The organism is Streptomyces sp. DH41 (genome assembly GCF_029813785.1).
Taxonomy (GTDB): domain Bacteria; phylum Actinomycetota; class Actinomycetes; order Streptomycetales; family Streptomycetaceae; genus Streptomyces.
In genome coordinates, this window is record NZ_JARVKY010000004.1 from 399,854 (window position 1) to 443,381 (window position 43,528).

Annotated in this window: 45 protein-coding genes and 1 riboswitch (1 of these 46 only partly in view); of the genes, 29 read left to right on the forward strand and 16 right to left on the reverse strand. The window is 73.1% G+C overall.

Translation table 11 applies throughout. The annotated features are described in order from the left end of the window. Positions 1 to 396 carry the 3' portion of a flavodoxin family protein gene (locus QC283_RS10375; RefSeq protein ID WP_279561107.1) on the forward strand. It extends 57 nt beyond the left edge of the window, so 396 of the gene's 453 nt are visible here — the last part of the coding sequence; the start codon falls outside the window, past its left edge; its stop codon occupies positions 394 to 396. A 113-nt stretch (positions 397 to 509) separates the two neighbouring features. On the opposite strand, the gene QC283_RS10380 is transcribed toward QC283_RS10375, so the two are convergent. The 6 genes from QC283_RS10380 to QC283_RS10405 all read right to left on the reverse strand — a co-directional run bounded on the left by QC283_RS10380 (position 510) and on the right by QC283_RS10405 (position 6,308). Continuing rightward, positions 510 to 1,298 carry an ABC transporter ATP-binding protein gene (locus tag QC283_RS10380; RefSeq protein WP_279561108.1) on the reverse strand — a complete coding sequence of 263 codons (789 nt, stop codon included), beginning with the start codon at positions 1,296 to 1,298 and terminating at the stop codon, positions 510 to 512. Further along, the gene (locus QC283_RS10385; RefSeq protein WP_279561109.1) at positions 1,295 to 2,404 is read right to left on the reverse strand and encodes a FecCD family ABC transporter permease; all 1,110 of its coding nucleotides are present in this window, start codon (positions 2,402 to 2,404) and stop codon (positions 1,295 to 1,297) included. The genes QC283_RS10380 and QC283_RS10385 overlap by 4 nt, the downstream gene beginning before the upstream one ends. A 53-nt stretch (positions 2,405 to 2,457) precedes the next feature. Then, positions 2,458 to 3,528 carry an ABC transporter substrate-binding protein gene (locus tag QC283_RS10390; RefSeq protein WP_443032579.1) on the reverse strand — a complete coding sequence of 357 codons (1,071 nt, stop codon included), beginning with the start codon at positions 3,526 to 3,528 and terminating at the stop codon, positions 2,458 to 2,460. A gap of 61 nt (positions 3,529 to 3,589) precedes the next feature. After that, positions 3,590 to 3,775, reverse strand: a riboswitch (cobalamin riboswitch). A 69-nt stretch (positions 3,776 to 3,844) separates the two neighbouring features. Further along, complete coding sequence (locus QC283_RS10395; RefSeq protein ID WP_279561110.1) at positions 3,845 to 4,519, reverse strand: fasciclin domain-containing protein; 675 nt, start codon at positions 4,517 to 4,519, stop codon at positions 3,845 to 3,847. Between the two features lie 466 nt (positions 4,520 to 4,985). Next, positions 4,986 to 5,918 (reverse strand): M56 family metallopeptidase, encoded by a 933-nt coding sequence (locus tag QC283_RS10400; protein ID WP_279561111.1) that lies wholly within the window; start codon positions 5,916 to 5,918, stop codon positions 4,986 to 4,988. A 6-nt stretch (positions 5,919 to 5,924) separates the two neighbouring features. Beyond that, positions 5,925 to 6,308, reverse strand: coding sequence for a BlaI/MecI/CopY family transcriptional regulator (locus tag QC283_RS10405; RefSeq protein WP_383530294.1), 384 nt, complete (start codon positions 6,306 to 6,308; stop codon positions 5,925 to 5,927). A gap of 122 nt (positions 6,309 to 6,430) precedes the next feature. On the opposite strand from QC283_RS10405, the gene QC283_RS10410 reads away from it, so the two are divergent. Continuing rightward, complete coding sequence (locus QC283_RS10410) at positions 6,431 to 7,006, forward strand: TerD family protein (RefSeq protein ID WP_279561113.1); 576 nt, start codon at positions 6,431 to 6,433, stop codon at positions 7,004 to 7,006. A gap of 46 nt (positions 7,007 to 7,052) precedes the next feature. Here QC283_RS10410 and QC283_RS10415 read toward each other — a convergent pair whose 3' ends face one another. The 4 genes from QC283_RS10415 to QC283_RS10430 all read right to left on the reverse strand — a co-directional run bounded on the left by QC283_RS10415 (position 7,053) and on the right by QC283_RS10430 (position 12,965). Next, entirely contained in the window at positions 7,053 to 8,762 is a 1,710-nt protein-coding gene (locus QC283_RS10415; RefSeq protein ID WP_279561114.1) for a hypothetical protein, read from the reverse strand. A 120-nt stretch (positions 8,763 to 8,882) separates the two neighbouring features. Beyond that, on the reverse strand, positions 8,883 to 9,554 hold the full coding sequence (locus tag QC283_RS10420) for a lytic polysaccharide monooxygenase auxiliary activity family 9 protein (protein WP_279561115.1): 672 nt from the start codon (positions 9,552 to 9,554) through the stop codon (positions 8,883 to 8,885). A 245-nt stretch (positions 9,555 to 9,799) separates the two neighbouring features. Further along, positions 9,800 to 11,875, reverse strand: coding sequence for a DUF1996 domain-containing protein (locus tag QC283_RS10425; protein WP_279561116.1), 2,076 nt, complete (start codon positions 11,873 to 11,875; stop codon positions 9,800 to 9,802). A gap of 76 nt (positions 11,876 to 11,951) precedes the next feature. Further along, positions 11,952 to 12,965 carry a zinc-binding dehydrogenase gene (locus QC283_RS10430; protein ID WP_279561117.1) on the reverse strand — a complete coding sequence of 338 codons (1,014 nt, stop codon included), beginning with the start codon at positions 12,963 to 12,965 and terminating at the stop codon, positions 11,952 to 11,954. A gap of 116 nt (positions 12,966 to 13,081) precedes the next feature. Between QC283_RS10430 and QC283_RS10435 the strand changes: the two genes are divergently transcribed. The 21 genes from QC283_RS10435 (at position 13,082) to QC283_RS10535 (ending at position 30,324) form a co-directional block, all read left to right on the forward strand. Continuing rightward, positions 13,082 to 13,672: a TetR/AcrR family transcriptional regulator gene (locus QC283_RS10435; protein ID WP_279561118.1), complete on the forward strand. Its 591-nt coding sequence runs from the start codon at positions 13,082 to 13,084 to the stop codon at positions 13,670 to 13,672. Positions 13,673 to 13,710: 38 nt separating this feature from the next. Continuing rightward, on the forward strand, positions 13,711 to 13,854 hold the full coding sequence (locus QC283_RS10440) for a hypothetical protein (RefSeq protein ID WP_443032580.1): 144 nt from the start codon (positions 13,711 to 13,713) through the stop codon (positions 13,852 to 13,854). A gap of 70 nt (positions 13,855 to 13,924) precedes the next feature. Further along, positions 13,925 to 14,623: a class I SAM-dependent methyltransferase gene (locus QC283_RS10445; protein WP_398018961.1), complete on the forward strand. Its 699-nt coding sequence runs from the start codon at positions 13,925 to 13,927 to the stop codon at positions 14,621 to 14,623. Between the two features lie 147 nt (positions 14,624 to 14,770). Next, positions 14,771 to 15,088, forward strand: coding sequence for a gas vesicle protein GvpO (locus tag QC283_RS10450; protein ID WP_279561120.1), 318 nt, complete (start codon positions 14,771 to 14,773; stop codon positions 15,086 to 15,088). A 37-nt stretch (positions 15,089 to 15,125) separates the two neighbouring features. Next, positions 15,126 to 15,641, forward strand: a complete 516-nt coding sequence (locus QC283_RS10455) for a gas vesicle structural protein GvpA (RefSeq protein ID WP_279561121.1) — start codon at positions 15,126 to 15,128, stop codon at positions 15,639 to 15,641. Further along, on the forward strand, positions 15,638 to 16,405 hold the full coding sequence (locus QC283_RS10460) for a GvpL/GvpF family gas vesicle protein (protein WP_279561122.1): 768 nt from the start codon (positions 15,638 to 15,640) through the stop codon (positions 16,403 to 16,405). The genes QC283_RS10455 and QC283_RS10460 overlap by 4 nt, the downstream gene beginning before the upstream one ends. A 4-nt stretch (positions 16,406 to 16,409) precedes the next feature. Continuing rightward, a complete protein-coding gene (locus QC283_RS10465) occupies positions 16,410 to 16,688 on the forward strand; it encodes a gas vesicle protein GvpG (RefSeq protein ID WP_279561123.1) in 279 nt (92 codons plus the stop codon). Next, complete coding sequence (locus QC283_RS10470; protein WP_279561124.1) at positions 16,685 to 17,218, forward strand: hypothetical protein; 534 nt, start codon at positions 16,685 to 16,687, stop codon at positions 17,216 to 17,218. Before QC283_RS10465 ends, QC283_RS10470 begins: the two co-directional genes overlap by 4 nt. Then, positions 17,215 to 18,150, forward strand: coding sequence for an SRPBCC family protein (locus tag QC283_RS10475; protein ID WP_279561125.1), 936 nt, complete (start codon positions 17,215 to 17,217; stop codon positions 18,148 to 18,150). The genes QC283_RS10470 and QC283_RS10475 overlap by 4 nt, the downstream gene beginning before the upstream one ends. A gap of 18 nt (positions 18,151 to 18,168) precedes the next feature. Next, positions 18,169 to 18,513, forward strand: coding sequence for a gas vesicle protein (locus QC283_RS10480; RefSeq protein ID WP_279561126.1), 345 nt, complete (start codon positions 18,169 to 18,171; stop codon positions 18,511 to 18,513). Next, entirely contained in the window at positions 18,510 to 19,472 is a 963-nt protein-coding gene (locus tag QC283_RS10485; protein ID WP_279561127.1) for a GvpL/GvpF family gas vesicle protein, read from the forward strand. The genes QC283_RS10480 and QC283_RS10485 overlap by 4 nt, the downstream gene beginning before the upstream one ends. Continuing rightward, positions 19,469 to 19,717, forward strand: coding sequence for a gas vesicle protein (locus tag QC283_RS10490; protein WP_279561128.1), 249 nt, complete (start codon positions 19,469 to 19,471; stop codon positions 19,715 to 19,717). The genes QC283_RS10485 and QC283_RS10490 overlap by 4 nt, the downstream gene beginning before the upstream one ends. Beyond that, positions 19,714 to 20,007: a gas vesicle protein K gene (locus QC283_RS10495; RefSeq protein WP_279561129.1), complete on the forward strand. Its 294-nt coding sequence runs from the start codon at positions 19,714 to 19,716 to the stop codon at positions 20,005 to 20,007. The genes QC283_RS10490 and QC283_RS10495 overlap by 4 nt, the downstream gene beginning before the upstream one ends. A 105-nt stretch (positions 20,008 to 20,112) precedes the next feature. Next, a complete protein-coding gene (locus tag QC283_RS10500; RefSeq protein WP_279561130.1) occupies positions 20,113 to 21,219 on the forward strand; it encodes a substrate-binding domain-containing protein in 1,107 nt (368 codons plus the stop codon). A 133-nt stretch (positions 21,220 to 21,352) separates the two neighbouring features. Continuing rightward, a complete protein-coding gene (locus QC283_RS10505; protein WP_279561131.1) occupies positions 21,353 to 22,684 on the forward strand; it encodes an ABC transporter substrate-binding protein in 1,332 nt (443 codons plus the stop codon). Between the two features lie 26 nt (positions 22,685 to 22,710). Beyond that, positions 22,711 to 23,697 carry a carbohydrate ABC transporter permease gene (locus QC283_RS10510; RefSeq protein WP_279561132.1) on the forward strand — a complete coding sequence of 329 codons (987 nt, stop codon included), beginning with the start codon at positions 22,711 to 22,713 and terminating at the stop codon, positions 23,695 to 23,697. Then, complete coding sequence (locus QC283_RS10515; RefSeq protein ID WP_279561133.1) at positions 23,694 to 24,557, forward strand: carbohydrate ABC transporter permease; 864 nt, start codon at positions 23,694 to 23,696, stop codon at positions 24,555 to 24,557. Before QC283_RS10510 ends, QC283_RS10515 begins: the two co-directional genes overlap by 4 nt. Positions 24,558 to 24,604: 47 nt before the next feature. Beyond that, complete coding sequence (locus tag QC283_RS10520; protein WP_279561165.1) at positions 24,605 to 25,585, forward strand: hydroxyacid dehydrogenase; 981 nt, start codon at positions 24,605 to 24,607, stop codon at positions 25,583 to 25,585. Then, positions 25,582 to 27,501, forward strand: coding sequence for a DUF2264 domain-containing protein (locus tag QC283_RS10525; protein ID WP_279561134.1), 1,920 nt, complete (start codon positions 25,582 to 25,584; stop codon positions 27,499 to 27,501). The genes QC283_RS10520 and QC283_RS10525 overlap by 4 nt, the downstream gene beginning before the upstream one ends. A 179-nt stretch (positions 27,502 to 27,680) precedes the next feature. Then, positions 27,681 to 27,908: a hypothetical protein gene (locus QC283_RS10530; RefSeq protein ID WP_279561135.1), complete on the forward strand. Its 228-nt coding sequence runs from the start codon at positions 27,681 to 27,683 to the stop codon at positions 27,906 to 27,908. A gap of 136 nt (positions 27,909 to 28,044) precedes the next feature. After that, the gene (locus QC283_RS10535) at positions 28,045 to 30,324 is read left to right on the forward strand and encodes a catalase (RefSeq protein WP_279561136.1); all 2,280 of its coding nucleotides are present in this window, start codon (positions 28,045 to 28,047) and stop codon (positions 30,322 to 30,324) included. A 54-nt stretch (positions 30,325 to 30,378) separates the two neighbouring features. Here the strand turns inward: QC283_RS10535 and QC283_RS10540 are convergent, their stop codons facing one another. Both QC283_RS10540 and QC283_RS10545 read right to left on the reverse strand, forming a co-directional pair. Beyond that, positions 30,379 to 31,260 carry a YegS/Rv2252/BmrU family lipid kinase gene (locus tag QC283_RS10540; protein ID WP_279561137.1) on the reverse strand — a complete coding sequence of 294 codons (882 nt, stop codon included), beginning with the start codon at positions 31,258 to 31,260 and terminating at the stop codon, positions 30,379 to 30,381. 72 nt (positions 31,261 to 31,332) lie between these two features. Further along, positions 31,333 to 32,931 (reverse strand): FAD-binding oxidoreductase, encoded by a 1,599-nt coding sequence (locus QC283_RS10545; protein ID WP_279561138.1) that lies wholly within the window; start codon positions 32,929 to 32,931, stop codon positions 31,333 to 31,335. 93 nt (positions 32,932 to 33,024) lie between these two features. Here QC283_RS10545 and QC283_RS10550 point away from each other — a divergent pair, with 93 nt between their 5' ends. After that, positions 33,025 to 33,642: a TetR/AcrR family transcriptional regulator gene (locus QC283_RS10550; protein ID WP_279561139.1), complete on the forward strand. Its 618-nt coding sequence runs from the start codon at positions 33,025 to 33,027 to the stop codon at positions 33,640 to 33,642. Further along, positions 33,639 to 35,225 (forward strand): glycerol-3-phosphate dehydrogenase/oxidase, encoded by a 1,587-nt coding sequence (locus QC283_RS10555; RefSeq protein ID WP_279561140.1) that lies wholly within the window; start codon positions 33,639 to 33,641, stop codon positions 35,223 to 35,225. The genes QC283_RS10550 and QC283_RS10555 overlap by 4 nt, the downstream gene beginning before the upstream one ends. A 41-nt stretch (positions 35,226 to 35,266) precedes the next feature. On the opposite strand, the gene QC283_RS10560 is transcribed toward QC283_RS10555, so the two are convergent. Beyond that, positions 35,267 to 35,545 carry a hypothetical protein gene (locus QC283_RS10560; protein ID WP_279561166.1) on the reverse strand — a complete coding sequence of 93 codons (279 nt, stop codon included), beginning with the start codon at positions 35,543 to 35,545 and terminating at the stop codon, positions 35,267 to 35,269. Positions 35,546 to 35,705: 160 nt separating this feature from the next. Between QC283_RS10560 and QC283_RS10565 the strand changes: the two genes are divergently transcribed. Further along, positions 35,706 to 36,071, forward strand: a complete 366-nt coding sequence (locus QC283_RS10565; RefSeq protein WP_279561141.1) for an STAS domain-containing protein — start codon at positions 35,706 to 35,708, stop codon at positions 36,069 to 36,071. 6 nt (positions 36,072 to 36,077) lie between these two features. On the opposite strand, the gene QC283_RS10570 is transcribed toward QC283_RS10565, so the two are convergent. Beyond that, the gene (locus QC283_RS10570) at positions 36,078 to 36,506 is read right to left on the reverse strand and encodes an ATP-binding protein (protein ID WP_279561142.1); all 429 of its coding nucleotides are present in this window, start codon (positions 36,504 to 36,506) and stop codon (positions 36,078 to 36,080) included. A 519-nt stretch (positions 36,507 to 37,025) separates the two neighbouring features. Between QC283_RS10570 and QC283_RS10575 the strand changes: the two genes are divergently transcribed. Next, complete coding sequence (locus QC283_RS10575) at positions 37,026 to 39,767, forward strand: SpoIIE family protein phosphatase (RefSeq protein ID WP_279561143.1); 2,742 nt, start codon at positions 37,026 to 37,028, stop codon at positions 39,765 to 39,767. Between the two features lie 120 nt (positions 39,768 to 39,887). Here the strand turns inward: QC283_RS10575 and QC283_RS10580 are convergent, their stop codons facing one another. Beyond that, on the reverse strand, positions 39,888 to 40,061 hold the full coding sequence (locus tag QC283_RS10580) for a CsbD family protein (RefSeq protein WP_279561144.1): 174 nt from the start codon (positions 40,059 to 40,061) through the stop codon (positions 39,888 to 39,890). A gap of 155 nt (positions 40,062 to 40,216) precedes the next feature. On the opposite strand from QC283_RS10580, the gene QC283_RS10585 reads away from it, so the two are divergent. Beyond that, positions 40,217 to 40,363: a hypothetical protein gene (locus QC283_RS10585; RefSeq protein ID WP_279561145.1), complete on the forward strand. Its 147-nt coding sequence runs from the start codon at positions 40,217 to 40,219 to the stop codon at positions 40,361 to 40,363. Positions 40,364 to 40,399: 36 nt separating this feature from the next. Here the strand turns inward: QC283_RS10585 and QC283_RS10590 are convergent, their stop codons facing one another. Next, the gene (locus QC283_RS10590; protein WP_279561146.1) at positions 40,400 to 41,869 is read right to left on the reverse strand and encodes an MFS transporter; all 1,470 of its coding nucleotides are present in this window, start codon (positions 41,867 to 41,869) and stop codon (positions 40,400 to 40,402) included. A 241-nt stretch (positions 41,870 to 42,110) separates the two neighbouring features. On the opposite strand from QC283_RS10590, the gene QC283_RS10595 reads away from it, so the two are divergent. Beyond that, positions 42,111 to 43,475 carry an FAD-dependent oxidoreductase gene (locus QC283_RS10595; RefSeq protein ID WP_279561147.1) on the forward strand — a complete coding sequence of 455 codons (1,365 nt, stop codon included), beginning with the start codon at positions 42,111 to 42,113 and terminating at the stop codon, positions 43,473 to 43,475. Positions 43,476 to 43,528: the final 53 nt, after the last annotated feature.

Genomic DNA, 43,528 nt, shown 5'->3' on the forward strand with positions numbered 1-43,528 from the left:
GAAGCCGTCGTGTCCGGGGCGACCGCGCAGGAGATCGAGGGGGTACGGGTGGTCCGGCGCGCGGCGCTGGCGGCGACCGCCGTCGACGTACTGGAGGCCGATGGGTACCTGCTGGGGACCCCGGCGAACCTCGGCTACATGTCCGGGGCCCTGAAGCACTTCTTCGACCAGGTCTACTACCCCTGCCTGGACGAGACCCGGGGCCGGCCCTTCGGCTACTACGTGCACGGCGGCAGCGACACCACCGGTGCGGTGCGCGCCATCGAGTCGGTGACGACGGGCCTCGCCTGGCAGCGCGCGGCACCGGCGGTGAGCGTGGCCGGTGAACCCGGCAAGGCCGATCTGGAGGCCTGCTGGGAGCTGGGGGCCGCGCTCGCCGCCGGGCTGATGGACTGACCCGCCCGGCGAGACGGGGCCCGGACGCGGGGAGGCGGGTCGGGGCCCGTCCCTCACGTCGGCGCCCCTGTTCCTCGGGCGTCGGCGACGACCGCGCACCGCGGCAGCGGCTGTCACCCGCTCGGGGAGCGTCCTGTCAGCGTGCCGAGGAACCGGACGTGCGGGCGGCCGCCCGGCCCGGTGCGGGTGACCTCGGCGCGCACCCGGTACACCTCGGCGACCAGGTCCGCGGTCAGGACCTCCGCGGGCTCGCCGCAGGCCACGACCCTCCCCTCGGACAGCACCACGAGGTGGTCGCAGTACATCGCCGCGAGGTTGAGGTCGTGCAGGGCGACGACGCTGGTGACGGGCAGGACGGCGACCAGGGTCAGCACGTCGAGCTGGTGCTGGACGTCGAGGTGGTTGGTCGGTTCGTCCAGCAGGAGTTCGCGCGGCTGCTGGGCGAGGGCGCGGGCGATCTGGACGCGCTGGCGTTCGCCGCCGGAGAGGGTGTGCCAGAGCCGGTCCGCCTGCCCGGTCAGGCCGGTGCGCTCCAGGGCGTCGGCGACCGCTTCCTCGTCGGCCGCCGACGCCGGGGTCCAGGCGCGGCGGTGCGGGATCCGGCCCAGCCGGACGACGTCCCGGACGTTCAGCTCGACCTGCGTGTCCGCCTGCTGCTCGACCACGGCCACGCGTCGGGCGACCTCCCGGCGGCCCACCCGGTCCAGCGGGCGGCCGTCGAGGGTGACGACGCCGGAGGCCGGGGCGAGCACGCCGGCGAGGAGCCGCAGCAGGGTCGACTTGCCCGAGCCGTTGGGGCCGAGCAGACCGGTCATGGCACCGGGCCGGGGGCTCAGGTCAACGCCGTCCAGGATGAGCCGCCCGCCGGCGACGCGGGAGACCCGCTCGGCGCTCAGCGTCATCGTGTCCTCCGGGTGCGGTAGAGCACCAGCACGAAGGCGGGCACGCCGATCAGCGAGGTCACCACGCCGACCGGGACCTCCTGGGGTTCGAGGACGGTACGGGCCAGGGTGTCGACCCACACCAGGAACACCGCCCCGGCGAGCGCGCAGACCGGCAGCAGCCGGGCGTGCCCGGGGCCGGTCAGCGCCCGTACGGCGTGCGGCAGCACCAGACCGACGAAGCCGATGGCGCCGGCCGAGGCGACCAGGGCCGCGGTGAGCAGGGCGGTGGCGCACAGCAGCACCAGTCGGGTGCGGGCCACGTGGACGCCGAGCGAGGCCGCCGCGTCCTGACCGAACGCGAAGGCGTCCAGCGTCCCGGCGTACCCGAGGCAGACCGCCAGTACGACGACCAGGACCGCCGTGCCGGTCCATACGTCCGTCCAGCCCGCCCCGCCGAGGGAGCCGAGCAGCCAGAACAGGACGCCCCGAGTGGTCTCGGCGTCGGCCGCGGTCATCACGACGAACGAGGTGAGGGCGGAGAACAGCTGCATCGCCGCCACCCCCGCGAGCACCACCCGGTCCGGGGTACCGCCGAGGCTGTGGCTGAGCAGCATCACCAGCGCGAAGGAGCAGACCGCGCCGACGAACGCCCCGCCCGACAGGGACAGCGCTCCCCCGCCCACGCCGAGGACGACGACCAGGACGGCGCCCGTCGAGGCACCGGACGAGACGCCCAGCACGAAGGGGTCGGCGAGCGGGTTGCGCAGCAGGGACTGGAGTACGGCGCCGCAGACGGCGAGTCCGGCGCCGCACACCGCGGCGAGGAGGGTCCGGGGCAGCCTCAGGTCCCAGACGATGCCGTCGCGGATCGGTGTGACGTCCACGGCGGGGGTGCCGCCTCCGAGGTGGGCGACGACCACGGACCAGACCTCGCCGACGCCGATGTCCGCGGGGCCGATGGTGACGGCGACGGCCACGGAGGCGCACAGGGCGACGACCCCGGCCACCGCCCAGACCGGGTAGCGGCGGCCGGCCGCGCGGATTCCGGATGCCGCCCGGCTCGTGGGCGTCGCCGGGCTCTTGACGGCCACCTGCTTTTCGGCCGTCACCTGGCTTTCGGCCATCGCCTGGCTTTCGGCCGGCACCTGGCTTTCGGCCGGCACCTGGCTTTCGGCCGTCACTTGGTGAGGCCGTACGCGCGCAGCGCCGCCGCCACCTTCTCCACACCCTCGACGGTGCGGATGGTGGGGTTCATGGCCTGTCCGCTCAGCAGCACGTACCGCTTCTTCCGGACCGCGGTCATGTTCTTGGTGACGGGGTCGGACTCCAGGAACTCGATCTTCTTCGCGGCGGTCTCGGCCGTCTGGGACCTACGGGTGAGGTCTCCGATGACGAGGACGTCGGGGTCGCGGTCGGCGACGGTCTCCCAGCCGACCTGCGGCCATTCCTCCCGGGTGTCGTCCATGGCGTTCTTCGCGCCGAGTTCGCGGGTCATGACACCGGGGGCACCGCAGCAGCCCGCCATGTAGGGCGAGGTGGAGTTGGCGAACCAGTACATGAGGGTGACACCGGAGGCGTCGACGCCCGATGTGGCCTTCTCGACCCGCGTCTTCAGGTCTGCGACCAGTTCGTCGCCGCGCTGTTCGACGTCGAACAGCCGGGCCAGGTCACGGACTTCGCCGTAGACGGTGTCCATCGTCAGGGGTTCGCTGCGGACGCCGTCGCCGTCGCCGCTGTTGTCCTTGCCCGCGCAGTCGGACGGGGACAGGTAGGCCGGCACACCGAGTTCGGTGAACCGCTCGCGCGTGGCCACGCCGCCGGGGCCGAGCGTGGAGGCGAAGGAGGCGGCGACGAAGTCGGGTTCGACGTCCAGGACCGTCTCGAAGGAGGGCATGTCGTCGGCGAGCCGGGGCACCCCGGCATTCGCCTTCTCCAGGCCCTTCATGACCGGGTCGGTCCAGGTGGCGGTGCCCGCCATACGGTCGGCGAGGCCCAGCGAGAGCATGATCTCCGTGGTGCCCTGGTTGAGGGAGACCGCCCGCCGGGGCGGCGCGGTCACCTCCACCTTCTGCCCGCAGTCACTGACGGTGCGTGGATATCCGGCGGCCTCGGCCGGAGCGGCGGAGTCGGTGGCGGTCGCTCCGGAACCGCAGCCGGACGCCAGCAGGGCGCCGGACAGCAGCAGCGGGAATCGCGAGTGGAACGAGCGGAGGAAACGGCGGGAGCCGGCGGGGCGCGCTGCGGGCAAGGAAGATCCTCTGGCGTCGAGGGCTCATACGCGAAGCCCGTTCGTACGGTGGTCCACGCCGTACGCGGCGCGGGTGCCAGCAGGTCTTCGGACTCGGGATCGACCGGACGGGACGCCTTCCCGGACGGCTTGCGCCGCCCAGTGGCCCTTGTCCCGCCCGTACCCCTCACCGCTGCGCGTCAGCTCCGGATTCGCACCGGATTCCCTGACCCACCAGGTGGGTTCGACTGGCTCCCGCAAGCTACCACAGGGTCACCGCGGGGCCGGGGGCCGCCGTCTGCCCGACCGCCCCCGGCCCCGTCCGCCCGCTCCTGCCTCAGCTCTTGGGCATGAGCACGGTGTCGATGATGTAGACGTTGGCGTTGGCGGTCCTGACGTTGCCGCAGACGACCTTGGCCGAGTCGTTGACCGTGTAGGACTCGTCCGAACCGGACGTCGTCAGCTTCGACTTCTCCAGCGTCTCGAAGGAGCCGTTCTCCAGGTCCTTGGGCGCGAGCTTCTGGCCCACTACGTGGTAGGTCAGGATCTTGGTGAGCATCGCCTTGTCGTTCAGAACCTTGTCCAGGTCGGCCTTCGGGATCTTGGCGAAGGCGTCGTTGGTCGGCGCGAACACCGTGATGTTCTCGGCGTTGTTCAGCGTGTCGACCAGACCGGCCTTCTTCACCGCCGTCACCAGCGTGGACAGCGCCGGGTTGTTCGAGGCGGCCGTGGCCACCGGGTCCTTGGCCATGCCCTCGAAGGAACCGGCACCGTCCTTCGGCACCGTGGAACACGCCGGACCGAACGGCTCGTCGGCGCCGGCCATGTCGCCGCCGGCCGACTCGTCGTCGGCCCCGGCGGACTGGTCGCCGGCGTCCGCGGGGGCCGAGGAGGCGGCCTGGGCGGAGTCCGACGAGCCGCTGTCGCCGTCGTCGGAGCAGGCGACCAGGGCCAGGGGCAGGATGGCGGCCGCGGCGACGGCGACGGCGGAGCGGCGAATACGGGCGTTCATGGATTCTCCCGGGTAAAAAGGGCAGCAAGGTGCGGCAGAGGGCAGCACGAAGCCTGCGTCGGTACGAACTGCGGTCAAGTGGTGGTCGGTCGACGGGGTGCGCGGCCCCGCTCGTCTTCAGTCGGCGGACCCGCGCCGGCCCTGGTCGGTGCCTTCGTCGGCTCTCGCCGCCGCGGCGAGCACGCTCGGAGGTTCCGCGCTCGCCACGGGAGCGCCTCCGTTCGACCGGGGGCCCGGCGCGGGCGTGTGAGGGCCGAGCCGCCCCGCTCCTATGGACGGGCGGGAGCACGGGCAGGCGGCGGGCCGCTGTCGGTATGTCCTCGGTTCTTCCCTCACATGGGGAATCCGGAGCCGCCCCGGCCGCGGATTGGCCGATCACCCGATCGAGTGAGAATGTTCTGCGAACACCTCTGTGACCTGGGGTTTTCTCCGAAAATTGGAGTGCCTCAGAGTCGTTCGGAGAGGCTCAGAGAGGTGTCGCGGCGCGGAGGATGAGGAACATCGTGACGGCGGCGTTCGCGGACGACATCGCCGACACGGCGGTTCCGGCGGCCGCGGCCCACGCCGCCAGGCCCACCGAGGTGAACACCGAGGGCCAGGTACGGACCGCGGGCGCGGGACCCAGCAGGGCCGCCACCCGGCGCGGTACCGGGCCGGGCGCCGCGAGGCCGGCGAGGGTGGCGACCGGGGTGCCCCGGGAGACCAGAGCCGCCTTGCCGATCGCGGTCGCCACCGCGCGGCGGTTGCCGACCACCCGCGCGGCCGCCTCGTCCGCCCACCGCTCCGCCGTGTAGGCCACGGCCGTCCGCAGGGGCCGCAGGAACGGGTTGGCCAGGGCGGCGAGCCGGACGGCGAGCAGGAAACGATGGTGCCGGGCGGCCAGATGGGCCCGTTCGTGGGCGAACAGCGCGCGCCGCTCGGCCGGTTCGAGGCAGTCGAGCAGCGCCGTGCTCACCACCACGCGGTCCCGGTGACCGCCGGGCAGCGCGTACGCGTAGGGCACGTCGTCCGGCAGCACGGCCACCCCTGTCCCCGGCAGTCCGGCCAGCGCGCGGTGGGCACGGCGACGCACTCTGCCGTGTCGCCACAGGGCCCGCACCGAGGCCACGACCACCGCGCACAGCGCGGGAATCGCCGCCTTGCCGACGACCTCGTCGTACGGCACCGCCGCCCGCACCTCGGGGTCGGACCAGCCGTCGGGCAGCGGGTTGCCCGGCAGCTGCGCGGTGCCGACCACCATCACCAGGGCGAGGCAGACCGTGCTGCACAGGGCCATCACGGCGGCCACGGCGGTGAGCAGCCTGGTCGCACTCCGCGGGTGCAGGTGCTGTTCGGCCAGCCGGGCGATCGGCCACGCCGTCAGCGGCAGGACCAGTGGCAGAAAGACGAATACGCCCATGCGGCGTCAGCCGTCCTCCGCATCGCCCGCGTGCCCCAGCAGTTCGCGCAGCAGCCGCTCGTCGTCCGGGTCGAGGCCGGTGACGAAGCTGGCCAGCACCGCCACCCGGTCGCTCTCGGCGTCCAGCACCTTGCGCATCTTCCGAGCGGCCAGGCCCGCCTCGTCCGAGGCGGGTGTCCAGGCGAAGGACCGGCCCGCGCGTTCGCGGGTGACCGCGCCCTTCTCCAGCAAGCGGGTCAGGATCGTGATCACCGTGGTGTAGGCGAGGTCACCGCCCAGGCGCTCCTGCACCCAGCCGGCCGTCGCGGGGCCTTCCGCCTCGCGCAGCGCCGACAGCACCAGCGCCTCCAGCTCGCCCTGCCCCCGCCGCCGCGGACGCCGGTGATCCATCACAGCCCGCCTCCTTCCGCCGCTGTACGCCTTGTGAGACGCCATCCTATAGAAGCCGTACTTCTACAGTGTTGTAGATTGAACAGTGGACGTGATCAGTGAACGCTACGAAGGAGAACGCAGTGGGAGTTTCCCTGGCCAAGGGCGGCAACGTCTCGCTCAGCAAGGAGGCGCCCGGCCTGACCGCCGTTCTGGTCGGTCTGGGCTGGGACGTGCGCACCACGACCGGCACCGATTACGACCTCGACGCCTCCGCGCTGCTCCTCGACGCCTCCGGGAAGGTGCTCTCGGACGGGCATTTCGTCTTCTACAACAACCTGACCAGCCCGGACGGCTCGGTCGAGCACACCGGTGACAACCTCACCGGCGAGGGCGAGGGCGACGACGAGACGGTCAAGGTGAACCTCGCAACCGTCCCCGCCGAGGTCGACCGGATCGTCTTCCCGGTCTCCATCCACGACGCGGAGAACCGCGGGCAGAGTTTCGGCCAGGTCCGCAACGCCTTCATCCGGGTCGTCAACCAGGCGGGCAACCAGGAACTCGCCCGCTACGACCTGTCGGAGGACGCGTCGACCGAGACCGCGATGGTCTTCGGCGAGCTGTACCGGCACGGAGCCGAGTGGAAGTTCCGGGCGGTCGGACAGGGGTACGCCTCGGGCCTGTCGGGCATCGCCGCGGACTTCGGCGTCAACGTCTGACCCCGACCGGGACAGGGACAGGGCCCGAAGCCGGGGCCGGGCACGCTCAGTGGTCCGTGGCGCAGCAGCCACCCGAGCCGCCGGGTACCGGTGCGGTGCCGAGGCGGCAGAAACAGGACGCCTCGACCGGTACGTCCGCCAGCGCCGCGGCGAGCTTCAGCCGCTGTGCCACGATCCGCGCCTCCCCGTCCTTGCCCAGGCGCGTCAGGCACTCGTGGAGTCCGTGCAGGGCCCAGACGTTGTCGGGGTGCTGCAAGGGGCGGGGCAGGGAGTCGTCGAGGCCCAGGTCGGCCCGGTAGACCGCCTCGGCCTCCGCGAGCCGGCCCTGTTCCAGGAGCAGGGCGCCGTAGGCGTGCCGGGTGGGCTGCATCCAGCCCCACGGCTCGTCGTACGGGAGGTTGTCGTCCAGTTCGACCGACCGCTCCAGGGCGGCGAAGGCGGCGGCGTGGTCGCCTTTGCGGTATTCCAGTTCGCCGTCGAGCATGGCGGAGGCGATGGCGAGGATGTCCGCGCAGGTGTTGTTGAACAGGGTGCGGGTGCCGGGCACCCGGGCGACCGCCTCGCGGAACAGGGCACGTTCGGCCTCCGCCTCGGTGACCTTGCCGGTGGCCGAGAGGGCGACCCCGCGGGCGTAGTGGAGCATCGCGGTCGTCACGCAGTACAGCCGCGGATCGGCGGGCAGCGGCAGCCGGAGGATGTCCGCCCAGCGGCCGAACCGGATCAGTACGTGCACCCGCATGGCCAGGAAGCCCTCCAGCCAGTCGGCCATCGGCGGACTCTCGACGCGCAGCAGATCCTCGGGGACGGACGCCTCCAGCCGCGCGGCGGCGTCCAGCGCGACCTCGTACTGGCCGAGGAACATCGCGCCGTAGATCCTGAAGTGGTGGTTGTGCGAGCGGTAGAGGGTGTAGAAGTTCATCGCGCCGGCCCGCGCGCGGTACTTCTCGTCGGCGGCGATCGCGGCGCTGTTGTCCGACACCACACGCCGGTAGTCGCCGCACAGCACTTCCAGGTGCGAGGGCATGTGATTGAGGTGGCCGGCGTCCGGGACCAGGCCGCGCAGCCGGTCGGCGACGGGGAGGGCCGCCTCGGGGGTGGCGGACATCTCCATCAGGTGGATGTAGAGGTGCAGGACGCCGGGGTGCTCGCGGCCGGCCTCGGCGGCCAGGGCCCGGTCGAGAACGGCCTTCGCCTCCAGAGTGCGGGCGCCCTCGGCGGGCAGTCCGGTGCGCAGGTCCCAGAGCTGCCACGGCGTCAGGTTCAGCAGCGCGTCGGCGTGGAGCGTGGCGACGTCCAGGTCGTCGGGGGCGAGTTCGTAGACGGCCCGCGTGCTCTCGGCGTACGGCGCGTTCCACACCGAGCAGTCCTCGACGGCGCGCGCCTGCGGGTAGCGGGCGCGCAGGGCGCCGATCAGGGCGCGTTCGACCGGGGTGGCGGAGCGGGCCGCCTTCTCGTGGGCGAGTTCGACCGCGGCGTGGGTGCGGTCGACGGTGCGCGTCAGCTCCTCGGCGTCGAAGGCCTCCCACGGCTTGTTGTAGTTCGGGCCGAGGGCGTAGGCGATGCCCCAGTGGGCCATGGCACAGTCCGGGTCGGCCGCCGCGGCGGCCTCGAAGCAGGCGACGGCCTCCTCGTGGTGGAAGGCGTACGTCCACACCAGCCCGCGGTCGAACCACCGCTGGGCCTCGGGGGACGAGGTCGTCACCGTCCGGCCATGGGTGCCGAGGTCGTAATAGTCCGTGGGGTCCGTGACGTCCATGAGGGACGTATACCGCACCCCGGGGCGACCACGAAGCACTTCGCGCGGTGGTCACCCCGACCGGTGTCCCCGCCGGACGCGGCGCGCCCGGCGGGGGTGGGGGGACGGGGATGGCGCGGATCAGCCGAAGTCGACGTCGCTGCACAGGAAGTACGTCTGGTCCATGTGCGACGCCTGCCAGATCGTGTACACGACGTGCCGGCCGCTCAGGCCCGAGGTACTCACCGGGATCTCGTAGTTCTGGCTGGGCGCGTAGCTGCCCGTGGTGGCGACGAGCTGGAGGTCGTCCCAGCCGAGCGGCTGCGTGGCGGGGTCGAAGCCCTGCCGGCTGACGTAGACCTTGAAGTAGTCGGCGCCGTGGCTGGCCTGGTCGTACAGCTTGACGGTGAAGTTGTCGGTGATGTCCGTGGTCTGCCAGGCGCCCACGGTGTCGAGCGAGTTGTAGCGACCGCCCTCGGTCCGGCCGCCGCTGCACAGCTGACCGTCGGGGACGACGGCTTCGAAGTTGCCCGCGGAGCCGTTGCGGTACAGGCCGTTCCAGTTCCACATGGCGTTGGGGTTGTCCTGCCAGGCCTGCCAGCACATGGGGTCTTCCTGCGCCATGGCGGGGTTCTGGAAGTCGTCGCCCCAGCGCTGCCAGCAGCCGTAGTTGCGGGAGGCCGGGTCGACGACCGAGCCGTGGGCGACGGCGGTGCCGCTCCAGGGGATCAGGGTGAGCAGGGCCGCGGTCAGGGTGCCGAGGGCTACGGTCGACGCGCGCCGACGTCTTTTGAGGTGATCATGACAAGTCATGACGTCCTTCTTTCGCGTGGGGGGACTGCGGCGGATCCGGGATCGAAAGCACCAGTGGGAGCGCTCCCAGCGCTCTTTCGGAGACCAGGCTGCGCCCGGTGAAACGGAATGGCAATAGTTGAAACACGCCAGATGCCGTCCGGCGGTGGCGTGTTCGATGCGGTCGCCCCCGACGGACGGATGGGCGGGCGGGCCCTGGCCCTGCTCACCCATCCGGCATCGGTCACGACGGCGTCATGCCGGGGTCACGGCGCACGCCGCCTGGCGCGAATCAGCAGCAGACAACCACCGGCGAAAAGGAGGCCTCCGACGGCCGCCGGCCAGAGCCCGAGGCCGGAACCCGTCTCGGCGAGCCCGCCCCGCGTCGCCTGCGGCTCGGTCGCCGACCCGGTGGCCACGTCGTCACCGCCGCCCGTGCCCTGTGTGCGCTCGGCTGCCGCCGCGGCGCCGCTCGCGTCGTCCGGGACGTCATCGGCGGATGTCGTGGCGGCCCTGGGCTCGGCGCTCGGCGAGGCGGCGCCGTCCTGGTCCGGGTCGGCCGGGGGCGCGGGCTTCTCCTCGACGTCCTGCCCGTCCTGGCCGGGATCCGCTGGTGCCGAGGCGGTGGCGGTCTGCTCAGCCGGGGGCTCCGAGGCGTCGGGGTTCTCGGTCGGCTGCTGGTCCTGCGGATCCCCGGCGGGGTTCTCGGTGGGGTTCTCGGTGGGGTTCTCGGTCGGCTGCTCCTGCGGGTTCTCGCCCTGGCCCGGATCCGAAGCCGGAGGTGTGTCCGGACCGCACTCGCGGCCGCTGTTGACGCAGTCGGTCATCTTCCGCATCAGGTCCTCGTCGAAGACGTTGATGAAGTCGCTGTGGTCCGTCACCGGCTTGTGCAGCTGCTCCGGGAAGGAGTCCACGGCGAACAGCGGGACGGTCCTGCCCCCGTCCTGGAGGCTGGGCGCGTCCACGTCGTACACGACGCGCTGCACCAGTCGCGGAACGGGCCGGAAACCGTCCGGGCAGCTGCCGTCGGCGGCGGGGAAGGCCATGTGGGTGCGGTGGTTGGCGCTGTCGGTGTTGCGGCCGTCCCAGCAGCTCTGGAAGGTGAAGGTGCGCACCACGTCACTGTCGGACGGGCAGAGCGGGTACTTGTCCTTCAGCTGACGGTCCTCGAAGCCGGTACAGCTCCAGGAGGCGTTCGCGTTGGTGTCGCCGTTGACGAACGCCTTCGCGTCACCGGTGATGATGCGCAGCAGCCGCGGCATCTCCGTGACCTCACCGCGCTCGTTGCCCTCGAAGGTCAGCGTGACCTCGGCCGGCGTGACGATCTCGCCGGCGTTGCCCTCGATGCCGCCGCCGGGTGACTCGGCGTCCTGTTCGACGGTGCCGTTCTGGAGCCGGAGCACGGGCCAGTAGTACGAGGACTTGTCACCCTGGTCCGCGCAGCTCGTGTCGGCGGCGGCCAGGTCCTCGTCGCCGGCGAAGGCGTCGTTGTCCTGGTTGCCGACGTAGTCGTGGAAGTGGTGGGCTCCGTTGCTGACGCCGGGCGCGGCGATCAGGTTGTCCGAGTTGAACAGCCCCTCGGCGTTGACGCCGCAACTGGTGGCGAAGGAGCCGGTCGAGGCGTTCTTCTGCCGGGGTGCCTTCACGACGTTGGGCTGGACGGACCTGATGTCGGCGTAGTCGGCCGCCACGGGGCCGTTACCGGCCTGTCCACCGTTGCCCGGGTCCTTGCCGTTCTCCTGGTCCTTGCCGTTCTCCCGGTCCTTGCCGTTCTCCTGGTCCTTGCCGTTCTCCTGCTGTTGTCGTTGCTGCTGGTCCGGGCTGCCGCTCGGGGTGTCCGCCGTGCCGGCCTCGGTGCGGCGCAGCGCGCACTCCGCCAGGGCGTCCAGGCCCTCGGGGCGGTCACCGGCCTCGTCGATGGCGGCTGCGATGTCCTCGATCGTCCCGGCGCGCTGCTTCTCCAACGGGTCGAGGATGGCTCCCTCGTCGAGCTTTCCGTCGTTCGCGGTCCGGGCCGCTTCCTGGAGTCGCCGGTAAGCTGTCGCGATCTGCTCGTCGAGCCGGGCGAGTTCGGTGTCGACGTCCGGCCTGGCCCGTTCCGGAACCGTCGTCAGCCGCTCACTCAGGTCGGGGCAGTCCACGGTGGCCGCCACTCCGGAACTCCCCAGGGGAACAGCGGTGTCGCCGGCTTCGGTCGCGGAGGCGAACACGTTCACGGCCACCAGGCCGCCGCCCCCCAGTATCAGCGCGCATGCTCCGAAGGTCGCGCGGCGCGCCCCGGTCGGGCGTCTGCGCCTGTTGTGTCCCAAGGCGTGCTCCTGTGTCGTGGCGGACTCGGACATGAAATGCCCCCGGCTCCATACGGAGTCGGGGGCCGGAGCGTTCAGTCGCCTCGGGGATCCTCAGGAATCCCTCACCTCACGGGCGCAGGATCAGCCGGATGGGGTCGCCCTCCCTCTTCTCCAGCCGTGCGACCGCCTCGGCGGCCCGCGCCAGCGGCAGCACCCCGCTGATGGAACCGGAGAAGTCCAGCCGGCCGCCCTGGATCAACCGCAGGAGCTGCGGCAGCGCCACCGGCATGTCGGAGCCGTAGTGACCGAGGATCCGCTGCTGGAGGTAGCTGAAGCGGGTCCCGTCGGTGACCGTCAGCGGCTTGTCGGTCAGGCCTGCCAGAACCAGCCGTCCCTTGGGCGCGAGGACGGAGATCGCCTGCTCCCGTACGGGTGGTACGCCGGCGAAGTCGAAGGCGGCGGCGAGGCCCGCCCCACCGGTCGCCGCGCGGACGGTCTGGCGCAGGTCCGGGTCGGCGGAGTCCAGAGCGAGGTCGGCGCCGGCGGCAAGGGCGCGTTCGCGGGCGACGGGGCTGGGGTCGACGGCCACGACCGGACAGGCGCCGATGGCCCGCAACAGCCGCACGGCGTGCACACCGAGCCCGCCGACGCCCCACACGCCGACCGCCTCGGCGGGGCGGACGGCGCCGGTCTCGGTGATCGCGCCCCACGGCGTGGACACCGCGTCGGGGATGATCGCGCCCTGGTCGAAGGGGATGGCGTCGGGCAGGAGGGTCAGGGCGTCGGCGGCGGACAGGGCGTACTCGGCCCAGCCGCCGTCGTAGTCGACGCCGCGGGTGTAGGTGACGCCGTCGCGCACCTCACCGGCGTGGAGCACGACCCGCTGGCCGGGCGTCCAGGCGGTGACGCCCGCCCCGACCTCGGTGACGGTGCCGGAGACCTCGTGGCCGAGCGTGACCGTGTCGCCCTGGAGGAACTGCGGGGTGAGGGTGCCGTCGATGAGGTGCACGTCGGACAGACACACACCGGCCGCCTCGACCTTGACCAGCACCTCGCCGGGGCCCGGCTGCGGGCGGGGCACCTCTTCGAGTCGCAGGGTGCGGCTCGGGACGTGCAGGCGGGCGGCGAGCATCTGCGCCATGAAAGGACCTCCTCGGTGCGGCGGCGTCCCCGGACGGTCCAGCGCCCCGGCCCATCGCAGGTTGACTTGCGTTAACGGTACACCCAGCGCAAGTCAGGTTGCTTTAGGCTGGTCCGATGTCCTCTCCGGAACCCGTAGCCCCGCCCCTGCGCCGCCGTGGGGAGCGGATGCGGCTGGCCGTGCTCGCCGCAGCGGTGGACCTGCTGTCGAGCCAGGGGCTGGCGGGCACGACCGTCGGCGCCGTCGCCCGGGCGGCGGGGGTGCACGAGACGTCCGTCTACCGCCGCTGGGGCACACGGGAGAACCTGATCCTGGACGCGCTGACCACTGAGCTGGACTCCGCGCTGCCGGTTCCGGACACCGGGCGGGTCCAGGAGGACCTGCTGACCTTCTTCTCCGCCCTGGCCCTGCTGCTCGGTACCCCGCAGGGCTGGGCGCTGCTGCGGTTGAGCGTCGAGCACGACACCACCCTGGAGGACCGTCGCGGCCCCTACTGGAGCGAGCGCCTCGACCGCGCCGTGCTGATGGTCCGGCGCGGTGTCGAGCGGGGCGAACTGGCCGCGGACACCGATCCGGGGCTGGTGATCGAGGCCGTCAGCGGCCCGCTGTTCGTCCGGGTGCTGCTCAGCGGAGCCCCGCTGGACGACACGCTCGTGCGGCGGCTGGTGGAACTCGCCCTGGACGGGGCCCGGCCCCGCACGGACTGAGCGTCCGGCGGCATGCCCCTGCCGCGCTCCTGTGGGGCATGCCCTTAGGGCCCCGGTTCACCGGCTCGGCGAGGACCAAGGCCCAGGGCGCGACGGACAAGGTGCTGCCGGACCGTGTCAAGGCCGCCGTGCACCGCCGGATGGCGGAGCCGGGGACGGCAGCCGACGACGACGGCGGGTAGGACGTAGGACAGCGAGTGGGGGCCGGTCGCCCGGAGGGCCCCTTGCCGGTGGCTCGCTCCCGGTGGAACGATGCCCACGGCACCGGCTCGCCCCACCGAAGGGACCGTCGTGACCGACGAGCAGCAACGGCCGCAGGCCGCCGCCGCGTTCGACGCGCTGGGCGCCGAGTACGAGAAGGCGTTCGCCGGCTCGAAGACGCACCGGCGCTCACTGGACTGGCTGCTGGGACGGCTCGCGCCGGGCAGCCGCGTGCTGGACGTGGGCAGCGGCACGGGCCGGCCCACCGCCGAGACTCTCGCGGACGCCGGCCACGAGGTGCTGGGGGTCGACGTGTCCCCCGTGATGGTGGACCTGGCGACGCGGCAGGTACCGGCCGCGACCTTCCAGTGCGCCGACATCCGTGACGTGCCGCTCGCGGACGGCTCGTTCGACGCGGTCTGCGTGTACTTCTCGCTGCTCCAGCTGGACCGGCGGGAGCAGGCGGATCTTGTGCGGCGGCTGGTGCGGGTACTGAGGCCAAAGGGCTACCTGGTCCTGGCCACCGTGCCGCTGGACGTGGAGGACGTCGACGCCACCTTCATGGGTCAGCCGGTGCGCGTGACCAGCTTCACCGCGCAGGACCTCGCCGCCATGGCCGAGGAGGCCGGCCTGGAGGTGCTGGCTCAGGAGGCGGCGCTCTTCACCCCGGCCCACCCGGACGCCCGATCGGAGCCGCACCTCTTCCTGCACTGCCGGCGCCGGGCCGCCGCCACCACGCCGGGCGCCTGACAGCCGTCACCCGTCCACCGATCGCCCGTCACCGTCCACCGATGACCCGTCACCCGTCACCCGTCATGGACGGACGGTGCGCCCCCACAACCCCGGATGGGGTAACCGGGCACGCGCGGACCGTGGCGCGCGGCCAGAGTGGGCAGCATGACGGAACCTGGCGAGCGACGACGCGGCACGACTTCCACGACCACGCGTGAACGTGCCGTGCGTGGAGCCCGGGACGCCGCCCAGCGCGCCGCTGACGCCCTGTCCGAACTGATCCGGCACCCCCTGGAGGGAGTCTCCGCGGTGTGCCGGAGCGAGGACGACGGCTGGGTCGTCAACGTGGACGTGCTCGAGGTGGCACGCATCCCCGACACCACGAGCCTGCTCGCCACCTACGAGGTCGAGCTGGACCCGGCGGGCGACCTGCTCCAGTACCGCAGGACCGCCCGCTACCGGCGCGGGGCCCAGGACCAGTGACCGGGGCCGCGAGGCCCGCACCCGGAAGGACCACCGCATGATCACCTACGACGACGAGGTCGTCTGCGCGCCCCGCGCCGGAACCCTCTACGACGTCCTGGAACTCATCCTCGACCGCGGCATGGTGATCGACGTCTTCGTACGCGTCTCCCTGGTCGGCATCGAGATCCTCAAGGTGGACGCCCGCATCGTGGTCGCGAGCGTCGACACGTATCTGCGGTTCGCCGAGGCCTGCAACCGCCTGGACCTGGAGCACGACGCGCGCTCCAAGACCGTTCCCGAGCTGTTCGGCGGGCCGGTCGCCAAGACCATAGGCAGGGCGGGCGCCAAGCGGACGGCGCGCTCCCTGACCGACAAGGTGAGGGACATCCTCACCCCCGAGGAGGAGGCGGCGGCAGAGGAAGAAGCCCTCCCCCGTGAGCACACATACGGGCGCGCCGAACGCGGGCGGCCCCCGCAGCGGCCCAGGACCCGGCCGGCCGCACGCCCCCGCGACGAGGACGACCGCCCGCGCAGCCGGCCCCGCCGGCGCACGGAGACGGAGGACGAATGACCGCGCCCGCCCCCACCACGACCACCTCCTCCCCCGCCCCGGCCGCCCTGTACGTCTACGGCATCACCCCCGCCGGCGTCCGCGCCCCCCGCTCCCCCGGGGTCGACGGTGCTCCCGTACGTCTGCTGACCGGGTCCGGCCTGAGCGCCGCGGTGTCGGACGCGCCCGTACGGATCCGGCCCCGGCGCCGTGACCTGCTGGCCCATCAGGCCGTACTGGACGAACTGGCGGCCCAGGGACCGCTGCTGCCCATGCGGTTCGCGGTCCTCAGTCCCCGGCCGGACACCCTGCTCTCCCAACTACGGGCCGATGCGACCCACCTGTCGCGGCAGCTCGACGACGTCCGGGGATGCGTCGAACTCAACGTCAAGGGAACCGTCGTGCCCGGCCACTTCGCCGATCTGGTGCGCCGGGACGAGAAGCTGCGGAACCTGGCCCTGCGGACGCGGCGCCGGCCGGACTACGAGGCCAACGTCCGGTTGGGTGAGGCGCTCGCCCACGGCGTCCGCCGCGAGGCGCGGCGCGCGGCCCGGGACGTCCTCGAGCACCTGACACCGCTCGCCCTGCGCACGGTACGGGGTACGACCGACGACGAGCAGGTGCTGAGCGCGTCCTTCCTGCTGCGGTCCGCCGACGAGCGGCCGTTCAGGCAGGCGGTGGACGCGCGAGCACGCGAGTGCGGGGGAAGGCTGGCCCTCAGTGTGACCGGGCCCCTGCCCTGCTACAGCTTCGTCGACCCGTCTCCCGCGCCGGCCGGGCGGTGACGCGGTGGGCATCGTGAGCGGTCTCCTCCTGCTGCCCCTCGCCCCGGTGCGCGGCACGGCGTGGATCGCCGACCACCTGCTCCAGGAGGCCCGGCGGCAGGCCCGCGATCCGCGCGCCGTCCAGGCACGCCTGGCCGCACTCAACCGGGCCCTGGACGAAGGCGCCATCGACGAGGCGGCCTTCGAGCGGGAGGAAGAGCGTCTGCTCACCCTCCTCGAACGCCCGTCCCGGCCCCCCGGCCGGACGACCACCATGGATCCAGCGCAGAGAAGGCACGTATGAGCGACAGCAAGGCGGCCATGGCGGCGGCCGTGGCGGGCGGATATCTCCTGGGCCGTACGAGGAAGGCGAGACTGGCCCTCGCGGTCGGCACCTACCTCGTGGGCCGGCGCGTCGGCCTGACCCCCGGCCGAGTGCTGTCCCAGGGCCTGGCCGGCCTCCAGCAGACCCCGCAGCTCCAGGAACTGACGGACCAGGTGCGCGGCGAGCTGCTGACCGCCGGACGCGCGGCCGTCACCGCCGCGGCGAACCGCGGGCTCACCGGCCTCGCGGACACCCTGCGCGACCGTACCGACGCGCTCACGGGAACGGGCCGGCTCGACGACGAGACGGGGGGCCGGTACGGCACGTACGAGCCCGGCTACGACCACGGTGACGGCAACGCTCCGGACGAGGACGCCTACTTCGACGACGAGGAACGGGAGGAGGACCGCGAGCCCGCTCCGGCCCCCGCTCCGGCTCCCACTCCGTCCCGGCGTACGGCGAAGAGGACCTCGGGTTCCGGCGGCAGGCGCGGAGGTGTGCGCCGATGACTCCCACCCGGCAGGGGAACGACACCCCCTCCCCCCTCTGCGACCTCAGGGAAGCGCTCGGCGGCTACCTTTCCGCCACGGCGCACAGCCTCGTGGGCAAGGCGGGGGACCGGATCGGCGGGCTGACCGAACGGCTGACGGAGTCCACCGACGACCGCGGCTCCGAAGGCGGCGGAGGTGGAGGAAAAGGCGGAGGCGGAGGAAAGAGCGGCGGCGGCGCGCGGGGCGGGACGGGCGGCGGCAGTGTCAAGGCGACGAACATCATGGAGACGGTCGACATCGGCGTCCCCCTGCGCACCGTCTACGACCAGTGGACGCGGCTCCAGGACTTCAGCGGCTTCACCAAGGGCGTCCGCAGCGTCAGCGCCGACGACGAGGTGACATCTGACTGGAACGTCAAGGTCGGCCCGTCGAGCCGCGGTTGGAAGGCGACCGTCCAGGAGCAGGTGCCCGACGAACGGATCGTCTGGACCTCCGAGGGCGCCAAGGGCAGTACCAGCGGAGCGGTCACCTTCCACGAACTGGCGCCCCGGCTGACCCGGGTGGTCCTGGTCGTCGAGTACTACCCGGCGGGCTTCTTCGAGAAGACCGGCAACCTCTGGCGTGCCCAGGGACGCCGACTGCGCCTCGATCTGAAGCACTTCGCGCGGCACGTGACCCTGATGGGCGACGAGGAGGTGGAGGGCTGGCGCGGCGAGATCCGCGACGGCGAGGTCGTCAGGAGCCATGAGGAGGCACTGGAGGAGGAGAACGCCGACGACGCCGAGGACGAGTACGAGGACGAGGACGACTACGAGGAGGGCGCGGAGGGCGACGAGGAGAGCGACGGGTACGAGGAAGAGGACGAGGACGAGGACGGTGAGTACGACGACGGGGTCGAGGACCAAGAGGACGAGTACGAGGACGATGAACGTGCCCGCCCGCATCGCTGACGCACTGGGGAGTACGCGGTGACCGACGTCGACCACCGGTACGCGAGCCTGGACACACAGCCCTACGGGCCCCCCAGCGGCAGCCTCGCCGACCTGCTCGAACGCGTCCTCGACAAGGGCATCGTCATCGCCGGGGACATCAAGATCGACCTGCTCGACATCGAACTGCTCACCATCCGGCTGCGGTTGTTCATCGCCTCGGTGGACACCGCGAAGAAGGCGGGCATCGACTGGTGGGAGACCGACCCGGCACTGTCGTCCCGGGCCGCGCGGGACGCGCTCGCCGAGGAGAACGCGCGGTTGCGGGCCCGGCTCGACGCCCTGGAGACAGCCGGCGAGGAGACGACGGGAGCCGCCCGGTGAGCGCGCCCCCGGCCGGGGCGGCGGACCCCGGCATCGTCTGCGCGTTCGCCGTCACCCGCACCCCACCGGACGTCGCTACGCTGGCCTCGGTGACCGGTCACCAGGAGGGCGGTCCGCTGCGCGTGCTGCGGGCGGGCGGCCTGTGTCTGGTGGTCCAGGACGTCCCCGCGGCGCTGTTCGGCGAGGAGGCGCTGGCGGAGCGGCTCAACCGGCCCGACGACCTGGAGCGCTGCGCCCGTGCCCATCACCGGGGCGTGGAGGCCGCGGCCGGGCAGGGGCCCGTCGTGCCGCTGCCGATGGCGACCCTGTACCACGGCGACCGGAGCGCCGAGCAGGCCGTCCTCTCCCGGAAGTCGGTGCTGGACGCGCTGCTCGACCGTCTCCGGGGCCGTACGGAATGGGCGGTGAAGGTCCACGCCACCGAGCGCGCGAAGGACGCCGCCGTCGATGCGGCCGCACCCGCCCAGGCCGGTGCGGGTGCCGGACGCGCATACCTCGGCCGGGCCAGCGCGCGGCGGCGCGGCCGGCAGGACGCGAACGCGAAGGCGGCGGCCGAGGCCGACGCCGTCGACACGGAGTTGCGGCGGTACGCCGTCGCCGCGACACGGCACCGCCCGCAGAGCGAACGGCTGACGGGCCGACGCGCCCCTCAACTGCTCAATGCCGCCTACCTGGTGGAGAACACGGAGTGCGCCGCCTTCACCCGCGCCCTGGCCCGGCTCACCGCCGCCGGCCGCCATCCGGCCGTGGAGGTCAGCGCCTCCGGCCCGTGGATCCCGTACTCCTTCGCCCGCTGGGACGAGGATCCGGACGCCACGGAACCGGACCGCACGGAACCGGGCCACCCGGCACCGGACCGCACGGAACCAGGACACCCGGCACCGGACCACACGGAGCCGGGCCCGCCGGCGCCCGGCCGCACGGAACAGCCCCTCACGGAGCAGGAGGCCGGCGCATGACCGTCCCGGACACCCGTACGCCGGGCCCGGCGCCCGTGCCCTGGGGCGGCCCGGAGCCGTACGCGCCGGTCGGGGTACCCCTGGTCGACCTCCTGGACCGGGTGCTGGCGACCGGTGTCGTCGTCAGCGGGGACCTGGTCCTGGCCATCGCCGACGTGCCGTTGGTGCGGATCTCCCTGCACGCCCTGCTGTCGTCGGTGAACGAGCGGGTGCCCGCCCCCTGGCCGGACAGCGGGCCGCTGTGACCGCGCCCCGGGCCCACGCCCTCGATCTGGACCCCGAGCGGGTCACGAACGACCTGGCCGCCCTGGTCCTCACCGTCGTGGAGCTGCTGCGCCAGCTCATGGAACGCCAGGCAGTGCGCCGCTTCGACGAGGGCACGCTGAGCACGGAGCAGGAGGACCGGCTCGGCACGGCGCTCATGCTGCTCGACGAGCGCATGGACGACCTGTGCGCACAGCACGGCCTGAGCCGCGCCGACCTGAATCTCGACCTGGGCCCGCTGGGCCCGCTCCTCGCCGATCCGGAGCCCTAGTCCAGGGGCCGCGCGCCGGGCCTGAAGGCGGTGCGCACCCGGGAGGAGCGATCGCTATGATGGCGGCGAATCGCTCAAACGAACATTCTCGGGTGGGGAGACCAGATGCGGGAGCCGGTCGATCTCAGGCGCCAGCGGATTCTGGCGGCGGTCCAGGCGCGCGGTACCGCGCGGGTGCGCGATCTCGCCGACGAGTTGCAGGTCTCCGTGGTGACGGTGCGCCGTGACGTGGAGGAGCTGACGCGCGAGGGCAGCCTGCGGCGCGGCCACGGCGTCGTGCGGTCCACCCTGCCCGCCGAGGAGGCACCGGCCGAGGACGCACCCGCCGACGCGGCTGCCGGGGACCGGGTGGCCGTGGTGGTCCCCGTGCGGCACTCGTACCTCAACGAGGCCCTGCACGGCGCCCGCACGGTCCTGGAGGAGGCCGGGGTGCGCATGGCCCTGCACCTCGCGCCGCAGGCTCCCGGTACCGAGCGCCCCCTGGTGGAGCGGGCACTGGCGGACGGGGCGCACGGGCTGCTCATCGCCCCCCGCTGGCGCGGCCGGGCCGAGGAGGAGGCCGACCACGAGTGGCTCGCCGCGCTCGGGGTGCCGACGGTGCTGATGGAGCGCCGCCCGTGGCGCGGCAGCGCGCTGCACGCCCTGGACTCGGTGTGCTCGGACCACTGGTACGGCGCGCACCTGGCCGTGGAGCACCTGGTGGGGCTCGGTCACCGGCGCGTCGTGTTCGCGACGCGCCACGACAGCCCCACCGCGCGCTCGCTGCGGGCCGCCTTCGCCGAGATCGCCGAGGCGCATCCGCTGGTGGAGCGGTGGGCGTGGACGCTCGTCGCGCCGGAGGCCGGAGGCGACGGACCGTACTCGGCGGACGAGACGGCCGAGTTGCCGGCGCTGATGCGCAAGGTGGGCGCGACGGCCATGGTGCTGCACGGCGACGTGGACGCGCTGATGATCGTCCAGCGGCTGGCCCAGGACGCGGTGCGGGTGCCGGAGGACTGCTCGGTCGTGGCGTACGACGATGTCGTGGCGGGGCTCGGCTCGCCACCTCTGACGGCCGTCTCGCCGCCGAAGACCGAGGTCGGCCGCACGGCCGCGGAGCTACTGCTCCGACGGCTGTCCGAGGCTCCCGGAAGCCGGCCGGGCCGGCGCGTGGAACTGCTGCCCCGGCTGATGGTGCGCGGATCGACGGACCGCGTGGACGAGGACGCGTGACCGTGTGAGCGTTTGAACGCTTTATTTTCTTCTGATCGATCTATTGACCGTTTGTGTCAGGGCGATCAGGATTCCCGTGTCCCGAACAGTCGGGTCCGCACCACGCGGACCCGCAGGAGCCGCGGGAGGCGCCATGCCCGGACGACCCAGCCGCCGGTCCGTGCTCGCCGCGATGGCCGCCGTACCCCTGACAGGAGCCGTGAGCGCCTGCAGCGGGGGGAACGGCGCATCGTCGGCCCGCACGGGCACCACCACACGCGTCACCTTCTGGTCCGCCCTGCGCGGCAGCCAGGAAGTGGTCGACGCGTTCAACCGCACGCACCGCACCGTCCAGGTGGAGTTCCAGCAGATCCCCTCCGGCGGACAGGGCGGCTACGCCAAGCTCAGCAACGCCGCGCGGGCCGGCAACGCGCCCGACGTCGCCACGCTCGAATACCCGCAGGTTCCGGGATTCGCCATCGACGGAGTCGCCCGCGACATCACCGACCTGCTGAGTGACGATCTGCGCCGCAAGCTGCTGCCGCAGGCGCTCGGCCTGACCACCTTCGAACGCCGGGTGTTCGCCGTCCCGCTGGACGTCGAGCCCATGGTGATGCACTACCGCGCCGATCTGTTCGACCACTACGGCCTCGAACCCGCGCGCACCTGGGACGAGTTCGCCGAGCAGGCGGCGACCGTGCGCCGCGAGGCGCCCGACCGGCGGCTGGTGCTGTTCCCCACCGACGGGATGACGCAGTTCGCCGCGTACGCCTGGCAGGCGGGCGCCCGGTGGTTCGACACCTCGCGCGGCGCCTGGAACGTCTCCCTCGCCGACGCGCCCTCCCGGCGGGTCGCGGACTACTGGCAGGGACTCATCGACCGGGACGACGTCTTCGTGAACGCCGTCGAGAGCAGGCAGTCCGACGCGCAGATCGGCAACGGCCTGGTCCTCACCAGGCTGAGCGGCGCCTGGGACGCCGGCGCGCAGATGAACGCGCGGCCCGGGCAGAAGGGCCAGTGGCGGATCGCGCCGCTGCCGCAGTGGGACACCGGCGGTCCGTCGGCCGGCACGCACGGCGGCTCCACGTTCGCCGTCACCGAGGACAGCCGTCACCCCGAGGCCGCGATGGAGTTCATCGAGTGGCAGGTCTCCCACCCGGACGCCCTGCGCGCCCGTCTCTCCAGCGGCACCAGCAGCCAGTACCCGGCCGCCCCCGGCCTGGTCTCCGTGGGCCGCGACGCCTTCGACCGGTCGTACTACGGCGGGCAGGACATCTACACCCTGTTCGAGCAGGAGGCCGAGCGGATCGGTGAGCAGTGGCTGTGGGGTCCGCGGATGAGCGCCACCCAGAAGGTCATGCAGGACTCCTTCGCCCGGGTCGGCGCCGGCCAGGGCTCGCTCGTCGAGTCGCTGCGCACCGCGCAGGAGGGCACCATGCCCGACCTCAAGGCCCTCGGCCTGTCCACCACCCAGCACAGCACCTGAGCCGACGAAAGGCAGGTGACACCCCCATGACCACGACCACCCAGCCACGGGTGCCGGCCGGCGCCTCCCGCGCCACCGCCCCGGCGCCCTCCGCGTCCGGACTACGCGCCCGCAGAGCCGCGAAGCGCCGGCAACTGACCGCCGCCGGCGTCCTGATGACGCCGTTCTTCGCCCTGCTGATCACCGTCTTCCTGATCCCCGTCGGCACGGCCGTCTACCTCAGCTTCTTCAGCGACGACCAGCCCGGCCTCGGTTTCGGCCCCGAGCGCACGATCTTCGTCGGGCTCCGCTCCTACGCGGCGGTGCTCACCGACCCGACCTTCCTCGGCGGACTCGGCACGGTCGCGCTGTACTGCCTGATCTACATCCCCCTGATGGTCGTCGGCGCGCTCGCCCTCGCCCTGCTGCTGGACTCCGGCGTGGTCCGGCTGCGCGCCTTCGCCCAGCTCGCGCTGTTCCTTCCGCACGCGGTGCCCGGCATCATCGCGGCACTGATCTGGCTGTACCTGTACACGCCCGGCATCAGCCCGGTCATCGAGCTGTTCGCGCAGGGCGACATCACGATCGACTTCCTGGGCGTGCACACGGTCGTCCCGTCCATCGTGAACATCGCCGTGTGGAGCAACCTCGGCTACAACATGGTGGTCTTCTACGCCGCCCTGCAAGCCGTGCCCCGCGAGGTGATCGAGGCGTCCGTCGTCGACGGCGCCGGGCCGGTGCGCACGGCGCTCCAGGTGAAGACGCCGCTGGTGCGGGCCTCGATCGTCATGGTCGCCATCTTCACCCTGATCTGGGCGCTCCAGCTCTTCACGGAGCCGATGCTGCTCAACCAGTCCTCCCCCATGGTCAGCTCCCGTTTCTCGCCGAGCATGTACATCTACGACGCGGCCTTCACCCGCAACAACTACAGCCTCGCGGCGGCGGCCTCGGTGGTCCTGCTGGTGTGCACCATCGCCCTGTCCTACGGCGTCACCCGCTTCACCAGCCGCGCCGACTCCGAGGAGGCCCGATGAGCGCCACCGACAGCTCCCTGCTCCGCCCGAGACTGCTGGGCCGGGCCACGGTCAACGCGGTCGTCGCGATCTCCGTCCTCTACACGCTGCTCCCCGTGCTGTGGCTGGTGCTCGCCGCCACGAAGACCCGGGACGCGCTGTTCAGCAGCGACCTGCTGTCCCTGGGCGACTTCTCCTTCGGCCAGAACCTCACCGACCTGTTCGCCATGGACGGCGGACTGTACGGCCGCTGGTACGTCAACAGCCTGCTGTACGCCGTGCTGGGCGCCGCGGTCGGCGCGCTGGTGAGCGTCGCCTGCGGCTACGCCTTCGACAAGTACCGCTTCCGGCACAAGGAGAAGCTGTTCGGCCTGGTCCTCGCGGCGGTCATGGTGCCGCAGACGGTCCTCGCGCTGCCGCTGTACCTGATGGCCTCCGAGGCCGGCCTGGTCAACACCTTCTGGGCGGTGTTCATCCCGGTGCTGTTCAACCCGTTCGGCGTCTACCTCGGCCGCATCTTCGCGCGGGGCTACGTGCCCGACGAGGTGCTGGAGGCGGCGCGGGTGGACGGGGCGGGCGAGCTGACCACGTACGTCCGGGTGGCGCTCAGGATGCTCGGCCCCGGTCTGATCACCGTCTTCCTCTTCCAGCTGACCGCGATCTGGAACAACTTCTTCCTGCCCATGGTGATGCTGTCCGACCAGGACCTGTATCCCGTCAGCCTCGGCCTGTACCAGTGGAACAGCGCGGCGTCCGTCTCGCCGGAGTACTACCCCGTGGTGATCATGGGTTCGCTGCTCGCCGTACTGCCGCTGATCCTCGCCTTCGTCCTGCTCCAGCGCTTCTGGCGGAGCGGGCTGACCGCCGGAGCCGTCAAGTGACACCGCACGCCCCCGACCGTGGTCCCCGGCCCCGTGCCGCCGTGGCCATGTCCCCGGACGCCGCCTCGGCCGTCCTCGACCCGCAGTCGCTCGGCGCGTTCCGCCGGGTCTGCGATCTCGCCCCGCTCCCGGTGCTGGACGACCTGTCCACGCCACGGGCCAGGTCCGTGCTGGCCGACGTCGACCTGCTGATCACCGGCTGGGGCTGTCCGCCGCTGGACGCGGACGTGCTCCGGGCGGCGCCGCGGCTGCGGGCCGTGGTGCACACCGCGGGCAGTGTGCGCGGTCATGTCACCGACGCCTGCTGGGCGCGGGGCGTCGAGGTCTCCTCGGCCGCCGCGGCCAACGCGCTGCCGGTGGCCGAGTACACGCTCGGCATGATCCTGCTCACCGGCAAGCGGGTGCTGGAGCGGGCCCGCGACTTCCGGGCGTCCCGGACGCGCGGCAACTGGCTGCACACCTCGCGCGGCGTCGGCAACTACCGCCGCACGGTGGGCATCCTGTCGGCGTCGCTGATCGGCCGCCGGGTCGTCGAGCTGCTGCGGCCGCACGACATCGACGTCCTGCTGCACGACCCGTACGTCAGTGACGCGGAGGCCGCCGAACTCGGCGTCGAAAGCGTCGAGTTGCCGGAGCTGTTCAGCCGCAGCGACACCGTCAGCGTGCACACCCCGCTGCTGCCCACGACACGCGGGCTGGTGAGCCGTGCCCTGATCGACGCCATGCCGGCGGACGCGGTGCTGATCAACACCTCCCGCGGGGCGGTCGTCGAGCAGGAGGCGCTCACCGACGCGGTCCGGGCGGGCCGGATCCGGGCGGTCCTGGATGTCACCGACCCCGAGGCGCTGCCGTCGGACCACCCGCTGTGGGACTGCGAGAACGCGCTGATCACCCCGCACCTCGCCGGCTCCGAGGGCAACGAGTGGCGCCGCCTGGCCGACCACGCCCTCGCCGAGACGACCCGCTGGGCGTCCGGTGCCGGCTTCCTCCATCCCGTACGACGCGAAAGGCTGGCGTTCCTGGCATGAGCATCCCGTTCGAACTGCCCACCGAGGACCGTACGTCGAGCCCGTACACCGGTTACACCCGGGCCCACTGGGAAGCCGTGGCGGACGGACTCCTGTGGGCCGCGTGGCGCTGGGGCACCCCGGGCTGCGCCCTGCTCGACCTGCCGGGGCGCCCCTCGCGCTCGGGCGTGCGCTCCGACGGTCTGGAGGGGTTCGCCCGGACGTTCCTCGCGGCGGCCTTCCGCGTCGCCGGCGCGGACGGCGCGGATCCGCACGGCTGGCTGGACCGCTACGCGCGCGGCCTGGCCTCGGGCACCCTTTCGCCGGGCCGCGACGACACCGAGTCCTGGCCGCTGATCCTCGACCACGACGTGCAGGGCCAGCCCATGGTCGAGTCGGCGTCGGTCGCCCTCGGGCTGCGGCTGACCGCGCCCTGGCTGTGGAAGCACCTGGACCCGGGTGTCCAGGACCGGGTGGAGGAGTGGCTGCGCGGGGCGCTCAGGCACGTGCCCGCGCCGAACAACTGGTACCTCTTCCCGTACACGGTCGCCGGGTTCCTGGAGTCGGTCGGCCGCGGGGACGCGGAGACCGACGCGGCCCGTGGGCGGGCGCTGGAGCTCATGGAGGGCTGGTACCGGGGCGAGGGCTGGTACGCCGACGGCGACGGACGCGCCTTCGACCACTACAACGGCTGGGCGCTGCACCTGTACCCGGTGCTCGACGCCCACCTCGGCGGCGACACCGGGCAGGCCGCCCGGTACGGCGACCGGCTGCGCGCGCACCTCGAAGGTTTCGCGCTGATGTTCGGCGCGGACGGGGCGCCGCTGCACTACGGCCGTTCACTGTCGTACCGGTTCGCCGCCAGTGCCGCCGTGGGTCTGGGCGCGGTCACCGGGCACACGCCGCTGACGCCGGGCGCCTCGCGGCGGCTGGCGAGCGGCAGTCTGCGCTACTTCATGGAACGCGGCGCGCTGACCGACGACGGATTGCTGAGCCTGGGCTGGCACGGCCCGCACGAGGCCACCCTCCAGCCCTACTCCGGCCCCGCCTCCCCCTACTGGGCGTCGAAGGCGTTCGTGTCGCTCCTCGCCCCCGCCGGCCATCCGCTGTGGACGGCCACGGAGGAGGCGGCGCCGGTGGAGGAGGCCGACCGGGTGCTGGCGCTGACCGCGCCCGGGCTGCTGGTACAGGCGACGCGCGGCGACGGGATCGTGCGGCTGCACAACCACGGCAGCGATCATGTCCGGCCGCACGAGGGCGAGTCGGCCGCGGAGGACGACCCGCACTACGGGCGGCAGGCCTACTCCACCCGGACCGGTCCCACGGCGTCCGTGAACGTCGCCGACAATCACCTGTCGGTGGAGGTCGGCGGCCGGCACAGTGTGCGGCGTCGCGTCCACCCGCTCGGCGCGGGGCAGGGCGACGGCTGGGGCTGGGCGGCGTCCTGGCACCGGCCCGTCTTCGCCGGCGGGCCTCCGATGGTGCCGGGGCTGCGGGTGGAGAGCGTGACGGTGGCGCGGGGGGCGTACGAGCTGCGGGTGCACCGGGTGGTCGGAGCACCGGCCAACTCACGCCTCACCCACACCGGGTGGGCCATCGGCCCCGACGACCCCCTGGTCTCGGCGCTGCACGGCCTGCACGGCTGGCTCCCCGGGCCCCGGACGGTCCGCGCCCCGCAGGGCACCGCCTTCACGCCGTGGGCCGAGCTGCCCCGGCTGTCCGGCGACGCCGGCGGGACCACCCTGCACGTCTGCCTGGCCGCGCTCACCGGTGAGCCGGGCCCCGGCCCGCTCGCGGAGGCGGTGACGGAGGTCGTGGCCGGTGGCGCCGGCGTCGAGGTGGTCTGGGCGGACGGCGGTGGACGCACCCGGGTCTCGTTCGAACCGGTGGGGGTGACGCACGAGATGACTCCCGAGGTGACGCACGAGGCGGGCTGAGGCACCGCGGCTCACGTCACGGCCTTTGAGGGCCCCGACCGGTACACGCCCGGTCGGGGCCCTCTCCCGTAGGCCCCGTACGTCCTCATCCGTGCGCACGCCTCCGGTGGCGCGCCGTCCCCGGTCCGGTGACGCTGGTACGGCACCGGTTCGAGCACCGGTGAGAAGGAGCTCCCGCCATGCGCAAGTCGTCATGGGCCGTGATCGCGGCCCTGACTCTGCCGGTACTGTGCGCCGCCGCGGCGGAGGCCGCCGTTCCCCGTGCCACGCACCTTCCGGGGGACGTGACGGCTACCGAGTGCGGCCGGGGCGGCGCAGTGATCGTCATCTCGGCGGACGGGGAGGGGACGGACTCCTTCACGGCATGCGGCCAGGGCAGTGCCCACGACGGGGAGACCATCACCTGAGCCGGCCGCCTCGGTTCCCTCGCGACCATGCCTTGAGTGCCGCTCGCTGGGTACGCGGTCACGGCCCATCACGGCAGTCGGTACTCGAACACGACCGGCCGCGTGCAGCGGCCCGCCCAGAACGGAGAGAAGGCTGATGAGCGAGGCCAACCCCCTCAAGCGGGTAGCCCACAAGGTGACCGAGAGCCTGCAGGGCGACGGTGGCGGACCGGCGGACGGGATTCCCGGCAAGCCCGGTCCCGAGACGCCCTCCGTCGCGGAGCCCACCGAGCCCCGCGAGCCGCTGCCGCCGAAGCCGGACCAGAGCGGCCCGGACACCGTGTCGCCGACCGGTCAGCCCACGGGGGCCGACCAGGCACGGGTGGCGCAGTCCGGCAGCTACCTGACGAACGCTCAGGGCACCCGGCTGTACGACACGGACCACTCGCTGAAGGCCGGGCCGCGCGGGCCCGTGCTGCTGCAGGACCATCACCTGCGCGAGAAGGTCATGCACTTCGACCACGAGCGCATCCCGGAGCGCGTGGTGCACGCCCGGGGCGCGGGGGCGCACGGGGTCTTCCAGAGCTACGGCACGGCGGCCTCCGTGACCAAGGCCGGGTTCCTCGCGGCGGACGTGGAGACGCCTGTGTTCACGCGGTTCTCCACGGTGGTCGGCTCGCGGGGGTCGTCGGACACGGTGCGGGACACCCGCGGTTTCGCGACGAAGTTCTACACCAGTGAGGGCGTCTTCGACCTGGTCGGCAACAACATCCCGGTCTTCTTCATCCAGGACGCCATCAAGTTCCCGGACGTCGTGCACGCCGCGAAGCCGCACCCGGACCGGGAGATCCCGCAGGCGCAGAGCGCGCACGACACCTTCTGGGACTTCGTGTCGCTGCACACCGAGGCGACCCACCACACCATCTTCTTCATGGGCGACCGCGGCATCCCGCGCTCCTACCGGATGATGGAGGGCTTCGGAGTCCACACCTTCCGGCTGGTGAACGCCGCGGGCGAGACCACTCTGGTGAAGTTCCACTGGAAGCCCAAGCTGGGCGTGCACTCCCTGGTGTGGGACGAGGCCCAGATGATCAACGGCATCGACCCGGACTTCCACCGCCGGGACCTCGCCGACGCGATCGAGGCGGGCGCGTACCCGCAGTGGGAGCTGGGCATCCAGACCTTCCCCGACAACCCGGAGCAGACCTTCGAGGGCATCGACCTGCTGGACCCGACGAACATCGTCCCGGAGGAGCTGGCGCCGGTGCAGCCGGTCGGGCTGCTGACCCTGAACCGGAACCCGTCGAACTTCTTCGCCGAGACCGAGCAGATCGCCTTCCACGTCGGCCACCTCGTCCCGGGCATCGACGTCACCGACGACCCGCTGCTCGCGGGGCGGCTGTTCTCGTACCTGGACACGCAGATCACGCGTCTGGGCGGTCCCAACTTCCCGCAGCTGCCCATCAACCGCCCCCAGGCGCCGGTCAACGACATGCTGCGCGACGGCATGCACCAGACGGCCGTGCACCGGGGCGTGGCGCCCTACCGGCCCAACTCCCTCGACGGTGGCTGCCCGTTCACCGCCGGGGCGGACATGAGTGCCTTCGTGGAGGCGCCGGTCCGGGTTCCGGAGGCGACCAAGGTGCGTCAGGCGCCGGAGTCGTTCGCGGACCACTTCAGCCAGCCCCGCCGCTTCTGGCTGAGCATGAGCCCGGTGGAGCGCGAGCACATCATCGGGGCCTACACCTTCGAGCTGGGCAAGTGCTACGAACAGCCCATCAGGGAACGGACACTTCAGGTCCTGGCCAACATCGACCCGGAGCTGTGCGCGGGCGTCGCCGAGGGTCTCGGCCTGCCCGCCCCGCAGCCGACGGTGCCGCTGGCCGACGTAGAGCCCAGCCCGGCGCTGTCCCAGGTCGGCGGGACCTGGCCCCTGGACGGCCGGGTCGTCGGCATCGTCACCGGCGGCGCGGACCTGGAGGGCGTGACGGCCGTACGGGAGGCGGTGCTGAACGCCGGGATGGTGCCGCTGGTCGTGGCGCCGACCGGCGGCACCATCGGCGCGGGCGACGCGGCGCTGACCGTCCAGCGCAGCTATGTCACCGCACGGTCCGTCGAGTTCGACGCCGTCCTGGTGGCGGGGACGCCCGACATGGGCGGCGACGCCTACACTCCGCGGGACTACAAGGCCACTCCGCCGCCCGCGCGGCCGGGGACGATCGACCCGCGGGTGAGCCTGCTGGTGTCGGAGGCGTACCGGCACGGCAAGGCGATCGGCGTGTGGGCGGGCGGCGAGGCCGCGCTCGACGCGTCGGGTGTGCCCGCCGACGCCGCCGGCGTGGTCGTCGCGGCGTCCGGCACCGCGGCCCTGGAGCAGCTCACGGAGCTGATGGGCGCCCACCGCGTGTGGGAACGCTTCACCACGCCCCGCGGCTGATCCGCGTACCCGCCGGGCCGGTCACCGATGTCGGTGGCCGGCCCGGCGGCGCGTTCAGCACAGGACGTTCAGCGCGCCGGGGAGCACTCTCGCCGTGACGGGGACGACGGCCTCGACCTCGCCGTCGGCGCCGTAGGGTATCGCCCGGTCGGCCTCGATGCGGACCTCCCGGCCGCGCAGGACACGCACCTGCGGCCTGCGGACGTGGGCGCCCGAGCCGAGTTCGTTCATGAGGGCGAAGAACAGCCGCCGCGGCGCGTCGTGGATCATCACGACCTCCAGCAGGCCGTCGTCCACCCGGGCGGAGGGCGCGATGAGACGGTTGGACCCGTAGTAGCCGGAGTTGGCGGCCACGGCGGTGTAGCCGGCGAACGCGTGCTCCTCGCCGTCGACGGTGACGCGGTAGCGCGTCGCGCGCCAGGTGGTGATCGCGCGCAGCGCGCCGGCGTAGTAGGAGGCCGTGCCGCGCAGCAGGCGCGCCTGGTTGGCGTGGTGGTTGGCGAGCGCGTCGACCCCGGCGTAGACGCTGCCGAGCACGACGGTGCGGTCGTGGACGGCCGAGGTGACCTCGATGGTGTCTACGGGGCGCGGCACGCCCCGCAGCAGCACCTCGGCGAGGGCGGCGGGCTCGGTGGGCAGCTCCAGGGCGCGGGCGAAGTCGTTGCCGCGGCCCGCCGGGACGAGGCCGAGGAGGGCCCCGGTGCCGCTGAGGGCGCCGCCGATCCCGCCGGCCATCCCGTCGCCGCCGACGGCGAGCACCACCCGGCCCCGTTCCCCGGCCCGCCGGGCGAGCTCCCGGGCGTGCGCGAGGCTGCGGCTGTACTCGGTCTCCAGCTCGGCCCCCGCCTCCCGCAGCAGCCGGGCCACCCCGAGCAGCGCGGCGGCCGAGGTGGCGCCGCCCGCGGTGGGGTTGACGACGGCGGTGAACTGTCGCATCGATGTGCCTCCGGGCTGACGGGTGGTGCCGGACTGTTGTCTCACGGGGTCGGGGCGAGCCGCTGTGCGGGGTCAGTCCTCGGGCAGGAGGACGCCCGGGCTGAGCAGTCCGGCGGGGTCCAGGGTCCGCTTGACGGCGCGCAGGGCCTCGACGCCGAGGGGGCCCGCCTCCCGGACGTACCAGTCGCGGTGGTCGGTGCCGACGCCGTGGTGGTGGGTGATGGTGCCGCCCGCGGCGAGGATCGCCTCGTTGGCGGCGTGCTTGGCCCGGGTCCAGTGCGCCAGGGCGTCGACGCCCTGGGCGGAGACGACGGTGAAGTACAGGGAGGCGCCGTTCTCGTAGACGTGCGAGATGTGGCACATGACCAGCGGCGGGGTGCCGGCCTCGGTGAGCGTGCCGGTGAGCGCGTCGCGGACGGCGGCGTACAGCGCGGGGAGGCGGGACCAGTAGGCCGCCGTCTCCAGGGTCTCCGCGAGCGCCCCGGCGTCCAGCAGGGAGTCGCGCAGGTACGGCGCGGAGTAGCGGCCGTGGGCCCAGCGCTCCCCCGGTTCCTCCCCGGCGAAGGTGCCGCCGCCCTCGCGCAGTACGGCGGCGGCGCCGTCGCGTCGGTGGGCGGTGTCCTCCTCGGTGCCCTCGAAGCCGACGACGGCCAGGCATCCGGCGTCCTGCCGGTCGAGGGAGGCGCCGATGGCGTCGGGCTGGGCGAGGCCGATCAGCGTCTCCGTCTCGTCGGAGAGCCGCAGCACCGTCGGACGCGGGCCGTCCTGGGCGAGGCGGCGCAGGGCCGCGGCGCCCTCGTCGAAGGAGGCGAAGCGCCAGCCCTCGTAGCGGCGGACCTCCGGCACGGGCCTCACTCGCACGGTGACGGAGGTGATGACACCGAAGGCGCCCTCGGAGCCCAGTACGAGCTGGCGCAGGTCGGGGCCGGCCGCCGAGCGCGGGGCTCGGCCGGTGTCGAGGGTGCCCTCGGGGGTGGCGAGGGTGAGGCCGAGGACCATCTCGTCGAAGCGGCCGTAGCCGGCGGAGGCCTGTCCGCTGGAGCGGGTCGCGGCGAAGCCGCCGATGGTGGCCCACTCGTAGGACTGGGGGAAGTGCCCGAGGGTGTAGCCGTGTTCGGCGAGGAGCGCCTCGGCCTCGGGGGCGCGCAGGCCCGGTTGCAGCGTGGCCGTGCGGGAGACCTCGTCGAGGTCGAGCAGACGGTTCATGCGGCGCGGGTCGAGGGCGACGAAGGTGCCGTCACGGCCGGGGGCGAGGCCGCCGACGACGGAGGTGCCGCCGCCGAACGGGACGAGGGCCAGACCGTGCCCGGCGCAGGCCTCCAGTACGGCGAGCACCTCGTCGTGGCTGTCCGGCAGGACGACGGCGGCCGGGGTGCCGGCGGTGTCGCCGGTCCGCATCCGCAGCAGGTCGGGGGTGGACTTGCCGCGGGTGTGGCGTATGCGGGTCTCCGCGTCCGTGCGCACGCCGTCCGCGCGGTCGCCGACGGCGGCCTCCAGCGCGCGGCGGGCGGCCTCGTCCAGCGGCGAGGCGGGTACGTCGATCTCCGCCAGCGGGACGGGGGCGGCGTCGCGGGGCTTGACGCCGAGCAGTTCGCGCAGCAGCCCGGTCACCGTGTCGGGCAGCGGAGTCGCACGGGCCGGGTCGCCCCAGCCGTTCCAGAGCATGTCCATCGCCTGTCGTCCTCACGGTCGGTTCGGGGAGGTGCCTTCGGGACGCCGCCGGGATGCGGTCCGCGCGGCCCCACTGGCGTTACACTGTTACACATGACGCCTAATCGTCACAACAACTCGGGCCGACCGAACACCTCGGACAACGACGCGCTGCTGGACGCCGTACGCGACTGCGTCATGGCGGTCGGAGTCCGCCGTACGACGATGACCGACGTCGCCCGCCGCGCCGGCGTCTCCCGGATGACGCTGTACCGGCGCTATCCGGACGTGCGGTCCCTGGTCGGCGACCTGATGACCCGGGAGTGGATCGCGGTGGCCGCCGGAGCCATCCCCGAGCCCCGGCCGGGTCTGGGGACCCGCCCGCGCGTCGTCGAGGGACTCGTGACCGGGGTCGAGGCGTTCCGCGCCCACCCGCTCTTCCGCAAGATCGTCGACGTCGACCCCGAGCTGCTCCTGCCCTACGTCCTCGACCGGCGCGGGGCGAGCCAGGAGGCCCTGCTGGGGCTGCTGGCCGACGCGCTCGGCGAGGGCCACGCCGACGGGACGGTACGCCCGGCCCACACCGGGCGGCAGGCACGCTCCGTGCTGCTGATCGTCCAGTCCTTCGCGCTGTCGCTGCGGACCATGACCGACGAGGACGACGCCGAGCTGACCCCCGCGGCCTTCCTCGCGGAGCTGCGCACCATTTTGGAGAGGACCCTCACGCCATGAGCCCCACCAGCAGCACCCCCGCCGCCGGGGCCTCCCTGTCCGCCGGGCGGCGCTCGCGCGAGCTGACCGACGCCGTCGGCGGCCCCGTCGTGGACGTCCTGGTCGTCGGTCTCGGCGCCACCGGTGCCGGCGCGGCCCTGGACGCCGCGGCCCGCGGTCTGAGCGTCGTCGCCGTGGACGCCCACGACCTGGCCTTCGGCACCTCACGCTGGAGTTCCAAGCTCATCCACGGCGGCCTGCGCTACCTCGCCTCCGCCCAGCTCGACGTCGCCCACGAGAGCGCGGTGGAGCGCGGTGTGCTGATGGAGCGCACCGCGCCCCACCTGGTGCGCGCCCAGCCGTTCGTGCTGCCGCTGACGCCCATGGTCTCCCGTGGGCAGACCGCGCTGGCCTGGGCCGGGTTCCGGGCCGGGGACACCCTGCGGCTGGCGGCGCGCACGGCCCGGGCCACGCTGCCCGCGCCGCGCCGGCTGTCCGCCGTGGAGACCCGCCACCTGGCGCCGGCGCTGCGCTCCGACCGGCTGCGCGGCGGACTGCTGTCCTGGGACGGCCGGCTCACCGACGACGCCCGGCTGGTGACCGCGCTGGCCCGGACCGCCGCCGCGCGCGGCGCCCGGATCCTGACGCGGGTGAGGGCCCTGGAGCTCACCTCGTCCGGCGCCCGGATACGCGACGAGCTCACCGGGGAGGAGGGCGTGATCCGTGCCCGCGCGGTGATCAACGCCTCCGGTGTGTGGGCCGGCGACCTGGTCGACGGCATCCGGGTCCGGCCCTCCCGCGGCACCCACCTGGTCCTGCGCGCCGACCGGCTCGGCCCGCTGCCCGCGGGACTGCACGTGCCGATCCCCGGCGAGACCAACCGCTTCGTGCTCGTCCTGCCCCAGGACGACGGCCGCGTCTACGTCGGACTGACCGACGAGCCCGTCGAGGGCGAGATCCCGGACGTGCCCGAGGTGCCCGAGACCGACGTCGGTTTCCTGCTCGACGTGCTCGGTTCCGTGCTGGACGTGCCGGTCCACCGCGAGGACGTGGTGGGCGCCTTCGCGGGCCTGCGCCCCCTGCTGGACACCACGTCCGCGGACCGGCCCGGTGGCGGGGCCCGCACGGCGGACGTCTCACGCAGGCACGCCGTGCTGACCTCGTCCCAGGGCGTGATCACCGTGGTCGGGGGGAAGCTCACCACCTACCGGCGCATGGCCGAGGACGCCGTGGACGCCGCCGTCGCCGCCCGCCGCCTCGGCGCCGGACCGTCGTCCACCGCCGCGCTGCCACTGGTCGGCGCCGCCGCACCGCACACCCTGGCCGCGCTTCGGGCACCGCGCCGCCTGGTGCGGCACTACGGCACCGAGGCGCCCGCCGTGCAGGCACTCGCCGACCGGGATCCCCGGCTGGGCGAGCGCGTCCTGCCGCACCACCCCGTCACGGGGGCCGAGCTGCTCTGGGCGCTGCGCCACGAAGGCGCCCTCGACGAGGCCGACCTCCTGGACCGCCGCACCCGTATCGGGCTGGTCCCCGAGGACCGGGCGGCGGCGCTGGAGGCCGTACGCGGTCTCGTCGGCGAGGTCGCGGCCCGGCGGGGCTGAGAGCCGGCCCGGTCCGGTTCCTCGCTCCCGCCGGGGACAGGTCAGGCGCCCTGTCCGCCGTCCTGGACGGCCTTGCGAACCTTCGCCTCCATCTTGTGCCGGGACTGACCCCCCTCCTTGACGTACTCCGTCATCGCGGTCTGCGCGTCCCGGTCCAGGTCGCGCCAGGCCCGTACGGCGGTCTCGTAGGTGTGCGACTGCCGCGGGGTCCACTGATGCTGCGTGGGAGGCCCGTACGAGTCCCGCAGCTCCTGGACCCGGTGCTGTGCCAGGTCCGCCGCGCGACGCTTGTGCACGAGCTCTTCGAATGTGTGAGCCACCACATCTCGACCGTAGTCACAGGAGCGGCGTCGCGCGCGTCGAGCCCCGCTCGGCCGGTCCGTGCGGGCCCGGTCCGCACAAGTGGCCCACACGGGCCCCGGAGAGCCTTAGCATCGAGCCACCAGTGACGGCCGGGCATATGCGAGAAGCGAGGCGAGCGTGGCGGACATCGAGGGAGCGGCAGTACCGGAGCGGCTGCTGATCACCCGTACCACCACGGGCGACGGCGTCGGCATCGTCATTCTCGCGGGAGAGGTCGATCTCGACGGCAGCAGTCAGCTCCACGACGTCCTGCTGTCCTGCGTGCAGACGGCACCGGGCACGGTGGTCGACTTCGGCGAGGTGGCCTTCCTGGACTCCAGCGGCATAAACGTGCTGATCTCCGCGCACCGGGCAGCCGAGTCCCGCGGCGTCTGGCTCCGGCTCGCCGCGCCGCAGCACGCCGTCGAGCGCGTGCTGCGACTCGTGGGCGTGGACGCCCTCATCGCCTGCTACCCGACCGTCGAGCGGGCCCTGACCGGCTGAGGAGGGTCAGCGCAGCGGGAGGCGCGCGTACACCGTCTTTCCCGTCGCGCGGGGCTTGGTGATGACCTCGTCGCACAGCCGCGTCACGATCTCCAGACCGTGCCGGCCGACCCGCAGCGGGTCGCGGGGCAGGAAGGTGGGGAAGCCGTCGCCCGTGTCCGACACCGCGATCTCCACGCCGTCGTCCAGCAGCGTCAGTTCCAGGCGGCAGGGGCCGGGCGCGTGGCGGAGCGCGTTCGTCACCAGTTCGCTGGCGACCAGGCGGGCGGCGTCCAGGAAGGTGTCGGCCAGGTCCACGCCCCGCTCGCCGAGTCGCGCGACGAAGCCGTGCACGACGTCCCGGGAGGCCGGGATCATCGCCGATCCGCCCCTGAACTCCACCGCCGTGGACACGACCGAGGCGTCCGCGGCATCGGGTCTGTGCGCCGGAGTCATACAGAGCCTCACCGTCCGGTCCGGGGCCGAGTAGCCGAGTGGGGGGAAGCGCTGGCCCCCGGTCCTTCACGATACGCATCACGGTGGCTTTCACGATCTCTTTGCCCCAACTTCCGCCGGACGCGCCGTTTTTCGGACAGGCGCGGGCCGAGTGCGCCGGAAAGGGCACCGTCCCGGTCGGTGACGGGCACGGCCGGTACGCGCGAGGCGGCGCACGCGTACCGGACCGCCCCGGACGTGCGTGGGCTTCGGGGCGGCCCGGGGCGCGGGACGGTCAGGAGGCGGTGCGTCCTTTGACGGTGGGTGCGGTGTCGCTGCCGTTCTTCGTCACGGGTGAACCCGGACGGACGCACCGGGGAACCCGGCCTGCCCGGCCCGGCTCCGGCCTCGATGACGGGATCACCGCCCCGCCGCCCGTGACGACGACGCGGGCCCGGGCCGGGCGGGCCACTTCGTCACCGGGGGTGCCCCTCGCCTCCTGGGGCGCGGCAGTGTAGACATGGGCACATGGTCCGACTGATGGGTCGATCGGGAGAGCGGTCACCCCGTCGTCCCAGCGGCCCGCTCGCCCGGCACCTGCGAGACGCGGACCGGTCACGGCGGGGGACGGGCGAGGGAGGGCGGCGGCGCGCCGCCGCGGTGCGCTCCGCGCTGTCCGGGCGCAGTGTCGCCGGCCAGGTCTTCGCCATGAACGTGATCATCGTGCTGCTGCTCGTGGTGGCCGCGGCGGTCGCGCTGGTGCTCCAGGTACGGCGCGACAGCACGGTCGAGGCCCGCAACCGGTCCGTCGCCGTGGCCGCGACGTTCGCCGACTCCCCCGGCATCCGCGAGGCGCTGCGCGCCCCCGACCCCACGGCGGTGCTCCAGCCCCGGGCCGAGGCGGTGCGCCGGGCGACCGGCGTGGACTTCGTCGTCGTCATGAACACCGACGGCGTCCGCTACACCCACCCCAAGCCCGACCGCATCGGCAAGGAGTTCGTCGGGAACATCGCCCCCGCGCTGGCCGGGGAGACGGTGACCGAGGAGGTCGAGGGGACCATCGGACCGCTGGTCCAGGCCGTCGTGCCCGTCGAAGCGCCCGACGGCAGGGTCGTGGGGCTGGTCTCGGCCGGCATCACGACGGAGAACGTGGGCGGCGCCGCCGAACGCCAGCTGCCGCTGGTACTGATCGTGGCGGGCGTCGGGCTGGTCCTGGCGACGGCGGGCACGGCGCTCGTCGGCCGACGGCTGATGCGGCAGACACACGGTCTGGGACCGCGTGAGATGACCCGGATGTACGAACACCACGACGCGGTCCTGCACAGCGTCCGGGAGGGCGTGCTCATCGTCGGCGGCCAGGGCACGCTGCTGCTCGCCAACGACGAGGCGCAGCGCCTGCTCGCCCTGCCCGCCGACGCCGAGGGGCGGCACGTCACCGACCTCGGGCTCCCGGCCGACACGGCGGAGCTGCTGGCCTCCCGAGAGGTCGCCACGGACGAGGTGCACCTGGTCAAGGACCGCTTGCTGGCGGTCAACCAGCGGCCCACCGACGTGCGGGGCGGCCCGGCCGGCAGTGTCGCCACACTCCGCGACTCCACGGAGCTGAGGGCCCTGTCCGGGCGGGCGGAGACCGCCCGGGAACGCCTGGACATCCTGTACGCCGCCGGCGTGGGCATCGGCACCAGCCTGGACGTCGCACGTACCGCCGAGGAGCTGGCGGAGCTGGCCGTGCCCCGGTTCGCGGACTACGTCAGCGTGGACCTGTTCGACACCGTGCTGGCCGGCGGCCAGCCGGGAGGCGTGACCCCACTGCGCCGCGCCGCGCTCAGCGGCATCCGCGAGGAGGTCCCGCTCTACCCGGTGGGCCGGCAGATCCGCTTCGTCGACTCCTCCCCGCAGGGCCGGTCCCTGAACACCGGCCGGCCCGTCCTGGAACCCCACCTCGGCGACGCCCACGGCTGGCAGGCGCAGGACCTCGAACGCTCCGCGCAGGTGGTGGAGTACGGCGTCCACTCACTGATCACCGCGCCGCTGCGGGCGGGCACCCTGGTGCTCGGCGTGGTCAGCTTCTGGCGTTCGGTCAAGCCCGGGCCGTTCGACGAGGACGAACTGGCCCTCGCCGAGGAACTCGTCGCGCGCGCCGCGGTCTCCATCGACAACGCGCGCCGCTACACGCGCGAACACAGCATGGCGGTGACCCTCCAGCGCAGTCTGCTGCCCCGCAGGATGCCCGAGCAGAACGCCCTGGACGTCGCGTACCGGTACCTGCCGGCGCAGGCGGGGGTCGGCGGCGACTGGTTCGACGTACTGCCGCTGTCGGGGGCCAGGGTGGCGCTCGTGGTCGGCGACGTCGTCGGCCACGGTCTGCACGCCGCCGCCACCATGGGACGGCTGCGGACGGCGGTGCACAACTTCACCTCCCTCGACCTGCCGCCCGACGAGCTGCTCGGCCTGCTGGACGAGCTGGTCGGCCGCATCGACCAGGACGAGGCGGCCGACGACGGCAGCGCCCCGGTCACCGGCGCGACCTGCCTCTACGCGATCTACGACCCGGTCTCCCGCACCTGCGTGATCGCCCGGGCGGGCCATCCGCCGCCGGCGCTGATCCGGTCCGACGGCGTCGTGGAGTTCCCCGAGGTGCCCGCCGGTCCACCGCTGGGCCTGGGCGGCCTCCCCTTCGAGACCACCGAACTGCGCCTGGCGGAGGGCAGCCGGCTCGTGCTGTACACCGACGGGCTCGTCGAGGACCGGGAGCACGACATCGACGTCGGGCTCGAACTTCTGCGCCGGGCGCTGGAGACGCCCGGCGAGTCGCCCGAGGAGACCTGCCGGGCCGTCCTGGACGCCCGGCTCCCGGACCGGCCGGGCGACGACATCGCCCTGCTCGTCGCCCGCACCCGCGCGCTCGGTCCCGACCGGGTCGCCGAGTGGCAGGTGCCGAACGACCCGGCGGCGGTCGGTGAGGTGCGCTCCCAGGTCACCCGGCGGCTGACCGAGTGGGGGCTGGACGAGCTGGCGTTCACGACGGAACTGATCCTCAGCGAGCTGGTCACCAACGCGATCCGGTACGGCGGCGAGACCGTCCATGTCCGGGTGCTGTACGACCGCAGCCTGATCTGCGAGGTGTTCGACAGCAGCAGCACCTCGCCCCACCTGCGCTACGCGGCCATGACGGACGAGGGCGGGCGCGGACTGTTCCTCGTCGCGCAGCTCGCCGAGCGCTGGGGCACCCGCTACACGCCGGCCGGCAAGGTCATCTGGGCGGAGCAGCCGGTGCCCTGACCGACCCGGGCGCCGGCATCGGTCCCCCACCCCCCGGGAGCGGCCCCACCGGCACGGAGCGGGCCGCGGAACCGGCCGTACGCCGGGTCCGCGGCCCGTGTGCCGCCGTGGGTCGCGGTGTCAGTGCCGGAACGTGTCCTTGCCCTTCTCCTTGGCCTGCCGGGCGTCGCCCTTGGACTGCTCGGCGCGGCCCTCGGCGGTCATCCTCTCGTTGCCGACGGCCCGGCCGGCCGCTTCCTTGGCCTTCCCCCTGGCCTGTTCCATCTTTGCCTTGGACTTCTGGTTGCCGGCCACAGTGGCTCACCTCTCGGCGTTCGCTTCCGGTGTACTGCTCCCGCGGGTCGCCCGGCGCGGCGGGCTCAAACCCCGGGACGTCCGCCGGGGTGAGCGGGCCGCAGCGGGGTAGGTGATCGGACAAGGCAGATCCGTCGTCGACTCGGAGGAACGTCATGGCCGGAGTACTGGACCGGATCAAGCGGTTCGCCCGCAGCCCGCAGGGCCGCCGGGCGACGGAGCAGGTGCGCCGGGCCGCATCGGACCCCCGCCGCCGTGCGCAGGCCCAGGAGATGCTGCGGAAGTTCGGCAAGCGCCGCTGAGCAGCGGGGCGGGCCACGCGTCGCCGGAGGACCGTCTCAGCCCTGACCCGCGTGGGTGTGGCTGTGGGACGTCTCCGGCGGGCAGCGCCGGGCGCGGTCGGAGCGGTCCCGGCGCCAGTCGAGGACCGCGACGGTCAGCGCGCACAGCATGGCGGCGACCCCGGAGCCGACCGACAGGGCCACGGCGTCGTGGTAGTCGTCGTGGGTGGCGTTCAGCGTCAGGTAGAAGAGCCCCGGCAGCGCGGCGGTTCCCACGGCGCCGCCGAGGCGCTGCCCCGTCTGCAGAGCGCCCCCGGCGGCCCCCGCCATCCGCACCGGGACGTCCCGCAGCGTCATCGTGACGTTCGGGGAGATCACACAGCCACTGCCCAGACCGCCGACCAGCAGCGCCGGGGCCGCGAACCAGGCGGCCCGGTCGGAGGGCGCGAGCCAGAGCAACAGGGCGGTCGTGCCGAGCCCCAGCATGACGGCGACGAGTCCCCAGACGGTCAGCGCCCGCCCCAGCCGGTCGACCAGCCGGCCCGCCACGGCCGCGGCGGTGGCGGAGCCCACGGCGAACGGGGTCACCGCCAGACCGGACAGGAGCGGTGAGAAACCCAGCCCGTTCTGGAAGAAGAGCGCGAACACCAGCCAGACACCGCTGAACCCGACGAAGTACAGGGCGGCGAGGCCGGCGCCGGTGGCGTAACCGCGGGTCTCGGTGAGCAGCCCGGGGTCGAGCAGCGGCTGCCCGTCGCGGCGGGCGACGCGGCGTTCCCACCGTACGAAGGCGAACAGGACGAGCAGTCCCGCCGGGAACAGCCACCACACCCGGCCCACCCCGCCGCCCTCGGCCAGGACGAGGGGCAGCATCAGCGCCAGGATTCCGGCACCGAGGAGCACCACCCCTACCGGATCCAGATGTCCCCGGCCGCCGGGGGCGATCCGGGGCAGCAGGCGGAAGCCGAGCAGCAGGGCCAGAGCGCCGATCGGGATGTTGACGTAGAAGATCCACCGCCAGCCATCGGGACCGGCCAGCGCCAGGATCAGACCGCCGACGACCGGTCCCACGGCGCTGGAGACGCCCACGGTGGCCCCGAACAGCCCGAACGCGCGCCCGCGTTCCGCGCCCCGGAACATCTGCTGGATCAGTGCCGAGTTCTGCGGCGCGATGCTGCCCGCGGCGACTCCCTGGGCGAGCCGGGCGACCACCAGCAGCTCGATGCCCGGCGCGGCCCCCGCCGCGGCGCTGAAGACCACGAAGGCGGCCAGCGCGACGAGGAAGACGCGGCGCCTGCCGAACATGTCGCCGAACCGGCCGGCCGTCACCAGGGTCAGGGCGAACGCGAGGGCGTAGCCGGACACGACCCACTGCACGGACGCCGCCGAGGCGTGCAGCCCCCGCTGCATGGAGGGCAGGGCGACGGCGACGATCGTCACGTCCAGCAGGGTCATGAATCCGGCGACGAGGGTCACCCACAGGGCCCGCCACCGGTTGGGATCCGGGTGGTCGTCCGGACGGTGCACGCGGACTCCCCTCGTGAGGTGGACGCGGGACGCGATCGTCGCGCCCCACGCCTGCGTCACCCCGGACCGGGGGTTCAAACCCGGGCCACCCGGCCACCCACCGAGGACCACAAAGCCGAACCATGAGAACCCATAAGCCGCCCTTATGCCCTCATAGACCGGACCCGCGTACCGACTTAGGCTTGCCTTAGCTTAGGCTTCCCCACGAGTCGATCTATCACCGCTCGAAGGGAACCTGAACATGCCCCGCCCTCTGCGGGTAGCCATCGTCGGATCGGGCCCGGCCGGGATCTACGCCGCCGACGCCCTGCTCAAGTCCGAGGTGGCCGCCGACCCCGGTGTGTCCATAGACATCTTCGAGCGCATGCCCGCCCCGTTCGGACTGATCCGTTACGGCGTCGCCCCCGACCACCCGCGGATCAAGGGCATCATCACGGCCCTGCACCAGGTCCTCGACAAGCCGCAGATCCGTCTCTTCGGCAACGTGGACTACGGGACCGACGTCAGCCTGGACGATCTGCGCGCCTTCTACGACGGTGTGATCTTCGCCACGGGCGCCACGGCGGACCGGGCCCTGTCCGTCCCCGGCATCGAGCTCGACGGCTCGTACGGCGCGGCCGACTTCGTGTCCTGGTACGACGGCCACCCGGACGTGCCGCGCACCTGGCCGCTGGAGGCGGAGAAGATCGCCGTCCTCGGCGTCGGCAACGTCGCCCTCGACGTGGCCCGCGTCCTGGCCAAGACGGCGGACGAGCTGCTGCCCACCGAGATCCCGCCGAACGTGCATGAAGGCCTCAAGGCCAACAAGGCGCTGGAGGTCCACGTCTTCGGCCGCCGTGGCCCGGCGCAGGCGAAGTTCAGCCCGATGGAGCTGCGGGAGCTGGACCACTCCCCCAACATCGAGGTGATCGTCGACCCCGAGGACATCGACTACGACGACGGTTCGATCGCGACCCGGCGCGGCAACAAGCAGGCCGACATGGTCGCCAAGACCCTGGAGAACTGGGCGATCCGCGACGTCGGCGACCGGCCGCACAAGCTGTTCCTGCACTTCTTCGAGTCGCCCTCCGAGATCCTCGGCGAGGACGGCAAGGTCGTCGGCCTGCGCACCGAGCGCACCGAGCTGGACGGCACCGGCAACGTCAAGGGCACGGGCGAGTTCAAGGACTGGGACGTCCAGGCGGTCTACCGGGCCGTCGGCTACCTGTCCGACCAGCTGCCCAAGCTGCCCTGGGACATCGACTCGGGCACGGTCCCGGACGAGGGCGGCCGGGTCGTCCAGGAGTCCGGCGAGCACCTGCCGTCCACGTACGTCACCGGCTGGATCCGGCGCGGCCCGGTCGGCCTGATCGGCCACACCAAGGGTGACGCCAACGAGACGGTGTCCAACCTGCTGGACGACTACGCGAACGGCAGGCTGCTCACGCCGGCCTCGCCCGCTCCGGAGGCCGTGGACGCCTTCCTCGCCGAGCGGAACGTCCGCTTCACCACCTGGGACGGCTGGTACAGGCTCGACGCCGCGGAGAAGGCGCTGGGCGAGCCGCAGGGGCGCGAGCGCGTGAAGCTCGTCGAGCGTGAGGACATGCTGCGGGAGAGCGGCGCCTGAGCCGTGCCGCGGTGACCGGGCGCGGGCCCGGCGGGGAGGTCTCCCGCCGGGCC

Coding starts and splice junctions, on each gene's coding strand:
- QC283_RS10585 (WP_279561145.1), top strand. CDS start 40,217: ATGGCCGGAGTACTGGACCGGATCAAGCGGTTCGCCCGCAGCCCGCAG.
- QC283_RS10455 (WP_279561121.1), top strand. CDS start 15,126: ATGATCACCTACGACGACGAGGTCGTCTGCGCGCCCCGCGCCGGAACC.
- QC283_RS10520 (WP_279561165.1), top strand. CDS start 24,605: ATGTCCCCGGACGCCGCCTCGGCCGTCCTCGACCCGCAGTCGCTCGGC.
- QC283_RS10450 (WP_279561120.1), top strand. CDS start 14,771: ATGACGGAACCTGGCGAGCGACGACGCGGCACGACTTCCACGACCACG.
- QC283_RS10400 (WP_279561111.1), bottom strand. CDS start 5,918: ATGGGCGTATTCGTCTTTCTGCCACTGGTCCTGCCGCTGACGGCGTGG.
- QC283_RS10555 (WP_279561140.1), top strand. CDS start 33,639: ATGAGCCCCACCAGCAGCACCCCCGCCGCCGGGGCCTCCCTGTCCGCC.
- QC283_RS10515 (WP_279561133.1), top strand. CDS start 23,694: ATGAGCGCCACCGACAGCTCCCTGCTCCGCCCGAGACTGCTGGGCCGG.
- QC283_RS10425 (WP_279561116.1), bottom strand. CDS start 11,875: ATGTCCGAGTCCGCCACGACACAGGAGCACGCCTTGGGACACAACAGG.
- QC283_RS10525 (WP_279561134.1), top strand. CDS start 25,582: ATGAGCATCCCGTTCGAACTGCCCACCGAGGACCGTACGTCGAGCCCG.
- QC283_RS10540 (WP_279561137.1), bottom strand. CDS start 31,260: ATGCGACAGTTCACCGCCGTCGTCAACCCCACCGCGGGCGGCGCCACC.
- QC283_RS10530 (WP_279561135.1), top strand. CDS start 27,681: ATGCGCAAGTCGTCATGGGCCGTGATCGCGGCCCTGACTCTGCCGGTA.
- QC283_RS10430 (WP_279561117.1), bottom strand. CDS start 12,965: ATGGCGCAGATGCTCGCCGCCCGCCTGCACGTCCCGAGCCGCACCCTG.
- QC283_RS10510 (WP_279561132.1), top strand. CDS start 22,711: ATGACCACGACCACCCAGCCACGGGTGCCGGCCGGCGCCTCCCGCGCC.
- QC283_RS10385 (WP_279561109.1), bottom strand. CDS start 2,404: ATGGCCGAAAGCCAGGTGACGGCCGAAAAGCAGGTGGCCGTCAAGAGC.
- QC283_RS10405 (WP_383530294.1), bottom strand. CDS start 6,308: ATGGATCACCGGCGTCCGCGGCGGCGGGGGCAGGGCGAGCTGGAGGCG.
- QC283_RS10535 (WP_279561136.1), top strand. CDS start 28,045: ATGAGCGAGGCCAACCCCCTCAAGCGGGTAGCCCACAAGGTGACCGAG.
- QC283_RS10595 (WP_279561147.1), top strand. CDS start 42,111: ATGCCCCGCCCTCTGCGGGTAGCCATCGTCGGATCGGGCCCGGCCGGG.
- QC283_RS10545 (WP_279561138.1), bottom strand. CDS start 32,931: ATGGACATGCTCTGGAACGGCTGGGGCGACCCGGCCCGTGCGACTCCG.
- QC283_RS10460 (WP_279561122.1), top strand. CDS start 15,638: ATGACCGCGCCCGCCCCCACCACGACCACCTCCTCCCCCGCCCCGGCC.
- QC283_RS10415 (WP_279561114.1), bottom strand. CDS start 8,762: ATGGACGTCACGGACCCCACGGACTATTACGACCTCGGCACCCATGGC.
- QC283_RS10570 (WP_279561142.1), bottom strand. CDS start 36,506: ATGACTCCGGCGCACAGACCCGATGCCGCGGACGCCTCGGTCGTGTCC.
- QC283_RS10395 (WP_279561110.1), bottom strand. CDS start 4,519: ATGAACGCCCGTATTCGCCGCTCCGCCGTCGCCGTCGCCGCGGCCGCC.
- QC283_RS10505 (WP_279561131.1), top strand. CDS start 21,353: ATGCCCGGACGACCCAGCCGCCGGTCCGTGCTCGCCGCGATGGCCGCC.
- QC283_RS10435 (WP_279561118.1), top strand. CDS start 13,082: ATGTCCTCTCCGGAACCCGTAGCCCCGCCCCTGCGCCGCCGTGGGGAG.
- QC283_RS10550 (WP_279561139.1), top strand. CDS start 33,025: ATGACGCCTAATCGTCACAACAACTCGGGCCGACCGAACACCTCGGAC.
- QC283_RS10500 (WP_279561130.1), top strand. CDS start 20,113: ATGCGGGAGCCGGTCGATCTCAGGCGCCAGCGGATTCTGGCGGCGGTC.
- QC283_RS10440 (WP_443032580.1), top strand. CDS start 13,711: ATGCCCTTAGGGCCCCGGTTCACCGGCTCGGCGAGGACCAAGGCCCAG.
- QC283_RS10575 (WP_279561143.1), top strand. CDS start 37,026: ATGGGTCGATCGGGAGAGCGGTCACCCCGTCGTCCCAGCGGCCCGCTC.
- QC283_RS10445 (WP_398018961.1), top strand. CDS start 13,925: ATGCCCACGGCACCGGCTCGCCCCACCGAAGGGACCGTCGTGACCGAC.
- QC283_RS10420 (WP_279561115.1), bottom strand. CDS start 9,554: ATGACTTGTCATGATCACCTCAAAAGACGTCGGCGCGCGTCGACCGTA.
- QC283_RS10475 (WP_279561125.1), top strand. CDS start 17,215: ATGACTCCCACCCGGCAGGGGAACGACACCCCCTCCCCCCTCTGCGAC.
- QC283_RS10490 (WP_279561128.1), top strand. CDS start 19,469: ATGACCGTCCCGGACACCCGTACGCCGGGCCCGGCGCCCGTGCCCTGG.
- QC283_RS10470 (WP_279561124.1), top strand. CDS start 16,685: ATGAGCGACAGCAAGGCGGCCATGGCGGCGGCCGTGGCGGGCGGATAT.
- QC283_RS10380 (WP_279561108.1), bottom strand. CDS start 1,298: ATGACGCTGAGCGCCGAGCGGGTCTCCCGCGTCGCCGGCGGGCGGCTC.